Genomic DNA, 42121 nt, shown 5'->3' on the forward strand with positions numbered 1-42121 from the left:
GCCGGCGCACCGATGGTCGATCGGGCCGAAGGCCCTTTACCGAACCGACGCGCTATTGACAATAGGCAGAGGTGAGGTAAATCGATCAAGCGGGGATGCCGGCGACAAAAAAAACAATTCTTGAATGACGAGCGGTATAAATGCAAAGGGATTATAAATTAATTTTTTAACAGGAAACCATCGTAATGGCAAATGCATTCATACGTCCCGTAACACACTCAGAGGCTCAAAGCGCCGGTTTCCCCGAAGAATTAGGGAAAAGTGAAAAGCAAGAGCGAACGACAGAAGTAGCAATGACTGCTTTTGCTTGCGCCTGTTCGTCCCCTACCAATTCGGCAACGCATTTTCGCGCTGTTAGATCCCCGGTAGAGGATGCAACGCCGGCCATAGAAGACTTAGAAGAATCTTTGTCACCAAAATCATGCCTTAAAAGGGAAGGAACGCCTCCCAACAGTTCCCCTGTGACATTCAATGATATGACTTATTGGGATGATGGAATAGAGTCCCCACTGACAGTAGGACGTAGAGCGATACCACTTTATTCTAAAGATGAGGAGCTTCCCCCGGACATCTCCGCAAGAATTTTAGATCAAACGTTAGCTAAAAGAGATGATGAGAGGCTATTCCCCATCTATGACAGTGAAGGGAATAGCATTCCTTTAAGTGCGCGTAAGTTTTTAGATTATGCACTCAATTTTGAAGAAACCATTCAGTGCATTGAAAGAGAGACGGATCCTTCAATTGCATGGGGACTCTGGATGAGAGTCTATAGCATTATGGATCGGATGGAAGCCATCGATCCAAGCGCCTTCACAGAGCATATGAAATCGACGGAAGTTATTGCTTCTTGGTCTCGGTTGATCGATGTATTTGATTCAAAATTCCCCCATTCAACACTCACTCAAGATATGCGACACCACTTGTTAAAAAGAACCCAATCAGAGGACGAAGCAACAGGAGCTGCACTGAAGTTAACCGGGTGGATTGATCCGAATATGCGAGCTTTTGTTAGGAAAATTAAAAGGCCAAGAATGAGATATTGGGGTAATCTTGAAGAGACGGCCCGATCGGCATTAGATTCCATTCATTCTCTTGTGATAGCAAGCCAAACTCAGCAAGAAAACCTCCAAATAAAATGGGATAAAATTTATAAAGCTAACGGTGAAGTGTCCATTCCAATCAATTCCCGCATTTTTATAGTTATGGGATTTTGGGATGAATATAGTCGGGCCGCTCCTGAGAGAAAAGATGAGTGTTATAAGTTGTTTTCCTTTCACGTTAAGGTAATTAGGCCGGCAGTTAGGGCCTGTTTTCTTGTGACACAAGGGCTGTTATTGCCTAGAGATGAGAGTCTTTCAATAGAAGAACACCGAGAAATTTCAAGAACATTATTTGATTTGTTACCGGTGACGTTTAGAAATATCATTCAGCGATATATTGGGATGCTCAATGATGAGAGGGCGGGTCTGGATGTTGACTTATCAGTCAGGCTTGGAGATACATTGATGAAAGAGGACATTCAATCACCAACGGTCCTTCAAGGAATACGCGAAATCCGCAAGATTTTTTTAACTCTTTTTTATCCTTTTGTTTAACTGCTCGCGTATATGGGGAAGATCATCCTCTCTTTTAAGGGGGGCAAATGAGCTCTCTTTTGGGGAAATCATAAGGCTGACTCGATCGGCATAGGGGCAAATATCGGTAATGAATCGCTCTCCTTTATAGATACTAAAATGGCCTGAAGTATCGGGATTTAACCCTATTGGTATCACTTCAGGGTGTTTCTCTCGGCATATCGTTTTTTTTACCCAATGAAAGGGTAACAAGTTTTCTTCCACCATCTCGATCAATCGATCAATTGAAAGACACATATGATTCATATTGGCATATTTGAGATTGCTATAATCGGGATTTTCCGGATTAAGATCCGTATAATCGACGATATGTACTCTTCCCCGATCATCCATTCCGATGATCCCAACACCTCTTTCATTGGTTGATTTTTCATAACAACGTAAGGTTAAATCATTTTTCCGGTTGATATGGATTCCGATAAGATTAGGATCATAGGGATCAATCAGGGGATTATCGATTGGCATGATCACGATAGTGGAGATCCCTTGTTGTTTTAAAGCGTTTAAATAGCCTGTCTTTTTGAGGGTGGTGAGAAGCCCGCCATTGCCGTCAGGGCCATCTATAATTGTTCCTTTTGAAGAGAGGATCCAATGTCGATTGAGATCTAGAAAAGGGAGCGTTGATTGAATGAGGGGAGGTGGAAATGATGAAGGGAGCGTTTTTTTAATAGGTAAAGACCCGGCGGGAGAGGTTAAAAGGGTGAAGGTCTGTGAGTGAGAGAGCTTTTCAATGAATAAGCTCAGCAGTGTTTTTCCGGGGAAAAGGGGATAAAGGGCTTTAGGTGTATTGGAATTTAGCCGGCTAGCTTCACCTCCGGCTAATACGATGCAATGAACGGATTGATCGTTTAAAGCCTGCTTTCCTCTCTTAATATCATTTGCATCTCCTTCTAAAGTCTTGTAGAGAGAAGAGGTGAGGTGAGAGGGAAGAGAAGGGGGAGATTGATATATAAAATCAGAAAGGGGCCGTTTTTTCCATTCGTTGATTTGATCAAAAAGGGGTGAGATCTCAGCATCGGTCATCTCACTGATCAAGGGAATGAGGTGGTTTTGGTCCACGCTCTTTAAAAACTGTTTAATAATCTCTTTATTAGTCATACGACCTAAAATATTATATTTCATTATAATAAAGTTGAAACTAACTTAACAATCAATTTAAAAACAAAATAAAGGGTTGGGAAGGTTGCCGTGTCTATAAAAAAGACATTTATAGTTCTTTTTTTGATTTTTGCGCCAATGTTGTTTTCTGAGCAGCAGTTCCAAATCGGCGAAATGGAGCGGTATGAACTTGTCAAAAAAGCCACATATGCTCAAACACATGGCGATATTCAACAAGCTATTGATATCTATTTGAAACTGCATCGAGATGATCCCTTAAATCGTGAATTTCTTCTTCGTCTTGGGAAATTATATGAGGAAAAAGGAGATATCAAACAAGCTCAAGCCTATTACGAGGAAATCCTAAGATGGTATGGACAAGATCTTTATGCTGAGCTGGCGCTCGCCTCCATTGCTTATGATCAAAAAAAGTATGCCCTTGCCGAGCGCTATCTTGTTCCCATCGTTCGCCTCCATCCCGACTATCTCGATGCAACTATCTTGCTCGGAGAAACTTATATTGCACAAAAGCGCTATAAAGAGGCTCAAGTTGTCATTCAATCGGGACTCGTATCAGATCCTCAAAATGTTAGCTTAAACTATTTGATGGGGCGTATTGAGTATGTGCAAGGAGAATTTAACGGATCTTATCGGCATTTTAAAACGGCATGGAAAAACTCGGGCTACAAGGGGGGATATCTCGATCAAGTGATTGGAGTGCGTGAATATGTCCGGCCGGGAGTTGAATTGAAGGGAGAATTTATTCAACAAAAAGAGATCGATCTCGTCACCAACCAATATACGACAAAAATGAATACGTGGTATTCCTCATTAAAACTCTCACTCCCGCTTTGTAATGCACTTGAGTTCTATGGAATTGGGGCTTATCAGCCTGAGCAACAATACAATAAGATAAGCGAGAGAAGTAACTACTATATCAACAATTACTACGGGGTAGCGGGACTTGATTGGCATTATCGCGACTATGTCAAACTGATTGCTCAATCGACAATGCGGTGGGGAACGAATAAGGGAGTAGATCCTATTTTCCCCTTTCCCTCTCAGATTAAATGGGAGCCGCAGGTACTGCTTCTCATCAAGATTCCCCATCTCTCATTCATGTCAAAAGTTTATAAGGAAGAGGTCATCGGCCGCAACTTTGAAACAGTTCAAACAGAATATATAGACCAAAAGGGGATTGCGGGACGGATCGACTTTTCACTCTTTAAAGAACATACGGTGATCGGCGCCAATGGGTCGGTGAATCATTTTTATGGATCGGTGCAGAATCGTTTAAAAGAATTTGATGCCTATTTCATTCAAAAATTCAAAGTGAAAGGGACAACGGCTCAGTTTGAATATCACTATTTATATGGAAATTTTAATGCGCTTGATGAGGAGTATTTCTCATATCGAGGTCGTTATCGCCATTTTGGAACGTTTAAATTCATTAAAGGCTGGGGGCTTCGCGATGCCATAGAGGTGCGCTATACATATAAGTGGCAGAAGCTTAGAGATTTCATGAACGTTGCAGAAGTCATTACTCCAACTAATATTGCTCCCCCACAACAACTTTCATTAAACTATACTCATGCCAATGAGTTTGAGGTGAAAGCAAAATTTTCCGTAAGTAGCTTTTTTACGATGGACGCAGGTGCAGAATATTATTTTGATACCAATCATTATAAAGTTTTAACGGCAAAGATGGGCTTGAATCTCTTTTTCTAATTTCTAAGGATCGATTCATAGAGTTTAAGACGCTGATCCACAGCTTTTTCCCAAGAAAAAGAGGCTGCTTTTTGCATGGCTTTCTTGGAAATGGCTTCCCTTTTTTCTTGAGGCCATTGAGAGCAGTCGATGAGGGCTTGGGCAAGCTCTTCTTCACGACCTGAATGAATGAGCGTGCCAATGGCTAGTTCTTGTAAGCCGCCAACTCGGGTGGCAATCATGGGTAGCCCACAAGCCATAAGCTCAAGGGCTGCGATCCCAAATCCCTCATCTCGAGAGGGAAGTAGACCAAAATCACAACAATTATAAATAGCGGATAATTGCTGCATCGGTTGATATCCCAAGAAATGAACGCGCTCAAAAGAATAGATTGCAGCATCGCTAGGATCGATGACATCATCGATATGTCCCGCTCCCAAAATAAGAAAATGGATATTTGCATCGGATGAGAGAAGTCGATTGGCTTTTAAGATCAAATCAACGCCTTTTGTTTTTGAAATCATTCCGGAAAAACAGAAGAGGGTGGCATTATCGGGAATATCTAGGTGAAGTTGATGAAGAAGTTGTTTTCGATCGACCTCTTTTTTGAAGAAAATGTCTTTGTTATACCCATTGGCTATCATGTGGATCTTCTTTGGCGGAGCGTGATATTGAGCAATGAGTTCATTCTTGACATAGTCAGAAACAGCGATTAGCGCTTCAGCGCGCTGAGCTGCCTCTTTGGCAATCAAATGCATCCGGGAATCATAGTCAAATCCAAGTTGATCCGTATGATGGGCCGTGCAGATAAAGGGGACATTTGTTTCTTGAACAATTTTGTTCATTGTCCAAATATGTTGGCATTCAATGATGTGAGGATTAAATTGATCGATTAAATGATGAAGTTCATGGCGAAGAGAATGGAAATAACACTGTAATTCCCGATCACTCAGCTCTTTAAACGTTTTATGATCTGTCGACCTAGGATGTAGGTCGGGGATAATCAGCGGAAACGATTGGATTTCAGTCTGATGATCTGAGATAGGAAATTTCCAAATTTTATAGATCTCTTTGTGATTGTAGTAATAATCGATATCATGCGTCATCAAACCGGTATCCGGAAAGAATAGGATCGCCTGATGCCCGCGCTTTAACAACTCATGCAAAATTGCATTGGCAACACTAAAGCTACCCATACCCCAAGATTCTGTGTTGGTGATCAAAATACGCATTGGCAATTCTTCAATTTATTTCGGTGTATACCAAGCGATCAGATGAAGATCTATAACTTCTCATTAAAAAGATGTAATTTTTTAGCAAAGCGTACGATGGAATCATGAGATCGCTGAGTAGGGATATTTGAGAGGTGAAACCAGGCTGCATCGATAAATTCTCTTTGGTCTATTTGAAACATCATATCTATTTCCGCTTCAAAGACATACCAAAGGGTCACATCCGTATGCATTGAATAGAGTCCTTGAGAGGGGGTGACATTAATAAAAAGAGGATCTGAAGAGAGAAGTGGAAGGGAAATACCCAGTTCTTCTTTGAGTTCTCGTTTTGCCGCTTCTTGAGGATGTTCATCGAGATCGACATGCCCTCCCGGCGGAATCCATAGCTCTGCCTTAATATGATCGACCAGTAAGATTTTCCGGTGCTGTCGGTCATATAAGATGCAATATGAAACGAGGTGTTTAGGAGGGATATCAGGAGATTCGGTTCGAAAAAGAGAGTCCCCCGATTCGATCCATTTGAGCGATTCCTCACGATGTTCATGTTCAATAGCATCAAAAGGAGCGATTTTTTCGATCAAAGAATAAATTGTCTCCCTCATCTAGCCCACATTTTTTACAAATTTGAGTTGAACAAAAGGCCAAACGGGCTAACCATTCATAGCCAAAATGCCTTTTTATTGATCGTTTCTCCTTTCCTATAACAAGCCGGTTAATTTTGATATACCCTAATATGAACTCATTGTTTCGACTTATTTCGACATAAGCACCTTGGTATAATATTTCCCGTTTTTGACATCGATGCCGTGTGTTTCCGTTTCAAAGCCGGGGAATTGGGTGTCAAATGTTTCGAGGAGGGTAAAATAATCGATGATTGATTTTGAGGATTCATCAATCATTTCACCGGGCATAACAACGGGAATTCCGGGAGGATAGGGAACAAGCATAACAGCCATGGTGCGATTTAAAATAGAGCGGATCGGAACTTCTTCATAGCGGTGATTTACGAGTTCTTGAAAGGCCTCATGGGGAGTACATATAGGAGACGGGAGTGTAGAGAAGACTTTATGCGTCAGAGTGGCAATATCCGCTTCTTTAAGTAAAGCGTGCATTTGCTGCGCCAAGTCCCGGATCGTCATATTGCCATAAGCATTTTCATATTTTTCAACGAGATCAGGAAAGATTTCCGATAGGGATACATTGGCATCAAAGGCATCTTTAAAATCAAAAAGGGCTGAGATTAAGATGCTTGATTTCCCTTTTGTAATTCCCATAGAAAAAAGGGCTAAGAAAGAATAGAAACCGGTCTTTTCATCGACAATGCCATGGTTCATGAGATAACGAGCGATAATAGGTGCGGGAATGCCCCAATCGCCCATTTTGCCATCGAGACGCATGCCGGGCGTAAGGAGCGTGACTTTGATGGGATCGAGCATCATAAAGTCATTATCAATGGGTTCATAACCATGCCAGTGATCTTGAGCGAGATGCCAAGATTTAGCCTCTTTTGATAGATGTTTGGGTTGCCAGATAGGTAACCACCAATGCGTTTTCGGATCGCTTGTTTTGACACTGAGTTCATTGCTGATCTGGGCCATCTTTTCTCGGAAAGCAATGGCTTCATCGATGGCCTCTTCAATGAGGGTTTCTCCAAAAGCCCCTTCCATCATTTTGGCTGCAACATCGAGCGAGGCAATGATATTATATTGAGGGGAGGTTGAGGTGTGCATCATAAAGGCTTCATTGAATTGAGAGGGGTCAATCGGTTGACTGCCATCTTTGATATGGATCATTGAAGCTTGAGAAAAGGCTGCAAGCAGTTTATGCGTTGATTGTGTCGCATAAACGGTAGGGTGTTTTTCCGTATGCGTTTCACACATTGCGTATCGATCGCAATAGAGGGGATGAAAACGGGCATAGCCATACCATGCTTCATCAAAATGTAGGTGAGTCACCATCTCTTGCAAAAGGGTTTTGATCGCTACGACATCATAGATGAGTCCATCGTAGGTTGAGTTGGTTACAATGGCGCATTTAATGGGGCGATTTTTATCTTTAATTAAGGGGTTTTCCGCAATTTTTTTCCGAATGGTTTCCGAGCGGAATTCTGACTTAGGAATCCCACCGATAATTCCGTAGGCATTGCGCGAAGGAATGAAATAAATGGGGATTGCACCGGTCAGTGTCAGAGCGTGTTGAAGCGACTTATGGCAATTGCGATCGACCAAGACGATATCGCCATCGGTAATACATGCATTCGCTACAATCTTATTGGCCGTTGATGTCCCGTTGGTGACAAAGTAGGTGTAGTTGGAACCAAAAATTTTAGCAGCATGTTCTTCGGCTTTACCATTGACACCGGTATGTTCCATTAAAGAGCCTAACTCGGGAACGGAAACGGAGAGATCTGCACGAAAGACATTTTCACCAAAGAAGTTATAAAAAATATGCCCAACAGGCGATTTTAAGAAAGCAAGTCCACCCGAATGTCCGGGCGTATGCCAACTATACTTATATGTTTCGACATATTTAATGAGTTCCTTAAAGAAAGGGGGGAGAAGGGCGACCAAATAGTCTTCAGCCGCTTTATCAATACGTCCCGCAATAAAATGGGGCGTATCTTCCATTTTCCAAAGATAGCCATTTGTCAATGAGAGGAGATCAGAGGGAATATCTTTGAGTTTTTGTCTTTCAGTCATAATAAAAATAGGGATGTGATGATTGCGATGGCGAATCGTTTCAATCATTTTTTGTGGCGTAGTTCCTTTAGCTTCCCACTCAAAAATAATGCAGCTCAGCTCGCTATGCTGCATGAAAAGTTGTAATCCCTCTTCCCCATCACTTGCCGTCATCATGGAAAATCCCATTTGAGATAACTCATCTAAAATGTGATCAAGAGCGTTTTCCCCTTGCGACTGATGCTCGATTGCCGGATCAATGATGAGAATGGGATATTTTTTATAGTTCATATTTGTGTCCAAGAGGGTTTCTTAAATTTTAAAATAATGAGAGGAACGATACTTAGAATAACAATTCCGATCACAAGAAATAAAATGTAGGCGATGGTATGGGTAATTTCAAATCCCTTGGGTGGGAAAAACCCCATAATGATTGCAAAGATAGATCCTAAAATCCCTAAAGTACATTGAGTCTTTAACAATGGGGCTTTGTAGGGGCGTTTTAAAGAGGGATTTTTTTTGCGCAAGATCAGAGCCGAGATAAACATCAAAATATACATGATCAAATAGAGCTGAGCTGTGAGAGCGCTGAGTAGCCAATAAGAGCTACTGATATTGGGCATATATAAAAAGATCAAAGAGAGAATTGTGACGATGATTCCCTGCAGCCAAAGAAGCGCTGTGGGTGCATTATGTTCATTTCTTTTTTGTAAGAGAGGGGGGAGATCCCCACTAAGCGCCGTTGTCATCAATCCCTTACTCGGGCCGATAATCCATGTGCTGACCATAGCAAAAGCACCTGATGCAGCGAGGAGCGCAATTAATTTCGTCATCCATGGAATGTGATAGATAGCAAAAAAAATGTCAAAAGCTTGCATCATTCCGGCAACCAAACTTAAATCCTTTTTAGGAACAACCATTGCAATGGCAAGTGAGCCCAGGACAGATAAGACCAAAATGATGCCAATCGATAAAAAAATCGCCTTAGGATAATCCCTTGCGGGGTTTTTAACTTCTTTAGCATGAACTGCTGACATTTCCATCCCGGCTAGACAAAGAAGAAGTCCCGATATAAAGACAAAGTCATCGCGTGTAAAATCGGGAATGATATTCCAAGTGATTTGGATGGGATTAGATCCAAAAGCATAGGCGATTCCAAAACATAAGATAATCAATCCCGGAATGAGCGTTCCTGTGACAACGCCGATGGAACTGATCCATCCGGAGGCTTTCATTCCCAAAAAGTTAAGAAAAGTAAATCCCCAAAATGAGACGAGGATGACAAGTGTCAGAAATAATTTATTTGAAGCGAGCTCAGGATTGAAAGCATAAGCGAGTGTCGCTGCGGCAAAAGAGAGAATTGTTGGGTACCAAATCACATTTTCAACCCATTGTAGCCAAATTGCAATAAAGCCCCAACGGTCTCCCAGCGCCTTTTTAACCCAAATATAAACACCTCCCGTTTCAGGATATGTCGTTGCGAGTTCTGCAGAAATCAAAGAAGTGGGAATAAAGAAAATAATCGAAACAAGGACGAAATAAAAGATAAGACTCGACCCATACTCAGCAGTCATAGGAAAATTTTTTAAACTGATAATAGCTGCAACGTTAATCATTGCAAGAGGGATAATTCCAATTTTTGCCGGTCGCATGGCATGAATCTCCTTGGATGAAAAACACCCATTTTTATATAAAATATTTTATATACATTTTTGTGCAAATTAGGAACACCATGAAAGTCAATTTCGGTCTCAAGCAGAGCGCTGTACTAGATTTAGCTAACCATTTAAATAGAGCACTGGCAAATACCTATGCCCTTTATATCAACACGCTCAATTGCCATTGGAATATTGAAGATGCTCGTTTTATTGCTCTCCATGAAATGCTGCAAGATCAATATGAACAACTCGCTGAAAATGGCGATATCATTGCGGAGCGGATCCGACAAATGGGAGAAAAAGTCGAAGCCTCACTCGTTCATTTTTCTCATCATACAAAAATAGAGGCGATCAATCCCGAAGCAAGTGCAGATGAGATGTTAGAAAAGCTTGCTGCAGCGCATGAAAAAATCATCAAAGAGTTGAGAGAGTTGTCAGAGTTAGGCGAGAAGTACAAAGATTACGGCCTAGTTGATCTCCTAGGAGGACTTTTGCGCGATCATGAAAAGACAGCGTGGTTTTTGCGAAGCCATTTATGAACGGAGGCCAAGCTCCCTGCTTTAAGCGGGGAGCTTGACTGTCAAAATTAGAAATTATATCCAACCATGAAAAGAGCAGTGCCAAGTCTTGGCTTAATGCTTTGTGTCTCTCCATTGCTATATGTCAGCGTTTTGGAAGGATACCAGCGGTAATCGAATGTTGTTTTAATAAACCACTGATCGCAGAAAAACTGTTGTAGTCCTGCCCCTAACATTCCACCGAGATGAAACTCTGAGTATGTATTATCTACGCCCGTTGTTTTATAGTGGAAATTGTAGTGACCCCAGTCGGGTCCTCCATAGATAAAGATGAGGTTGGAAGGTCTTGGTGCAATGCCGAGTTTTAAATCGAGACCCAAGTTCCAAGACATCTTGAAGGTGCGGTTTGTTGCCGTTGTGCTTGTGGTGGTTTCATAGAAATTGTTTTCGGTTTCGCCGCTGTTGTATTGACCATAAGCCTCAATTCCAACAAGACCCATATCCATAAAAGCATAATCTCCTGCGACTTTGAGTTGAACGGCTACACCATCCGAACCGTAGGTCGTATTTGCTTTGGGTTTAATTCCGCTGCGCTGTGTGATGAGTTTTAACCCATTATATCCAACACCGGCACTGAGATTGATTCCTTGAAACTCTTCAGCATTTCCTACGGAAGCCCCATCAGTAGAGCTATTTGCTGAAGGAGTTGTTGCGCTCAAAAGAGCCATTTGCGTGAAAAGAGCTACGGCTCCAATCCACCGGAAAGATTTTTTCATAACGATCTCCAAAAAGTTGTATAACAAAATTTAATTTGCACAGAAGGTTATACGATATCTTTAAAAAGATATTCAATCTTTTTTTAATATTTTTATAAGATCTGATTTAGATTGTTTAATGAGTTTCTTTCCGAGTCCTTTAAAAATGAGGGCATGAAAAGGAGCAAGAAAGATCCAATAGAGGCGTCCTAAAACGCCTTTGGGACGAAAAGTGGCTGTTTGAATCAGCGTATGATCCTCAATTTTAAAATCGAGCCAGCCTTCACCCGGCATTTTCATTTCAGCAAACAACAAAAAGCGCAGATGTTTTTCATCCACTAAGAGAACTCTCCAAAAATCGATGGCATCACCCGCTCTTGGATGTTTTCGTTCTGTTTTGCCTCGATTGAGTCCGGCGCCTCCGAGATAGCGATCAATCAAGCCCCGAATGCGCCAGATAAAATCCATGTAATAGCCATTTTTTCCTCCTAATGTGAGAACTGAGTCAAAGACAGAATGAGGATCGCCCTCAAACTGAAAATGAACTCTATAGTACTGACATCCAAAGGAGGGGACTTCGATGAGGTCAAAGAGATGAGGGTTGTTTTTGCCCGAGGATATGGCATCTCTCCAACTGGATACTACAGATTTGCTCTCAACTTTATCGAAGGCGAGTTTGAGCGCTTCATCATACGTGAGACATTTTTTTTCAATGATTGAATCAATCGCGCGATTTTGGCAGATCGCATCGCATTTTAAGCTATCCACTAAAGTTTGAGCCAAAGAAAATGTCGTTGATGTGATAAAAAACAACCAATAGGAAGAGAGTTTAGGGCTAAAAAAAGGGACCGGAATAATGAGGCGGTGCATTTTGCGTTTTTTCGCAAAGCCAAGAAGCAGTTGCCGGTAGGTGAGTTGCTGATGATTTCCGATATCAAACACTTGATTTAGGCATTTTTTATTGTCTAAAACGCGGGCGAGATAATCAATCACATCTCGAATTGCGATCGGTTCACATAAGTTGCTTACCCAACGAGGTGCAACCATAATAGGTAATTTTTCAACGAGATCGCGAATGATTTCAAAAGAGGCGCTTCCGGAACCGATAATGATGCCTGCGCGCAACACGGTGTAGGGAATGCGAGATTTTTTTAAAATATTTTCTACCTGAAGGCGTGAGGCCAAATGCTTAGATAAATGCTCACTGCTAATTAGTCCGGTAAGATAAATGATTTGTTGGCATTTTGTTTGTTCAATGGCTTTAATAAAATTTTCTGCAGACTGTTTCTCCATCTGAACAAAATCTTTGGAAGTATCGCCCATTGAATGGACAAGATAATAGGCAGCATCGATATCATGAGGGATCTGATGGAGCGAAGAGGGATCGAGGAGATCACCTTTAATCATCTGAATACGAGATCGCATCGATTCCGGAAGATCCATTCGAGCCGGTGTGCGCATTAAAGCGATTACGGTATGATTATCTTCGATCAAACGGATTAAAAGGCGTGAACCAATGTAACCATTGGCTCCGGTTAACAAAATACGCATAAAGACTATAATAAAATTGTTTTTAATTTGATGTTGGCACTAAATCAGATGAAATGCCATAAAAAAAACAGATAAATTTTTTCTTTTCCGGCGGTGTATATGAAAACAAAAAGACCCACTCCTTTTATTTTATGGTTAGATGAAGTTGGCAAAGATGATATTTTGCTCGTTGGGGGAAAAAATGCCTCATTGGGAGAAATGGTGCGCCATTTAAAGAAAAAAAAGGTTTCAGTTCCCTCAGGATTTACTCTGACAACGCATGCCTACCGCTATGTTCTTGAAAAGGCAAACCTCAATGAAGAAATACGGCAGCAATTAAAAGATCTTGATCCTCAAGATGGGGCTGCTTTAGCAAAAGCAGGTCATGCTATTCGCTCACTTATCTTGAAGGTCTCCTTCCCCGATGAATTGAAAAGTGAGATCTTACATGCTTATGAAGAGTTATCTCGGCAACATCATCTGGAAAAAGCCGACGTTGCCGTCCGCTCTTCTGCGACGGCTGAGGATTTGCCTACGGCAAGTTTTGCAGGTCAACAAGAATCATTCCTCAATATCGTAGGTGAAGAGGCGCTGCTCGATGCGTGTCGGAAGTGTTTTGCCTCGTTATTCACAGACCGAGCCATCGCTTATCGCTTCAATCACAACATTGACTCTCTCAAAACCTATCTCTCTGTCGGTGTGCAAAAAATGGTCCGCTCAGATAAGGCGAGTTCCGGCGTGATTTTTACATTAGATATGGAGAGTGGTTTTAAAGATGTGATCTATATTACGGGAAGCTATGGACTTGGGGAAAATATTGTTCAAGGAGCCGTTAACCCCGATGAATTTTACGTGTTTAAACCGACATTTAAGCAAGGTTATCCCGCGATTATCAATAAGCGCCTTGGTGAAAAAGCAACCAAAATTATTTATTCCGAAAAAGAAGCCCCAACGAAAAAAATTGAAACGTCAGAGAGCGAGCGAAGCAAGTTTTGCCTTACCGATGAGGAAATCTTAAAACTTGCAAAGTGGGCGATCGAATGTGAAGAACATTATCGGCGCACAAGCAAACATTGGAGCCCTATGGATATTGAATGGGCCAAAGATGGGGATACGGGAGAGCTATTCATTGTCCAAGCCAGAGCGGAAACGGTTCACTCACAGAAAAAGGCAAATGTGATTGAAGAATTTAAACTTCTAGAAAAAGGGAAGATTTTATCAAAGGGGAAAGCTGTTGGCCATAAAATTGCACAGGGCGTTGCCCATGTTATTCAAGATGTAAGCCATATTGCCTCATTTCAAGAAGGGGAGATTTTAATCACCGAAATGACCGATCCCGATTGGGTTCCGATCATGCGCAAGGCGAAAGCTATTGTCACAAATCGCGGGGGGAGAACATCACATGCGGCGATTGTGAGTCGCGAACTGGGTCTTCCCTGTATTGTAGGCACCAATGATGCGACTCAAACCATTCAAACCGGGCAAGAGATTACAATTGATTGTTCGGAAGGGGAACGGGGGATTGTGTATGATAAGTTATTGAAGTTTCAAATCAATACAATCGATGTGAAAAAAATCCCAAAAACGAAAACACACGTCATGATCAATATCGGTTATCCCGATGAGGCTTTTAAACTGAGTTTTTTACCTTCTGCCGGAGTAGGACTTGCTAGGCAAGAGTTTATCGTGAATGAACACATTCGCATCCATCCTATGGCACTTGTGCAGTTTGATCGCGTTGAAGATCCCGACATTCGCCGGCAAATTGAAATGATGACGCGAGGTTATGATGATAAACGGCAATTTTTCGTCGATAAACTCGCTCAAGGCGTTGCTATGATTGCGGCAGCGTTTTATCCACGCGATGTCATTTTGCGCTTCAGCGATTTTAAAACTAATGAATATGTCAATCTCATCGGCGGAAAATATTTTGAACCCAAAGAACAAAATCCGATGATTGGATGGCGAGGTGCCTCTCGCTATTATAAGGAGGGATATGAAGAAGGGTTTGCGCTCGAATGCCGCGGTATTAAAAAGGCTCGCGAAGTGTTTGGCTTGACAAATCTTAAAGTCATGATTCCGATGTGTCGGACACCGGAAGAGGGAAAAAAAGTATTACAAGTCATGAAAAAACAGGGCCTTGAAAGGGGGAAAAAGAAACTCGAGGTCTATGTCATGTGTGAAATTCCAAGCAATGTTATTTTAGCTGATCAATATAGTCGCATTTTTGACGGATTTAGTATCGGTAGCAATGATTTAACGCAAATGGTACTGGGGGTTGATCGCGATAGTGAACTTGTTGCCGATATTTATGATGAGAACAATGAGGCCGTGAAGAGAATGATTAGAGAGGTGATCAAAGTTGCAAGAGCAAATAAACGAAAAATTGGCATTTGTGGAGATGCCCCTTCGACTTATCCTGAGTTTACAAAATTTTTGATTGATTGTAAGATCGACAGCATCAGTTTAACTCCCGATGCTTTGATCAAAACTCTTTTTGTCATTGCAAAACATGAACAGCGACAAATTAAAAATAAAAAAAGGAAATCATAATATGCGTGCATACAAATCGATACTATTAACCGTACAACTCTTTTTGATGACTCTAGCTTTTAGCCAAACGGATCTTGTTATTTTTTCATATGATCGGCCCTTGCAGCTCTATGCCCTTTTGGAATCAATTGAGCACAATGTAAAGGGACTCAATCAACAAATTGTTATTTATCGTACGAGCCAACCCGAATATGAAAAGGGGTATCAAGAGGTGAAAAAAGCCTTTCGCCATGTCATCTTTAAGGCCCAAAATCCCAAACACGCCGCATCGGATTTTAAACCCCTCGTTATGAATTCCATGTTTAATCCCACTTCTTCAGCTCAATATGCCCTTTTTGCCGTGGATGATATTATTGTAACGCACCCGATTGATCTCGATCAATCGATTCGCGCTCTTGAAAAAACAGGCGCTTATTGTTGTTTATTTCGCTTAGGGATGAATATTCATTATAGTTATTCAGTCAATCAATCGTGTGAACCACCAAAGGGACAGCGCATTAAAGAAGATTTCTTGATGTGGACATTTGCAGATGGCAAACATGATTGGGCCTATCCCAATAATGTCGATTTCACCCTCTATCGCAAAAATGACATTTTGCCTTTCTTTAGATCACAAGCATTTACTTATCCCAATAATTTAGAAACCCCGTGGGCAAAAATAGCTGATGTGCAACTCAAAGGAATTTGTTACAATCAATCGTGCATTATTAATATCCCGATGAACGTCATCTCAACGCAGGGTAATCATCAGTCATTTCAAAATCGTCAAATGCACTATAAAACGACCAAAGAACTGCTCCAACTCTTTCAAGATGGGTATAAAATCAATATTAGACCTTTGCAGGGTTTTCTCAATCCCTCACCCCATTTTGATATCAAACCTGAATTTATTAAGAGATAGCTTTTTGGATGCGATTCATGAGAGCTTCATTTTGCAAGAGGCTCTCACTCATTAAAATGGCGATTGAAGAGGCGCCGTTTCGATCCGCCTCACGAAAGAGGGCATATAAATTGGCCGCATTAAAAGATGTGCTCCCTTTGAATGCTGCTTCATAAGAAAGAATAAGCGGTTTTTTTTCGCAGGCAACATGAGCTAGGAGCTCTTCTTTAGATGAGAATAGAGAAATAGGCGTTTTTGGAGCATAATGGCGGTACTTCATCCCGGGAGATAAAATCTTTCCATTAAGCGGTTGTAATAATCTAATCCCGAGCACATGTTCAATAGCTTCTTTAGAAATTCCTCCCGGCCTTAATAGCGTTGGTTGATCCCCAACAAGACTCACGACAGTCGATTCAATTCCAACGGCACAGAGGCCCCCATCAATAATAAGGGGGATTTTCCCTCCTAAATCTTCTTCGACATCTTGGGCCTGTGTGGGACTGGGTTTTCCGGATAAGTTGGCCGAGGGAGCAATAAGAGGTTTTCCTACTTCACGAATCAATTGAAGCGCCATAGGGTGAGAGGGCATTCGAATGGCAATCGTTGAAAGATGTGCGCAAAAGGAGGGGGCAATTGACGGGTTTCTTTTAAAAATTAACGTGAGCGGTCCCGGGAAAAAAGCCTGAGTTAAGAGATCCCAATAGGGGGGGAGCGACTCGACTAGATCTTGGATCCAAGTGACTTCGCCAATATGAACAATGAGGGGATTATCCTGAGGGCGTCCTTTCACATCATAGACGGCGCGATGAGCCTTTTCATTCTGAAAAAGACCACCTAGTCCATATACTGTCTCAGTCGGAAAAGCAACCAGCTCCCCGGCTAACAGCAAATCAATAGCCTTTTTCAAGTAACTCTGTGAAAGAGTCTCCGTTTTCATAAAAAATCCCCTATAATCTCGACTTTGTAACTTTTTGGGCCCGCCTGCCCCGTCTATTTGTTCTCGGACGCTCGACCTATGGTCGAACTAGGAGATTATTAAAACCGGGAAGGGGTAAAAAACCCTCTTCCCGGTTTTAATAACTCCCCCGAGAACAAATATCTCGAGGCTTTCGGGCCCAAAAAGTTACAAAGTCGAGATAATGAGAAACAATGATACCAAAAAGAGGAATTTTTAATTATTAGAAAGATCCAGAAATTGATGGGAGGGGTTTTGTTTCATTGCATATTGCTTTTCCCAAGGCGAGGCAAACAAGACCATCGGTTTTTGATGCATATCTTTGACAATTGTTGAGTTAAAAACTTTTTGAAAAGAGTTGAGATCTCCAACAATCCATGCGCTGCATTGGTAGGGAAGGGGCGAAATTTGCACTTCGACGCCATATTCATCTTGCAAACGGAATTGCATCACCTCAAACTGCAGTTGCCCTACCACCGCATAAATAAAGTCATTTTCTTGATTATAGGATTCCAAGATCTGAACGGTTCCCTCTTCTCCAAGCTTTTTCATGCCTTTGTCAAAAGCTTTGCGCTTGCTCACATCTTTGGGGAAGACTTTAGCAAAAATTTCCGGTTGGAATTGAGGAAGGGGTTTAAAGTTGAATCCACCCGTGATGGAAATGGTATCGCCAATCGCAAAAGTTCCGGGGTTAATCACCCCAACAATATCTCCGGCATAGGCTACATCAACCGTTGTTCGTTCTTTAGAGAGTAAACTGTGAGGGCGTGAAAGGCGAATATCTCTTTGTAGTCGATGGTGTTTGACACTGAGATCGCGCTCAAATTTGCCCGAACAGATGCGCATAAACGCCGTGCTATCGCGGTGTTGCTTATTCATATTCGACTGGATTTTAAAAATATAGGCGCTAAACGGGGTCTTCACAGGATCAATGATGAGATCATTTCCATCATTTCCTGTTGCCATTCTCACTTGAGGGGGAGGCGCTAAATGAATAAAGATATCAAAGAAGGGTTCGACTCCAAAATTAGTCAAAGCCGATGCAAAAAAGACAGGGGTTGTTTTGCCTTTTAAAAAGGCATCATGATCAAAAGCATTACCGGCAAGATCGAGGAGTTCGAGTTCTTGTTTGAGCTGCTCGAGTTTCTCTAGCTCCATCTTTTTAAGAAGATCGGGATCATCGAGAGCAAATTCATCGACGAGGGCCCGCTCAGATCCGCCCACTCCCTGTTTCGTAAATAAAAGGCATTTTTGCTTAATGCGATCATAGACTCCACAAAATTCTTTAGATGAGCCAATGGGCCAGTTATAGGCAAAAGTTTCAATGTTGAGGAGTTGTTCGAGCTCATCCATTAAGTCGAGAGGATCACGGCCGGGCATATCCATCTTATTGACAAAAGTAAGGATGGGGATATTGCGTAGACGACAGACTTCAAATAGCTTGCGCGTCTGTTTTTCTACCCCTTTTCCCGCATCGACTACCATGATGGCGCAATCTGCAGCTGTCAAAGTGCGATACGTGTCTTCTGAAAAGTCTTCGTGACCGGGAGTATCTAATATATTAATGACGACATCTTTGTAGTTAAATTGCATTGCAGATGCGGTAATTGAGATCCCTCTTTCCTGCTCGAGTGACATCCAATCGGAAGATGCCATGCGTCGACCTTTGCGTCCGCGAACAACTCCTGCCGTATGAATCATTCCGGAGTATAGGAGGAGTTTTTCAGTTAAAGTGGTTTTCCCTGCATCGGGGTGGCTAATAATGGCAAAAGTTCTTCTTCTGGCGATTTGCTCTGCAAGTTCTGTAGCTGGCGTATTCATTTAACTCTTCTAATAAATGGTATAACTATACTGAAGAAAGAGTAATTTTTCTATGAAAACTTGGTATGAGATTCCGCTCTTTTTTGCAAGATCACTGAAAAAAAGTAGCAAAGGGGAATCACGACTAAGAGAAGACCCAGCGTGAGAAAATGAGATTTCAATAAAAGAGCGCTGATTAAATGGGGGACTGAATAATTGAATTCAATCAATCCACAGGATGTCCCTCGAATAGTGGGAGAAACTGAGTTGACAAGAACGTCATAGACAAAGGGGATAAAAAACCCTCCCAGACATCCGACAACGACATAGATATAGGTTGCATTGATTGTTGAAGGTCCCAAGACATAAGAATAAATCAAAGGGATAATCGATGTGAAAAAAGCAATGCCATAGGTGATTGTCAAGATGGAGACATGAGGCAATTTTTTATAAAAGAAAGCAAAGCCACATCCAACAATGGAGCCCATAGCTAAGACGATATAAAATTGTTCACTTAGTATAGAAGTTTCAACGAATGTATTAATAAAGAAATAGGCAAGCTGAGTGAAAAAAAAGGCAAGGAAAGTAAAGAGGAATTTTTTGCGGTCTTTCGGGTGAATTTCTCGATGGAATTGGAAGAGTTTATGTTTGACTCGTTCATCGCGTCGATCGAAAAAGAAAACGGCTGAAAAAATGATGTTGACGATCAATACGATGAGAGCGGCAAAGTTAATGAGGACCTCATATTGGAACAAGTAATTGTAAAAGACCCAAGGGAATAAAAAGGCGAGGAAGCAAATCGCCGCAATCTTTACTTTAGAGCTCTGAGGAAAGTTGTCAATCATTCCGGCCAGCCCCACGGAATAGGGATGAAATAGCAATCCCAAAATCGGTAGAAATAACACAGCTTCTTTTGTCAATATAATGAGCAAAAGCGTTGCGATTCCAAATACCTGTGTTAAGATAAAAATCTTCTTTCTACAAAACAGATCTGAAGCAAATCCAATAAATACGGCGCCTAAAGCCTGAAAGCTCACCCATGAAAAATAGGCAATGACAGACTCCTTTAAGTGCAAATGGACCTTAATTGACATCACTGTTGCCATAGCTATCGCAATACACACGGGAATTGCCGTCGCATAGACACTGATTTTATGATGCTTATTTGCCATATCCGAACTCCGGTATATCCACAAATTAAGCAAGCGCCATCATTTTAGCAATGTGTTTTTCAATATACACAAATGAAGTTGCTTATGTATACATATCCCGAACTGAATTGAAAAGTTAGCGGGGATACCTTTGTGAAAATTTTATTGTCTATTTTAATTGTTATTTGTGGAGTGCTTGAGGCCTACGATACGAGTTTCAGTGAAATCTTTGAGAGTCTATATGAAAAAAATCATACATATAAAAATGACTGGTGCGATCAGCTGAAGGATCAGATTGCAAAGATTACAACAAATGCGGGAAGGAGTGTTTCTTATCTCGAGTTAAAAAATGCAGGGGTTGATGAGGACTGTTTGGATGCCATGGCAACCGCATTTTGTCAAAAATATCAAGATGCCTATATTGCTACAGTTTGGCCAACGATGAGCTATGAGTCTGAAAAGATGGTCTATCAGGTCCTTTCAGAATATGCAACCGTTGTATATCACAAAAAATTTACATTAAAAAATAATGGTCCAAGATCCCTTCTAAATATGATACCTGAAAAAGTGCAATGGATTTCTAAAGATTTTCATCGCTACTTTCCGGCCGGAAAAAATGAATATGCGTTAATGTGTTTTGTCGTTAGGTCTCCTTCTCAACAATGTATGATTTTAGCTAAAAGAAAATTAAGAGGGATTGTCAAACTAGATCCATATTGCATGCATATCAATGATACGCACCCTCAGTGTTTAGATCTCGCATACGCACTACTTAATAATAATTCTATCCACTTCTTAAACCACCAAAGGACTAGAAATTTTAGGGTGTTTAACTCGCTAATGCCTCGGTATATAAAGTTTATTAAACGTAAAAAAATTCCATTACAAGATGTTTGTATTGATGGGAGTGCAGTATTATCGGCATATGGTTTGAGGGATTGTGCATTGGATTTTGATTTTTTATGTACTAAAAGAGGGGAGTTTGGAAGAATTCATCCGTTAGATCATCACAATGAAGCATGGGAAAAGCTCGGTTATTTAATAAATGAAGTGATATATAATCCAAAAAAACACTTCTATTTTAAAGGATTAAAATTTGTAAGTCTTACTGAAATCCGCAATTTTAAATTCAAACAAGGCCGTGCCAATGATATGCAAGATGTAAAAAATATTGATGAATTTTTAAAAAATCATTTGTAAATTTTTTTATAGGATAAAGAACGCCGGGTATACTTGTTGGATTATAATAAATGATTTTATCTAAAATTATTAAAATATATTTTTTAATATTTACTTTAAGTTTTTGTGTAATTCAGTGTGAAGAAATTTCAGAAAATGAGATTCACAAGCTCTTAAGTCAATACAAAAGACCTTTTACTTTCTTATGCATTGGAAAGCCGATGCCCTCTTTTTTTTATATGACGTCCACTTATCCAAAAAGTTCATTTGTAATATGTCATTTATCGCTTTCAAATGAGATACAAGATCGATTTCGATCCTTTGATAATATTATTTGGTTAGCTCATCAGCTGAATGCAGGTGATATTGAAAATTTGTCCAAATGTGAAAATTTTGATGTCATTTTAGTTTCAGATAGAGATGATTCATTGATGCAAAGAAGACCGGATATGGTATTAAATTTGCAGAAAATGACACAATTTTTACTCATAAAATCCGGATCTGATTCTACGAACAGGTATCATTTTTTCGAAAAAAAAACAGATTCAACACTAGTTAAAACGTCGTTGATTCATCCGAGAAAGAGAAAAAGATCGTATACGATTGTTCACACGTTGAATGAAAAATATATTTGCAAGCACAGTCCTCAATCAATCAGAAAATGCGAATGGTATCCCGGTATTAATTTGTTAACCTATTTGCTATATAGAGGAAAATGGCCTCAAAGAAGCACACTCGTTTCACATATTCCGATTGATTACTCCCACACGGATTGGACTCCAAACAATATGATTGTTCAAGGAGATCGCATTAAATTAATAGATGGGGATGATCCTCTGTATCAAAATATAAAACCCGACCAAAGAATAAAAATTAATTTGGCTCAAAGGAAATTAAAACAACTTATTTTAAAGTCAGCCGGAGAGTCATTTGAAAAGACAAGAAAGAGATTCATACAAATTTATGGGTTTGGTCACTACTTTGATCAAGATGAAGTTGATGAATAAAGATCCTAAATAGGAGGTATATATGACAAAGTTAAAAGTTTTTTATTATTTTTTTTTGAGTCTTTCTTTAAATGCTTTTGCGAATGCAAAAAGTGACACCTTTGCAAGGTTTCGGAATGAGTATTTTATAGAAACGGGGTCATATCAAGGTGGGGGTGTTGAGAAGGCTTTAGAAGCCGGTTATAAGCATGTCTATTCAATAGAAATCCTTCCACAATATCATAATTTTTGTTTAAAGAAATTTAAAGGCAACTCCCGAGTTCATTTAATTCTCGGTGATTCCGTTAAAATTTTCCCTCAGATTCTAAAACAAATCGATCGTCCGGCGACTTTTTGGCTCGATGCTCATTTTTGTTCATACGATGGAAAGAGAAGACAAAAAGGGTATATGGCAAAGACGACATCACTTAAGGAAGAATTAATTGCCATTCGAAATCATCCGATCAAAACACATACGATTTTAATTGATGATGTGCGGTTATTTGAGTCAGACCATATGGAGAGAATAACTTTAAGTGAAGTTAAAAGCTTATTGAGATCGATTAACCCAAACTATCAAATTTATCGAATTGACGGTTCTTTTCCTAATGATATTTTAGTTGCAACGCCATAAGCCATGTTTAGGATATTACCCCGACTTGTTATTTTCTTTTGTTTTGTTAGTAGCTTTTTTTCTAGGGGGCTATTTTCAGATTCAAGAGACCAATTGAAGGTCCTTTGGGTTTCATATCCCCAAAAGCACTATTTCCAAGCGGATTGGATTGAATATTTGCTTTCTGATTTTAATACTCAGGTTTCTTTTGATCCCGATTTAAAACATTTAGAAAATGGATGCCTGCTCATTTTTTCTGAAAATTTAAAAAATGAGCACATTGCACTCATTAAGAAATTTGCTCACGATGGAAAAAAATTCGGCTTAGTTCATATTGGGGATGAAGCCTATAGAGCAAATATAGAGATATATCAATATGCATCGTTTGTCTTTCGAGAATACTACTCTCAAAAAATTGCACAGATATATCGACATGTCTTTTTTTTACCTCTTGGTTCCAAAAGGGGCTTTATTTTGAATAAGGCTTGTCATGAACTCCCCAAAATTTCAGATAGGCCCTACCTCTGGTCATTTATGGGACAAGTGACTAAAAGCTCAAGAAAGAGTATGATTGCCCACCTTAAACAATTAAAAGCTCAATCATTTTGCCATTTTAATCATTCGTTTAACAGTCAAGATTGCTTATCGACGGAGACATATCAACATGTTTTAAAAAATACAATTTTTTCTCCCTGTCCCAGAGGATGGATCAATCTTGATTCTTTTCGTCTTTATGAATCTCTAGAATCGGGATGTATCCCAATCGTTGAGAGGGGTAGGGATGCCTATTTCTTAAATGCTTTTAAAAATCCTCCTTTTCTTATTGTCAGATCTTGGAAGGAAGCGAGAAATGCCATTAAAAATTTGCAAAATGATCCGGAAGAAATTGAAAAGTTAAGGTTGCGCTGTTTTAATTGGTGGATAGAGGAAAAAAGACAATTAAAAAAATCGATACATGATCAGATAAGGAAAATCCAATAAAAATGAAATACCCTCTTTTTATTTTCACTTTCATTTTGCTTCAGAGTTTTCATCTCATGGGGAATGAGTCCTATAACTTACCCCCCCGGTATTTTAATGCTTCTATTCCACAAGCCCCAATTCGAATGAGTAGTGATCCTTTTATTTCGGGAGATTCTTTTCGCTTTATCTGCGATCATCATATCGACGAAACAAAACAACCTTTTTTTCCAACAAAGGTGAAAAAGGGGGATATTATTTATGTGACACCGGGCGCACTGAATTTTTTCTTCAAAAGAATCCATCCAAAAATATCTCAAAAATATATTTTGTTAACGCATAACTCAGATGAAGCATTTCCCGGACGTTTTGCAAAGAGATTGAATGATGATACCATTGCCTATTGGATGACGACAAATAATTTAATGCCGGATCATCCAAAAATGATCAGCTTACCTATTGGGATTGCAAATCGATACTGGCCTCATGGAGACGTTTCCTTATTTGAAAAAATTGTGAAGGAGTGTTATCCAAAGAAACATTTATTGGTTTTAAATTTTCTACCTCACACCAATCCAAAAATAAGAAAGCCCTTAAGAGCTTTTTATTTGAATAAACCTTTTTGTTACTGTTCTTCAGTTAAAGATTTGAGCGCATATTTAATAGATATGAAACAGTCCCATTTTATTTTAAGTCCATTTGGCAATGGGCTTGACTGTCATAGAACATGGGAAGCACTACTTATGGGGGCTATTCCTATTGTTGAGTCATCCCCCCTTGATTGTTTATTTGACGGATTACCTGTTTTGATTGTCAAAAACCTATACCTTTTAAATGAAACTTTTTTATTGGATCAAAAGAGTCGGTTTTCAAAGTTGAGATTCAACGCAGATAAAATATTTTTCAGTTATTGGAAGAAATTAATTGCATCTAAAAAAATCGAGATTATAGGTGAGAAAGACTAATTTTTTTCTGTTTTTATGTATCCTATGCCTTTTCTCCAAGTGTTTTTGTACATATAAAGTCTTGTTCGTAGGCTTTATTCCCAAGGGGGGCGAGGAACAAATTCAAAATAAATTAAACTCTACAGCCGTTTCATTAGGTTTTTATGAAGGGTGGTGGACGGTTATTACTGAAATGAAAAAGAGAGATATCGAACTTTCATTTCAAGAAAACACCTCCTTTTGCACTAATTATAAAAGAAATGATAAACGATGGAATGCACTCAAAGATTATTATGATTTATTTGTTTTTTACGATTTTCCAAACAGCTTAAACCCTTTTATCCCTTATCAATTGGGGGATAAATCAATACTGGTGCTTTCTGAGCCCCCAAGCGTCATCCCGAATCAATATGATTTGACGATCCTAAAAAACTTTGCTCGGGTATTGACATGGAGGGATGACTGGGCGGGAAACGAGAATATGAGAAAATTTTATTACCCTGTTCTCAAAAAATATCAGGGGGGAGATCCGTTTATAGAGCGGAAGTTAAGTTGTATGATTTGCAATAATAAGAGCTCATTAACCCCCGGAGAACTCTATTCCGAAAGAAAAAGAATCATTAAGTTTTTCAAAAAAGATTCACAAAATTTTGACCTTTTCGGAACAGGGTGGAATAAGAAAAAAATAGCCAATTATCAAGGCCAAATTCCATATAAGTACGATACTTTGAAACATTACCGGTTTAATTTTTGCCTAGAAAATATCAAGGGGGAAAAGGGATATATTACGGAAAAAATATTTGATGCTTTTGAAGCCGGATGTATTCCTATTTACCTAGGCCCTTCAAATATCGATGAATATATCCCTCATGATTGTTACATCAATTATGCTCAATTTCCTTCATTGAAGCATCTTAAACAGTTTATGTTAGATTTTACTGAGGATGAGTATCATCGATATATCGAGAATATTAAAAACTATTTAGAATCACGCGAAGTACAAAAATTTTCAGTCGATCATTATTCACAAATCATCTTGAAAGAGATTTTTGAACGGAGGCCAAGCTGCAATCTCCCTGATCAAGCCGGGAGCTCACGCGGCCAACGGATAGTGGTAGCCAATATGCCTTAACCGTCAAAAAATCTCCTCTATTCATCGAGGGATTTTTTTAATTACTTCAAATCAAATTCGTTTACAAATTCTGAAATCTTTTATAACCTTCCATCTTTTCATTCAATGGAGCGTGTATATGAGCAATTTTTTGATGCATTCTTTTGCGGTTTTACTTCTTTTTTTTACTTTCCCTTCTTTTGCAAGCATCAAAAAGAACCCCTTCAACATTGCAAAAACGTCAAGCGAGATAGCGGTTTCACGCAAATTTGTCGTTTTTGTCCCCTCCTTTAACAACGAAAAGTTTTGTGAGAAAAATTTGCAGTCGATATTCGATCAGACTTATGAAAATTATCGGGTTGTTTATATTGATGATTGCTCAACGGATGAGACTTTTAAAAGGGTTTCAAAAATCGTTTCCGAATCAGGTAAAATGGATAAAGTGATCATCGTCCGTAATCCGGTAAATCAAAAAAATCTGAATAACCTGTATGATTGTGCGCATAAATATTGCTCAGATGATGAAATCATCGTGAATTTAGATGGAGATGATTTTTTTGCCCATTCTGATGTGTTGAAGCATTTAAATGCATATTATCAATCGGATGACGTTTGGGTGACATGGGGGAGCTATATTCATTGGTCTACAGGGGCAAAAGGCAAGCACAGTAGGCCTGTGAGAACTAGAGCTCTACAACATTCAGTCATTCGAAATTTACCCTATTGTTATTCCCATTTGAAAACATTTTATGCAAAACTCTTTAAAAATATAAAAAGAGAACACTTAATGTTTAATAACAAGTTTATTCAACTGGCGCCTGATTTGCCAACAATGCTTCCACTCATTGAAATGGCGAGGACACATGCGTTTTTTATTCCCGAAGTGTTATATATCTATAATGATCAAAATTCACTCTCGGAACATCATGTCGTTAGAAGACAAGACTATCAAGATGTTTTCAAATATGTCTTTAGCTTACCGGCCTATGAGGCCATTCAAAAGAGAGACTGGTAAAATATAAGAATATGTATTGCTTTTATAAAAAGGTGTATCGTAAGTCCAACATCATAATGCTGTGTCTTTTAAGTTCTCATTTAAATTCTATGATTGCCTCTGAAACAGAGAGTCATGCTCAAACAGAACGGGTATATCATACTCAGATCAAAAAAGGTTTTTTTAAAAGAACGTTTAAAAAGCCCCCCGTTTTGAAAAAGGCACCTAAAAATAAGCCCTTAATCATTCCTAAGATTATCCATCAAATTTGGATAGGGGGAGCTCTTCCGGAAAAATATCAATGGATGACGGCGACTTGGAAGGAAAAACATCCCGACTGGACTTACATCCTATGGACAGATGATAAGGTTAAATATTTAGACTTAGTCAATCGTGATCAATTTGATCAGGCCCCAAATTATGGTGCAAAAGCTGATATTTTACGTTATGAATTGCTGGAGCGATATGGTGGGGTATATATTGATATTGATTACGAGTGCTTAAAACCTTTTGATCAGCTGCACTATGAGAATGAATTTTATGCCTGCGCCTTATCTCAATCTGAGGTGGCTAATGCAATCATTGGTTGTATTCCGCATCATCCTATTTTGAAACAGTGCATTGATCGGGTGAAAGGCGTTAAATTTGATGAAATAGATAACCAATCCATAATCAAATATGTTGGCCCTAAGATGCTTACTCATTGCATCTTTCGCTATTGGTGCCAATATAGAAAAAGCCCAATCACAGTCTTTTCAAAAGAATTTTCGTTCCCCATGCCGGCTCATAGAAGACATGATTACTGGAATGGCTTAGTCACCAATGCTGAAATAGAGGAATATCGCAATTCATCAGCCTTTGCTATTCATTACTGGGCGACAAGCTGGCAAAAGTAAACCATAATCTGAAAGTCTCTTGCAGGCAATTAGAGGACAAAGCCGGAAGAATTTGTTATCACTTGGATCATTATTGATTTTTTTTGTAGCTTAAAATTCATTGGAGTGATTATTTTTGAACTCCTCAGTTTAAAGGGGATTTTAATGAAGTACAGAGCTCTAGCAGCAATATTTTCTATTCATCTGGGAAATGCTTTATCCTAATATCGGAACCAGTGGATTCCATGAGTTTGCTTATAATCGATATTTTGTTGAAACAGGAACATTTTGGGGACATGGGATTGATAAAGCCTTACAAGCAAAGTTTAAATTTGTCCGATCCATTGACAATGATTCTCGCCTCATTAAATCCTGCAAGAGTCGTTTTCAAAAAAGTTCAAGAATCAAATTATATCAAGGAGATTCAAGTAAACTATTGTCAGCTATGATCAAAGATATTCATGAGCCAATTACTTTTTGGTTGGATGCACATAGATATCCTCCTATTGATGATGGACAACTTAATTCCCCTATTCTTGCAGAACTTGAGCAAATCTCAAGACATCCAATTAAATATTATACCATTCTTATTGACGATTTACATTGCTGTGGAACTGCAGCCTTTGATTATCTTACAGAAAAAGATCTAATTGAAAAAATAATGCAAATTAATCCTAACTACCATATCAAGCATGTTGCAGGGGGAGACAATGATGAATACCCCAACAATGTATTAGTTGCGTATATCCCTAAAGATTTAATAGATTAGATGCATTACCTTCTTTTTTATTTATCCTTAAAAAAATGATATTCATGCAGGGCTCCTTTGCTTTTTGTAAATGAGGTTCTTCCCCAGAAGACGATTTAAAGTGATAGGATGAGTTTATAGCAGCTGAGGTAGTGTATGCTTTTAGAGAAAAAGTCATAAAATTTGGAGATTATAGACCCGTCCTCTATTCAGGCCAGATATAATTGGCAGGAAGGAAATTTTTTAGGTTCGGGAATTTGTCTGCCTTAAAAAGAGCTTTGGAGCCATAATAACGATTAATATAGTTTTCTGGGTTTTTAGGGACATTAATTAAAATTGGCCCAAAAGCCATTTTTGATATATGAGAAACTTCATTTTGATACCAAAAACTTTGAGGATATGCACCTGTTGTTTCTGTATACCTTAAATAAATTTTTCCATCTTTTTGAAAGGTTGGGTATAACTCAATAAAAAACGACTTAAGTCTGCCGTCAAAATCAATGAATGTTTTCCATATCCGATATAAACCATGGTCATCATCGGTTGGCATAAGAAAGAGGTTTTCTTTCAAAAAAATTTCTTGCAAGGCTATGAGTTTATGTTCATCTTCTTCTTTAAATTCCAAATCGATGTCCCCATCCCAAGGAATAAATCCTTTATGACGCAATAGACCTAAAAGGGCTCCGCCATCTACCCAGTATATAATTTCATGATCAGATAGGATTCGATCAACAATTTGCATAGTATGATATAAATATCCTACTTGAATGGGGGACATGTTTTCAGAATAAATAGGATTAAAGATCAATATAAGCAATAGCTTTATTAGTTTTATGAATTTTCTGGCCATATCCACTCAGCTAAAATATCAGAATTTTTTTTTAGAGATAAATTTTCAAGAACATCCAACTCGTTCAAATTAGCAATATTGGTAGAAATTGGTCCAAATTTCGCTCTTTGAAGAGAACTAATTTCCGATCGTACTGTTGTTATCAGTATTCTGACTTTTTTAAGTTTTTGCATGTCATTTATATAGGTGTACCAAATTTGATAGCGATTGTTTGCTGAATTAGTTGGGTTTAAAAAAAAGTGATTTTGAGCTAATACATCGCGTAATTCGATGAGGGCATCTACATCAACACCAGGAACTATAAGTTGGATGCAATTATCTTCTTTTGTAAGCCCCCCGCAGATAAAAAAACTCTTAGTCATTGAATCAGACAAGTAGTAAGATATATCGTGCTTATTAAATATTTCATCTAATAACCCCATAGATTTATAAAGATGACCAATGGCTTCAGGAGTTTCCTTTTGGTTACTTGCAAAGACGGAAGTTATGAGAAAAACCCCAACATACAGCGCTTTGTACACAAAGTTATCCATACAAGTTTTTATTGCAGTAGTTTTCAGCATAGTTGTCGCATAAGTTAGAATTTCATGTAGCTATTGCCAAGCTTGGACTTAGATTTACATTTTTCTGGATTAAAAGCAGCTTATTAAATTTTTTTCTAGAAATTCCACCTCTTGAATCACTCCTGGTATATCTAAGCCGACGCTATTGATAATAGGCGGAGGTGAGGTAAATCAACCAAGCGGGGATACTGGGTGGATTAATGAGATGCTTTTAAATTTAGAAAAGTATAAAACTGAATCCAAACTGGTGATAGCTATACCAAGAGCAAATAGACAAGGCAGGCGGACCCAAAAAGTTGCAAAGTTGAGGTGAGGTAAATCGGCCAATCGAGGATGCTGCAGCGACAAAAAAACAACACTTGAATCACGAGCGGTATAAGCTGAAAACTATCGGATTTCACTTCATAGGAAATAAGTTAATGACATTAAATTTATTTATTTTAACTTTTTGTTTAATTGTTGGTTTGAGTGCAGAAAACTATTCACTAGATAATAATTTCCTACATCAGCTTATCTCAAGATATAATAGGCCGATAACATTTTTGGGTATCGGTCCTGATCCCACGGGCTGTATTAATCAAATGTCTGGGAAATATCAAGGCGTTTTTGTCTTATTAGATTCTATTACCCCATCAACTTCTTTTGAGCCCTGTTTTTCAAATTTCATGCACTTAAGAAGACCGTATACTTTAAAGTTAATAAGTCATTTGGTTGAATCAGAGCATTTTGATTTTGTGTATATTTGGGATGAGCAATTTGTGAAAGTTTATCGTTATATTTCGAGTCTTGGCAATTGTTCTGAAAATGTCTTAATCAAAATGGTTCCTTTTAGTAATCATATCATGAAAAAATTGAGTTCACAGGGTTTTTCATTAATTAAATTGAATGATCAGTCCGAAGAATTGTTTTTATATAAATCCAATAAAGTTAATTTTCAAAAGAGAACAACATGGTTTGAGGGGAAAACTAATACACCTACAGCAAGAGAAATTATAAGTTCTAGGGATTCAAAAGTTTTAAAAAAAAAGTACGGGGTAAAACCTATCATTTCTAAATGGGAGCCTGGAATTAATTTAATAACATTTAAAATGATGAGAGGGGGAATTCCCTTTACTGAAACTCTTTCTTCTGAAATGACGAAAATTTTGGAAATTTTCCATCGAGATTTAATGCCTAATAACATTATTGTTCAAGGAAATAAATTAACTTTGATTGATTTTGAAGACCCAAATATTAGTGAAAATCAATTTCGAACAATTATTACACCTGAATTTAAACAATTAATGAGTCAATTTGCTCTTGAGGAGAATGAGAAAAATATTCCTAAGATGTTCGAGGGAATTCTGAAATATAGTCAAATAGTATGTAATGGTGCAAAATAGTGAAATTAACGATAAAGATCATAATTGTTTTCTGCTTTTTGAATTCTCTTATCGCATCTGCTGAAGAGAAAAAATGCCATCGAGTTGTAACTTATGAATTAAGCAAAGGGCGATTTGGTGATCAACTTTTATGTTATCTTCATGCGAAGTGGGTTGCATTTAAGTATAATCTCCCAATTTTATACAAACCGTTTGCTTATTCTCAATATCTGCGGTTAGATGATTTAGAACCGCGGGTTTTAAAGCATGTCAATAGAAATTGTTTAGAAAAAAAAGTGTTGCAGCCATGTGTATATCTTGAAAAATTTCTAAATACAGGGGATAAACCAACACTGTATGTTATTCCATATTTTCCGGAATCTAATTGGGAAATGATGTTTTATGGGACAAGAAATAAGTGGCCATATTTTTTTGTAGACTGGACAAATGAAGGGTTTTTAAGAGAGATTAGGGGCCTAATTCATCCTAAGAAACCATTGAAATTAGTTGCTGTTTCTAAGGATAAAATCAATGTGGCTATTCATATCAGACAGGGAAAAGAATATGATGGAGAAGGAATAAGTGTTTTTTACCCTCTTAAATTCCCTCCCTTTGAGTTTTATGTTGAACAACTTAAAAACTTGCACAAGTTTTTTAATTATGTCCCCTTATATGTAAATGTATTCACTGATGATTCTAATCATTCAAGTTTAGTTGCAGCCTTTCAACGTGAATTTAATGGTCATCAAATCCAATTTGAATCAAGTAAATCAGATATACAAAATCAATTAGGTGTTCTAGAAGATTTTTTTTCTATGCTTCAATTTGATTGTCTAATTTATAGTGAGTCAAATTTCTCGCGTTGTGCATCAATAATTGGGGATTACATGCTTTCTATACGGCCAAAGGCCTTCCATTGGAAGGGGGGAGACTTGGTTATTGATGATGTAGATGTAAAAATTGGTAAAAAATTTTTTAAAAGTAGCTGTTATGAAGAGATTTATACTAAAGATTTTTTGGGTCATTATATTACTTGTTTTTTTTCATCACGGTGAGGGAACAGACAATACTCCTTGTCTCGCATTTGTACATATCGGAAAAAAATTGCCGGAATATTTGCCTATAGCAATAAAGCAAGCCCGCTTATTTAATTCTTGCCAAATTTTTATGGTTGCCGCAAAAACAGTGCTCCAAGAAAATGCTCAATTCTTGAATGAGTTTGCTGTGAAAGGTATTGCATATGAAGATTTAAATCCAACAGCGCACCATTCTTTTTTTATTAAACATTCTAAGCTAAATCGTTCTTTTAGAGAGGGGTTTTGGTTCTTTGCATCTGAGCGATTTTTTTTTCTTGAGGAGTTGATGAAGCAACAAAATCTATCTAAGGTTGTACATTTAGAGTCTGATGTCATGATTTATGTTGATATAGAAAAACTAATGCCCGTTTTATGCAACTATTACAAAGGAATTGGGGCAACTTTTGACACTGACACTCGATGTATTCCCGGATTCGTATTTTTTAACAGCGTCAATTCTATTGAGAAGTTGACTCGACACATGGCTACTTGTGTTCAAGAAAATTTAGATGATATGTATATAATGGGGGATTTTAGAAAAAAATATGGCTTGAATTGGATTGACACTTTGCCAATAGTTGATGAAGAATATATTCTAAAGGAAAAAGTTAAAAGTGTTACTCCTCAGATCTTTTGCAATCATGTGAATCAATTCAAAGGGGTTTTTGATGCAGCCTATTTAGGACAGTTTTTGGGTGGAATTGATCCGAGAAATGGAGATGTTAAATTTGGTTATGTCAATCCGCATTGCTTGATTAACTCATCAAAAATGTCCATTGATTGGGAGCGAGACCACGAAGAAAGACTTGTTCCGATTTTAATATATAAAAATAAAAAAAGAAGGATTTATAATTTACATGTACATTCAAAACGTTTGGAAAAATTTTATTCAATTAGGTAGAAAAGGAATACAAAGAGCTGGTTTTTTTTCTATATTTCTTTTTTTAACCTTTTTTTGCTTCCAAAACGTTAATTCTCAAATTCGTAATTCCAGTGCTCCATATTTAAGTGGAGATACATTCAGAGGAATTGCTGATTTTCTTTATGATGAAACTACAGTTTCTTTTGATCCGATGAAGGTGAAATCGGGTGATATTATTTTTGTGAAAACGGATATGCTAGAGGGTTTCTTTAATGAAAAACATCATCGAATTTTAAATCCCTATATTTTGATTTCGCATAATAGTGATGACCCCATTTCAGAAAATTTTGCGCGGTATTTAGATGATTCTAAATTAATTGTGTGGTTTGCTCAAAATGTAGATAATTATCGTCATAATAAATTAATACCAATCCCAATAGGAATTGCGAATCAATATTGGAATCATGGCTCTATCAAAACATTTAATTTAGCAAAAAAACGGGCAGCTCAATCTAGTAAGTCGTACCTTTTAACAATGAATTTTTCTAATGGATCATTTCCAAAAGAGCGAGTTCGGTTGTGGCAATTATTAAGCAATAAGGCCTATTGCTATACTCCTGAGATCAAGAGCCATCTAATGTATCTTTTAGATTTAGCTAAATCAAAATTTGTCTTAAGTCCTCGAGGGAACGGAATCGATTGTCATCGCACATGGGAGACGTTATATATGGGAGGGATTCCTGTTGTAATGAGTTCGACATTGGATGATCTTTTTGAGGGTTTGCCTGTTCTTGTAGTCGGAGATTGGGGGGAAATCAATCAAAAATTTTTAGAAAAAAAATGGATTGAATTCAGGAACAAGGAATTTAATAATGAGAAATTATTTTTTCCATACTGGAAAAAATTGATTTTAAAATACAAGAATGATTCGACTATAAAGGAATGGGGGGATTTAATTAATGAAATGCCGGAAATATATCAGGATATCCTTGTTAATAATAAAGTGATAAAGAAAGGGATTAGATCTTCTGAAGATCGTTATAATGCGATTAGAAAAGTTTTAGGTTCGCTTCCAAAAAATTTCAAAGCATTAGATTTGGGAGCATCTCAAGGGTACTTTTCATTTAGAATGGCAAATGAATTCGGCGCTCGTTGCATTATGATTGAAGATGGGTATCTAAATTCTGCTAAACACTGGAAAACAGGGGATTTACTTCATGGTCTATGCATGGCAAATAGTGAATTGAAGAAACTCACTTTGCTTAAGAAAAAAGTTTGTTTAAAAGACCTCGAAGAAATATCAAAGAAGGAAAAGTTTGATGTTGTTCTTGCATTCTCTGTCATCCATCACTTAAGGCACAGAAATTCAGATTCATTTGATACTTTTGATAAGGCTATTGAACACCTATTGAATTTAGCTCCTGTCGTATTAATTGAGAATCCGCAAAATACGGGAATTCATACAAGGTATATTCGAGAGAAGCTAATAAAAAATAATGGTAAGGTGATTTTTTCATCTAATAGAGGTCAATTATTATATGAGATCTTTTTATTTGATCGACGAAAGAGCCATCAAGTTGAATCTAGATGCACGGATTTATCTGCAGAGATATATAATAGTTTCAATGGTTCTTTTAAAAATTAGATTTAATTAGTTGATGTGAAGTTTTAGAGTGAATTATATGCATAAACTCATTTTATTAATGCTTGTTTTGTTGCTAAATGTATTTGTAGAGGGTGCAGGTTTTAGCGAAAATATTGAATATCCTTTAGAAAAGGGATTCATAGATGTGATTATTCCATCTGTTGAAAAAGATGTTCGGATTTTAAATCATGCGATTCGAGGAATAAGGAAAAATGGTAAGGATATTCGTAGGGTTATCGTTGTTTCAAAAAACAGGTTAAGTTGGGAAGCAGAATGGTTTTCTGAAGAGAATTATCCATTTACTAAACTTGATGTGGCATTTGCGCTTTTCCAAGGTGATAAGCAAGCTGCTTCAAATTATATTTCCCACCCCGATAATCGTATTGGCTGGATCTATCAACAACTAATAAAATTATATGCATACCAAGTTGTTCCGGATCTATCCAATAATCTACTTATACTTGACTCTGATACGGTATTTATAAGGCCAACAGAATTTCAGAATGAAGATGGATGGCCGTTATTTAATGTTAGTGATGAGTACCATATTCCCTATTTTGTTCATGCAGCAAAGCTTGTCCCGGGTTTATCAAAGGTGTTTAAAGAATTTTCAGGAATTACACATCACATGCTTTATCAAAGACCTGTATTAGAGGATTTATTTTCTATTGTCGAGGCCACTCATAGTAGGCCGTTTTGGGAGGTTTTTTGTCAGAAAATTGACAAAACGCAGCATTTTTTTTCTGGTGCTTCAGAATATGAAATCTATTTTAATTTTTTTGTGGCTCGAAGCCCTCAATACAAAATTCGCAAGCTACGTTCGATTGATGGACAATATAAGGATCTCAATAAACACTTTAAGCTAAGGTTTTTTGATTATGTTTCTTATCATGCATTTAAACAAACCACATGAAATACGAATTATGGTGCTATTCAAGATTAATTGAGGGATTAGAACAATAAATTAAATAAAATATCAAATTATGTTTGAGTAATATCTTAAAAGATATCAGTTAAACTATCACTAGGTTAAAATATGAGTGTATTATTTAAAAAGATTCAGTTTTTATTATTGAGCAATATATTAATGACATTTGCTTGGTCTTCTGAAAGAGAGGAACTTACTTATTCTGACCCATACGCAACTCATCAGCATGTCCTTAAAGAACTTATACTTAAGACAGAGGGTCCAATTATTGAATTCGGCTGTGGTAATTCAAGTACGGATCTTTTGCATGCTCTATGTAAAAAAACATCGCGTATATTAATCACCCTTGATGATGATAAGCAGTGGTTAGATAGATTCAAATTGAAATATTTAGGGGAGGGATATGAGAAGGATAATTCCGGATGGCACAAATTTTTCTTCGTTCCTGGTAAGAAAGATAACGGATCCCCAGATCATTGGATTCAATTTTTTGAGAATTGTGAGTACATTAATTCACAAGAATATTCTATTTGTTTTGTAGATCAATCTCCCTGGCTTGCTAGATATGAAACTATTAAAATATTTAAACACACCTCAGAGTATGTTCTCTTGCATGACTGTAATTATTTCCCAGAAAAAAATGTCTTTGGAAAAGTTATTCATCCTTTAGATCGCAAAAACCATATAAAGGGGGTGTTCGATTTTGGTGATGAATTCCCTTTTTTCAAAGTTTATTATCCAGATCATCCTTGGCCTGGAGATACAGGTCCACCAACTTTAGTGGGAAGTATGTCAAAATCTGAATTTCCTGAATTTTGATAATAAGTAGTTGCTCTGTTGCATAATTCGATAAACTATCAGGTTATTGACCATAAGGGTTTTAACAACTACAGGGAGCACAGACTCGACTTTAGGCTTTCTGAAAAAAAACATTCTTTTCATCACAAAAAAAAAGGCAAATCTTTATAAGTTAACTTTTTTTTCACCAAGAATAAAAGGTTTCTTATGTTCGATTTGCCTGCTGCAAAGTTATCTGTTCTCTCTATTTTTTTGCCCCTTTTTTTTTCGAAGCCCTCCTATATGAACTTTCTTGAGTTACTTCAAGGACATGTTCTATGCAAAGGAAAACGAACTATTTCTGAAATTTTAAAGTCTCTTGGTTTAAGAAACGTTAAAAATTACTCTAGATATCACGATTTCTTCAGGAAAGCTAAATGGTCAACTCTAAAGGGTGCTGAAATTCTTCTTCTCTATATTGTTTCATTAATTCCGGGAGAGATTGAAATTTCAGTAGATTCTACAGTTGAACGTAGAAAAGGACCTAAAATTAAAGGCTTGGGTATCCAAAGAGATGCTGTCAGATCAAGCAAGGGTAGAAAAGTCCTAGTTCCCGGGTTAAATTGGTTAGTTGTTGCAATCCATTTTAAATTTCCTTGGTTCAAACAAGGGGTGGCTTTACCTTTTTTATCAATTTTAATGCCACCGGAAACCCCTTTATCAACGTCTAAGAATACAAAAGATCTTAAAAAATCGAAAAAGCATAAAACATTGACTAAATGGACTTGCCAGGTTGCCATGCTACTACGTCGTTGGATTAAGCACCCAAAAAAAATCACAATTATTGCTGACAGTGCTTTTGCCACTTATGCTTTAGCAAACACTTGTATTGATTTAGGAATTACATTGGTTTCTAGAATGCGCCTAGATGCTAGAACCTTTGAATTTCCGGAAGAAAAGCCCAAAAAGGTCGTAAAAAACTCGTAGGTAAAAGATTACCAATGTTTAAAGTGATCCTAAAAGATCCTTCCATGGTTTGGGATACATTCGAAATATTATGGTATGGGGGAAAGAAAAAGAAGATGGATGTTTTAACCGGAACATGTCTTTGGTACGGTTATGGAATTCGACCTGTTCCGATTAGGTGGGTTTTAACTCGGGATTCTAATAATAATGGGGAAGCTGCGGTGTTGTTTAGTACAGATGTTAACATACTTGCAATTAGGGTAATAGAAGCATTTGTCCTTCGTTGGCAACTTGAGGTTACTTTTGAAGAAGCTCGACGCCATCTTGGAATGGAAACACAAAGACAATGGTCAGACAATGCAATCGATAGAATAACCCCATGTATTCTTGCATCATACTCCATTATCAACCTATTGGCATTGGCAACTGCAAAATCAAAAGGTGAAGATATTCCTGTTCAAACTAGCTCCTGGTACAAAAAAAACCATGTGACGTTTTCTGACGTTTTAGCTTATGTAAGAATGAAGATACTGAGGACAAAATATATGCACAGGTTCAACAAAAATAGCGAAATAGAGGATATAGAGCTCAAAGAAATCATCGAGCAGCTGGCGGCTGCTTAAGATTAGGTTTTGGCATTGCAAAATGTGTACTTATTTTTTACAGAAAGCCTAAAGTCGAGACAGAGTACACAGAGAAAAATCAAGAAAATGCACATTCCGGTGCCTCTGTGATCTCTGTGGTAAAAACTAATAATGAGCATGTTAGGTAAAAATGAATTATGTAACAGCGTCCAACTTAACTGAATTTAAGAGACCAATGTGCTGGATGACATTTATCTTCCTCTAATGAACTTAATAAAAGTAAAGAAGTGTATCATGCATCCGCAAAATAATGTCACCCGCTTGGCGCAAGCACGGGGCTTTTGTGCTTTCTTTTACCTTTGGATATAAGGGTATTGTGGTTGACTTTGAGCAGAATGCAATGATCTTGTGTAACCAAATCAATTGTTGAGAAACGAACTATTGTGATATGCTGCCAAACCAGCAGCAGCCCTTCCCTCAAAAGAAGAAACAAGAAACTGATGAAGCAAACAACTTTGACTTAAAAAGTTGTCCAACCAAATGGGCTCACTTCATAAAATTGAGTGTAAAAAATGAAGAAAACATATCTTTTTCTAGCATTGCTTAGTCTTTTTTTTATAAAGATCTCTGCAGGAACAATTTATTTTGTTTCTCCTTGTGCATTTAATGCAGGGGATTATTATAGCTGTCCTGATCTTTATTATGATTTTAAAAACTATCAGACTATTAAAATAGAACTTCAAGAATTTAAAAATAACGAAAAAAACAATCAGACCAAATTAAAAGATGCAATTATTATTTTTGGTGGTGGAGGAATACTGGATACAACAAAACCTCTATCTTCTTTATATAATAATATGGATTTAAGTAATAAATGTTTTCATTGGGGGTCTGGATCTAACCGTTTAAATGTTAATGAAATTGACTGGGAATTAAGTGCTAATTTCATTGATATAAAAAAGGATGTTTTAAAGCATTTTATATTGGTTGGTAGAAGAGATTATTTGGATAACTATTATAAAAACCATGTCTATGTTCCTTGTGTAAGTTGTAAGCTTCCATATCTAAAACAAAAATATGAAATAAAAAGAAGAATTGGCATTGTCAATCACGCGTGGCTTAAATTAATAAATAAACCTCAATTTCCTCAAATTAACATGAATTTAAAAAAGTATACAATTGAAGAAATTATAAGGTTTATAGGTGAATCAGAAGTTATAATTACTTCGTCTTTTCATGGCGCTTATTGGGGCTTGTTGTTGAATAAAAAAGTCATTATAAATGGAAATTGGTCAAGCAAGTTTGATACATTAAAATATCCTCTTGTGTTACTTTCAGATAACTTAGAAAAGGATATTCAAAATTGTGTTGTTCCACCAGCAGATTATCTAAATGAATGTATTGATTTAAATAATGCATTTTATGAAAAAATCATGAAATTAATTGAACAATATTAGAGGGCCTTTGTATGAGCCTATCCTAATAAATTCTGCAACCACATAAATATCAACCCTAACTGAGCAAAGGCATCCGACACATTTGGCAATCTTTCCCAGCGCATCAGTAGCCTTCTGCACTTTCTTTTTAGCCATGAAAAACTCCTTTCCACTACCCACCGCTTCCCTGCTGCCCTAAAGTAAGTGTATATCTCTTCTGTTTCCACTCTTGCCTTCCGGTTTTTTCAATATCCAATGATTGGCGGCGTTGTTGCAAAAGTCCCTAGAGAAAGTCCAATCAAACAGATCGTTTTGAATATGGAGGGACTTGTCCTCGCCTTTGGCGAGGATGGGGCCTTGCCCCTGCCGGCGAAAAGCCGGCTATAAGTCCCGACTCTTTGATTCTTACCTGAAAAATGGATAGCGAAAAATTCTTAAAATAAAGAAACTCCTTGTCGCCGACTAAAGCAAAGCAAGGAGTTCAAGTAGATGCGTGCACGCAACTGGTCACAATATAACACGAGTTTAGTAAAAAGAGGAAGCCTAACTTTTTATCTTGATGCTTCCCTACTCAATAACAAGAAGATAAAAACACGGGGCAGGCCCCGTGTTTTTGGCACTCCACTCATACAAATCTTATTGATACTAAAAGTTCAATTCTCCCTTCCATACAGAGCGTTGGAGGGCTTCAGCAAAAGCACCCTGCAATCTTTAGCAAGTGATCTTCTTCTCCCATCCTATTCGATAATCTGTCATAGGGCAAAAGAATTAGCCCGGTCTCTGCCTAAATTGAGTAACCACAGAGCATCCGTTGTCTTACTAGATGCCTCAGGTTTTAAGGTTTATGGAGAGGTTGAATGGAAAGTCAAAATGCATGGCAAAAGCAAACGACGTAAGTGGATCAAATTGCATGTCTCAGTCGATGAAGCTACTCAGGAAATTGTTGGTGTTAAAATCACAGATGGCAGTGTTGCTGATAGTAAACAAGCTGAGGATCTTATTCGGCAGAGTGGTGGTAGTGTAAAACGTGTGCTAGCCGATGGCGCTTACGATAGTCGCACCATCAGGGAGTATGCTGTTTAATCCCTCCTAAGAAAAAATGCAAGATGGTCCGATAGTAGCAAAGGGAGGGGGAAATCTGCAGCAGAAATGAGAGGTCTTGGTTACGATGAAATAGGACGTAGTCTATGGGGTAAGCTAACCGGTTATTCACGACGATCCCTTGCGGAAACAGCTTTTTCCCGTCTGAAAAAACTATTCGGCCCTGGCTTCTTCTCTCGAGAAGAAGCCAGACAAATCGTTGAAGGTCATATCAAATGCATGATGATGAACAAAATGTTGCAAGATATTGGATAAATTAACAATCAGTTAAGACAGCCTTATCCTCAAAATCTACTTTTGCAACAATGCCAGTTGACACCACTTTGCTATGGTGAGGCTACTCTCTTTGGCAAAGCTCTCTGGCTTGTCAAAAGTCCAGTAGGAATATACAAAAAAATATTAAAAACATCTTTTTTTATTTTTTTTTAATACTTCTATTTAGTATTGAGGTGCCCGTGAAAAGGTAAATGCGTCAAATTCAATACATTGAAGAGTTGTTCCCTGAAAAAAGCTAAAATAGCTTATAACTTGTTTAGTTTTTGTGTCTAATACACTGAAAACAGCACCAGGTCCCACTGGATATGGAACCAATTTACCATCTAGTCTGAACTGGTTTTTATTTGGGAATACCGGATCCAAACCATTAGAGCATTTCTTTAATAGCCAATTATTTTTATTTTCTGCAACTGCTTGACATGAAGATAAATAGTGTACTCCTCCAGAACTTACAAAATGATTCCAAATATGGTCATGTCCATTAAAAACCAAATCAATTTTGTATTTTTCAAAAAGAGAACCTAAGGTTTCGGCTAAAGAATTAATATTTTTTATGAGGAAAAATTTTTCTTTCGTAGTACAGATAAAATTAAATGGATCTGGATTCAAAGTATAAATGGGATGATGCATCATGACTACTCGAAACTCAGCCTCTTGAAATTCTTCACTGTGAAGCTCATTTAATAGCCATTGATATTGCTCGCTTCCTTCTTCTATTGGCACATAACTGAAATCCGATTGATATACCCGAGCCACAGGCAGCACAATTAAATATTGCTTTCCCATTTTTATTGAGTAATATGGGGCACGAGATGTCTCATCTAAAGGAAGAGAGAAAATATTATTGAAGAATTGCCACTCCGGAACTCTTGGATTTATTTTAATCTGCCCAAAATCTGGGACATCATGATTACCAAATGCAGGAATAATAGGAATGGTTTGAATCAATTCTGCTCCTTTGTAAATATCACCATTTATTTCAACCTTAGCCTTTCCCTGTAATGAAGCAAATAGAGCAGCAGAGTGTGTAAACCAATAGTCATATCGATTAATAGCATTTCCAAAATCTCCAGCATAAAATATAGCATCAAAGTTCCCTATAATATTTTTAGCTGCTTCAAGTTGAAGAGGGATTAA

At 37.8% G+C, this 42121-nt stretch carries 37 protein-coding genes and 1 pseudogene; 24 read left to right on the top strand and 14 right to left on the bottom strand.

The window, feature by feature from the left end:
* The first annotated feature begins 185 nt into the window (after positions 1–185).
* Positions 186–1595, top strand: a complete 1410-nt coding sequence (locus tag K9M07_05020; protein MCF7852583.1) for a hypothetical protein — start codon at positions 186–188, stop codon at positions 1593–1595.
* On the opposite strand, the gene K9M07_05025 is transcribed toward K9M07_05020, so the two are convergent.
* A complete protein-coding gene (locus tag K9M07_05025; protein MCF7852584.1) occupies positions 1569–2732 on the bottom strand; it encodes a UTP--glucose-1-phosphate uridylyltransferase in 1164 nt (387 codons plus the stop codon). The genes K9M07_05020 and K9M07_05025 overlap by 27 nt on opposite strands.
* A 90-nt stretch (positions 2733–2822) precedes the next feature.
* Here K9M07_05025 and K9M07_05030 point away from each other — a divergent pair, with 90 nt between their 5' ends.
* Complete coding sequence (locus tag K9M07_05030) at positions 2823–4460, top strand: tetratricopeptide repeat protein (protein MCF7852585.1); 1638 nt, start codon at positions 2823–2825, stop codon at positions 4458–4460.
* Here the strand turns inward: K9M07_05030 and K9M07_05035 are convergent.
* The 4 genes from K9M07_05035 to K9M07_05050 all read right to left on the bottom strand — a co-directional run bounded on the left by K9M07_05035 (position 4457) and on the right by K9M07_05050 (position 9965).
* Positions 4457–5671 carry a glycosyltransferase gene (locus K9M07_05035; protein MCF7852586.1) on the bottom strand — a complete coding sequence of 405 codons (1215 nt, stop codon included), beginning with the start codon at positions 5669–5671 and terminating at the stop codon, positions 4457–4459. The two genes, K9M07_05030 and K9M07_05035, sit on opposite strands and share 4 nt — an antisense overlap.
* Before the next feature lie 50 nt (positions 5672–5721).
* Complete coding sequence (locus K9M07_05040; protein ID MCF7852587.1) at positions 5722–6273, bottom strand: NUDIX hydrolase; 552 nt, start codon at positions 6271–6273, stop codon at positions 5722–5724.
* A 150-nt stretch (positions 6274–6423) separates the two neighbouring features.
* Positions 6424–8640, bottom strand: coding sequence for a hypothetical protein (locus K9M07_05045; protein MCF7852588.1), 2217 nt, complete (start codon positions 8638–8640; stop codon positions 6424–6426).
* The gene (locus K9M07_05050) at positions 8637–9965 is read right to left on the bottom strand and encodes an amino acid permease (protein ID MCF7852589.1); all 1329 of its coding nucleotides are present in this window, start codon (positions 9963–9965) and stop codon (positions 8637–8639) included. Before K9M07_05050 ends, K9M07_05045 begins: the two co-directional genes overlap by 4 nt.
* A gap of 116 nt (positions 9966–10081) precedes the next feature.
* On the opposite strand from K9M07_05050, the gene K9M07_05055 reads away from it, so the two are divergent.
* On the top strand, positions 10082–10546 hold the full coding sequence (locus K9M07_05055) for a DNA starvation/stationary phase protection protein (GenBank protein MCF7852590.1): 465 nt from the start codon (positions 10082–10084) through the stop codon (positions 10544–10546).
* Between the two features lie 47 nt (positions 10547–10593).
* Here K9M07_05055 and K9M07_05060 read toward each other — a convergent pair whose 3' ends face one another.
* Positions 10594–11301, bottom strand: a complete 708-nt coding sequence (locus K9M07_05060; protein MCF7852591.1) for a porin family protein — start codon at positions 11299–11301, stop codon at positions 10594–10596.
* A gap of 72 nt (positions 11302–11373) precedes the next feature.
* Positions 11374–12831 carry an SDR family oxidoreductase gene (locus K9M07_05065; protein ID MCF7852592.1) on the bottom strand — a complete coding sequence of 486 codons (1458 nt, stop codon included), beginning with the start codon at positions 12829–12831 and terminating at the stop codon, positions 11374–11376.
* 99 nt (positions 12832–12930) lie between these two features.
* On the opposite strand from K9M07_05065, the gene ppsA reads away from it, so the two are divergent.
* Both ppsA and K9M07_05075 read left to right on the top strand, forming a co-directional pair.
* Positions 12931–15363: a phosphoenolpyruvate synthase gene (gene ppsA / locus K9M07_05070; protein MCF7852593.1), complete on the top strand. Its 2433-nt coding sequence runs from the start codon at positions 12931–12933 to the stop codon at positions 15361–15363.
* Between the two features lies 1 nt (position 15364).
* Entirely contained in the window at positions 15365–16264 is a 900-nt protein-coding gene (locus tag K9M07_05075; GenBank protein MCF7852594.1) for a hypothetical protein, read from the top strand.
* Here K9M07_05075 and K9M07_05080 read toward each other — a convergent pair.
* The 3 genes from K9M07_05080 to K9M07_05090 all read right to left on the bottom strand — a co-directional run bounded on the left by K9M07_05080 (position 16254) and on the right by K9M07_05090 (position 20170).
* On the bottom strand, positions 16254–17180 hold the full coding sequence (locus K9M07_05080) for a threonylcarbamoyl-AMP synthase (protein ID MCF7852595.1): 927 nt from the start codon (positions 17178–17180) through the stop codon (positions 16254–16256). The genes K9M07_05075 and K9M07_05080 overlap by 11 nt on opposite strands.
* A 234-nt stretch (positions 17181–17414) precedes the next feature.
* Positions 17415–19019, bottom strand: coding sequence for a peptide chain release factor 3 (locus K9M07_05085; protein ID MCF7852596.1), 1605 nt, complete (start codon positions 19017–19019; stop codon positions 17415–17417).
* A gap of 50 nt (positions 19020–19069) precedes the next feature.
* Positions 19070–20170, bottom strand: a complete 1101-nt coding sequence (locus tag K9M07_05090) for an MFS transporter (GenBank protein ID MCF7852597.1) — start codon at positions 20168–20170, stop codon at positions 19070–19072.
* Positions 20171–20302: 132 nt separating this feature from the next.
* On the opposite strand from K9M07_05090, the gene K9M07_05095 reads away from it, so the two are divergent.
* The 9 genes from K9M07_05095 (at position 20303) to K9M07_05135 (ending at position 28580) form a co-directional block, all read left to right on the top strand.
* Positions 20303–21349 carry a hypothetical protein gene (locus tag K9M07_05095; GenBank protein ID MCF7852598.1) on the top strand — a complete coding sequence of 349 codons (1047 nt, stop codon included), beginning with the start codon at positions 20303–20305 and terminating at the stop codon, positions 21347–21349.
* Positions 21350–21549: 200 nt separating this feature from the next.
* Positions 21550–22335, top strand: a complete 786-nt coding sequence (locus tag K9M07_05100) for a hypothetical protein (protein MCF7852599.1) — start codon at positions 21550–21552, stop codon at positions 22333–22335.
* A 22-nt stretch (positions 22336–22357) separates the two neighbouring features.
* Complete coding sequence (locus K9M07_05105; GenBank protein MCF7852600.1) at positions 22358–22948, top strand: hypothetical protein; 591 nt, start codon at positions 22358–22360, stop codon at positions 22946–22948.
* Positions 22949–23041: 93 nt separating this feature from the next.
* On the top strand, positions 23042–23908 hold the full coding sequence (locus K9M07_05110; GenBank protein MCF7852601.1) for a glycosyltransferase family 47 protein: 867 nt from the start codon (positions 23042–23044) through the stop codon (positions 23906–23908).
* A 2-nt stretch (positions 23909–23910) separates the two neighbouring features.
* The gene (locus K9M07_05115) at positions 23911–24852 is read left to right on the top strand and encodes a hypothetical protein (protein ID MCF7852602.1); all 942 of its coding nucleotides are present in this window, start codon (positions 23911–23913) and stop codon (positions 24850–24852) included.
* A gap of 172 nt (positions 24853–25024) precedes the next feature.
* Positions 25025–25963, top strand: a complete 939-nt coding sequence (locus tag K9M07_05120; protein MCF7852603.1) for a hypothetical protein — start codon at positions 25025–25027, stop codon at positions 25961–25963.
* A gap of 118 nt (positions 25964–26081) precedes the next feature.
* Positions 26082–26957: a glycosyltransferase family 2 protein gene (locus K9M07_05125; GenBank protein ID MCF7852604.1), complete on the top strand. Its 876-nt coding sequence runs from the start codon at positions 26082–26084 to the stop codon at positions 26955–26957.
* 89 nt (positions 26958–27046) lie between these two features.
* Positions 27047–27832: a hypothetical protein gene (locus K9M07_05130; GenBank protein MCF7852605.1), complete on the top strand. Its 786-nt coding sequence runs from the start codon at positions 27047–27049 to the stop codon at positions 27830–27832.
* A 190-nt stretch (positions 27833–28022) separates the two neighbouring features.
* Positions 28023–28580, top strand: a complete 558-nt coding sequence (locus tag K9M07_05135) for a hypothetical protein (GenBank protein MCF7852606.1) — start codon at positions 28023–28025, stop codon at positions 28578–28580.
* 184 nt (positions 28581–28764) lie between these two features.
* Here the strand turns inward: K9M07_05135 and K9M07_05140 are convergent, their stop codons facing one another.
* Positions 28765–29409: a LicD family protein gene (locus K9M07_05140; protein MCF7852607.1), complete on the bottom strand. Its 645-nt coding sequence runs from the start codon at positions 29407–29409 to the stop codon at positions 28765–28767.
* Positions 29391–29972 (bottom strand): hypothetical protein, encoded by a 582-nt coding sequence (locus tag K9M07_05145; protein MCF7852608.1) that lies wholly within the window; start codon positions 29970–29972, stop codon positions 29391–29393. Before K9M07_05145 ends, K9M07_05140 begins: the two co-directional genes overlap by 19 nt.
* Before the next feature lie 419 nt (positions 29973–30391).
* On the opposite strand from K9M07_05145, the gene K9M07_05150 reads away from it, so the two are divergent.
* The 9 genes from K9M07_05150 to K9M07_05190 all read left to right on the top strand — a co-directional run bounded on the left by K9M07_05150 (position 30392) and on the right by K9M07_05190 (position 39628).
* A complete protein-coding gene (locus tag K9M07_05150) occupies positions 30392–31354 on the top strand; it encodes a hypothetical protein (protein ID MCF7852609.1) in 963 nt (320 codons plus the stop codon).
* Positions 31354–32388: a hypothetical protein gene (locus tag K9M07_05155; protein MCF7852610.1), complete on the top strand. Its 1035-nt coding sequence runs from the start codon at positions 31354–31356 to the stop codon at positions 32386–32388. Before K9M07_05150 ends, K9M07_05155 begins: the two co-directional genes overlap by 1 nt.
* Positions 32324–33310: a hypothetical protein gene (locus tag K9M07_05160; GenBank protein MCF7852611.1), complete on the top strand. Its 987-nt coding sequence runs from the start codon at positions 32324–32326 to the stop codon at positions 33308–33310. Before K9M07_05155 ends, K9M07_05160 begins: the two co-directional genes overlap by 65 nt.
* A complete protein-coding gene (locus K9M07_05165) occupies positions 33267–34916 on the top strand; it encodes a hypothetical protein (protein MCF7852612.1) in 1650 nt (549 codons plus the stop codon). The genes K9M07_05160 and K9M07_05165 overlap by 44 nt, the downstream gene beginning before the upstream one ends.
* A 37-nt stretch (positions 34917–34953) precedes the next feature.
* Positions 34954–35829 (top strand): DUF6492 family protein, encoded by an 876-nt coding sequence (locus K9M07_05170; protein MCF7852613.1) that lies wholly within the window; start codon positions 34954–34956, stop codon positions 35827–35829.
* A gap of 123 nt (positions 35830–35952) precedes the next feature.
* The gene (locus tag K9M07_05175) at positions 35953–36663 is read left to right on the top strand and encodes a hypothetical protein (GenBank protein MCF7852614.1); all 711 of its coding nucleotides are present in this window, start codon (positions 35953–35955) and stop codon (positions 36661–36663) included.
* A gap of 186 nt (positions 36664–36849) precedes the next feature.
* On the top strand, positions 36850–37608 hold the full coding sequence (locus K9M07_05180) for a transposase (protein MCF7852615.1): 759 nt from the start codon (positions 36850–36852) through the stop codon (positions 37606–37608).
* A 14-nt stretch (positions 37609–37622) separates the two neighbouring features.
* Positions 37623–38210, top strand: coding sequence for a hypothetical protein (locus K9M07_05185; protein ID MCF7852616.1), 588 nt, complete (start codon positions 37623–37625; stop codon positions 38208–38210).
* A gap of 533 nt (positions 38211–38743) precedes the next feature.
* Positions 38744–39628: a polysaccharide pyruvyl transferase family protein gene (locus K9M07_05190; protein MCF7852617.1), complete on the top strand. Its 885-nt coding sequence runs from the start codon at positions 38744–38746 to the stop codon at positions 39626–39628.
* A 17-nt stretch (positions 39629–39645) separates the two neighbouring features.
* Here the strand turns inward: K9M07_05190 and K9M07_05195 are convergent, their stop codons facing one another.
* Positions 39646–39834 carry a transposase gene (locus K9M07_05195; GenBank protein MCF7852618.1) on the bottom strand — a complete coding sequence of 63 codons (189 nt, stop codon included), beginning with the start codon at positions 39832–39834 and terminating at the stop codon, positions 39646–39648.
* Positions 39835–40096: 262 nt separating this feature from the next.
* Here K9M07_05195 and K9M07_05200 point away from each other — a divergent pair.
* Positions 40097–40963 (top strand): annotated as a pseudogene (locus K9M07_05200) (IS5 family transposase).
* A 183-nt stretch (positions 40964–41146) separates the two neighbouring features.
* Here K9M07_05200 and K9M07_05205 read toward each other — a convergent pair.
* Positions 41147–42121, bottom strand: a 975-nt coding sequence (locus tag K9M07_05205) for a metallophosphoesterase (GenBank protein ID MCF7852619.1), incomplete at its 5' end; no start/stop codon positions are given.

This window comes from Simkaniaceae bacterium, from assembly GCA_021734805.1.
GTDB lineage: Bacteria > Chlamydiota > Chlamydiia > Chlamydiales > JACRBE01 > Amphritriteisimkania.

Excerpts from the sequence above, each read along its gene's own strand:
- K9M07_05020 (MCF7852583.1), top strand. The coding sequence starts at position 186 with ATGGCAAATGCATTCATACGTCCCGTAACACACTCAGAGGCTCAAAGC.
- K9M07_05025 (MCF7852584.1), bottom strand. The coding sequence starts at position 2,732 with ATGACTAATAAAGAGATTATTAAACAGTTTTTAAAGAGCGTGGACCAA.
- K9M07_05035 (MCF7852586.1), bottom strand. The coding sequence starts at position 5,671 with ATGCGTATTTTGATCACCAACACAGAATCTTGGGGTATGGGTAGCTTT.
- K9M07_05040 (MCF7852587.1), bottom strand. The coding sequence starts at position 6,273 with ATGAGGGAGACAATTTATTCTTTGATCGAAAAAATCGCTCCTTTTGAT.
- K9M07_05045 (MCF7852588.1), bottom strand. The coding sequence starts at position 8,640 with ATGAACTATAAAAAATATCCCATTCTCATCATTGATCCGGCAATCGAG.
- K9M07_05050 (MCF7852589.1), bottom strand. The coding sequence starts at position 9,965 with ATGATTAACGTTGCAGCTATTATCAGTTTAAAAAATTTTCCTATGACT.
- K9M07_05055 (MCF7852590.1), top strand. The coding sequence starts at position 10,082 with ATGAAAGTCAATTTCGGTCTCAAGCAGAGCGCTGTACTAGATTTAGCT.
- K9M07_05060 (MCF7852591.1), bottom strand. The coding sequence starts at position 11,301 with ATGAAAAAATCTTTCCGGTGGATTGGAGCCGTAGCTCTTTTCACGCAA.
- K9M07_05065 (MCF7852592.1), bottom strand. The coding sequence starts at position 12,831 with ATGCGTATTTTGTTAACCGGAGCCAATGGTTACATTGGTTCACGCCTT.
- ppsA (MCF7852593.1), top strand. The coding sequence starts at position 12,931 with ATGAAAACAAAAAGACCCACTCCTTTTATTTTATGGTTAGATGAAGTT.
- K9M07_05075 (MCF7852594.1), top strand. The coding sequence starts at position 15,365 with ATGCGTGCATACAAATCGATACTATTAACCGTACAACTCTTTTTGATG.
- K9M07_05080 (MCF7852595.1), bottom strand. The coding sequence starts at position 17,180 with ATGAAAACGGAGACTCTTTCACAGAGTTACTTGAAAAAGGCTATTGAT.
- K9M07_05085 (MCF7852596.1), bottom strand. The coding sequence starts at position 19,019 with ATGAATACGCCAGCTACAGAACTTGCAGAGCAAATCGCCAGAAGAAGA.
- K9M07_05090 (MCF7852597.1), bottom strand. The coding sequence starts at position 20,170 with ATGGCAAATAAGCATCATAAAATCAGTGTCTATGCGACGGCAATTCCC.
- K9M07_05100 (MCF7852599.1), top strand. The coding sequence starts at position 21,550 with ATGCCCTCTTTTTTTTATATGACGTCCACTTATCCAAAAAGTTCATTT.
- K9M07_05105 (MCF7852600.1), top strand. The coding sequence starts at position 22,358 with ATGACAAAGTTAAAAGTTTTTTATTATTTTTTTTTGAGTCTTTCTTTA.
- K9M07_05115 (MCF7852602.1), top strand. The coding sequence starts at position 23,911 with ATGAAATACCCTCTTTTTATTTTCACTTTCATTTTGCTTCAGAGTTTT.
- K9M07_05120 (MCF7852603.1), top strand. The coding sequence starts at position 25,025 with ATGAAAAAGAGAGATATCGAACTTTCATTTCAAGAAAACACCTCCTTT.
- K9M07_05125 (MCF7852604.1), top strand. The coding sequence starts at position 26,082 with ATGAGCAATTTTTTGATGCATTCTTTTGCGGTTTTACTTCTTTTTTTT.
- K9M07_05130 (MCF7852605.1), top strand. The coding sequence starts at position 27,047 with ATGATTGCCTCTGAAACAGAGAGTCATGCTCAAACAGAACGGGTATAT.
- K9M07_05135 (MCF7852606.1), top strand. The coding sequence starts at position 28,023 with ATGCTTTATCCTAATATCGGAACCAGTGGATTCCATGAGTTTGCTTAT.
- K9M07_05140 (MCF7852607.1), bottom strand. The coding sequence starts at position 29,409 with ATGGCCAGAAAATTCATAAAACTAATAAAGCTATTGCTTATATTGATC.
- K9M07_05145 (MCF7852608.1), bottom strand. The coding sequence starts at position 29,972 with ATGCTGAAAACTACTGCAATAAAAACTTGTATGGATAACTTTGTGTAC.
- K9M07_05150 (MCF7852609.1), top strand. The coding sequence starts at position 30,392 with ATGACATTAAATTTATTTATTTTAACTTTTTGTTTAATTGTTGGTTTG.
- K9M07_05160 (MCF7852611.1), top strand. The coding sequence starts at position 32,324 with ATGAAGAGATTTATACTAAAGATTTTTTGGGTCATTATATTACTTGTT.
- K9M07_05165 (MCF7852612.1), top strand. The coding sequence starts at position 33,267 with ATGTACATTCAAAACGTTTGGAAAAATTTTATTCAATTAGGTAGAAAA.
- K9M07_05170 (MCF7852613.1), top strand. The coding sequence starts at position 34,954 with ATGCATAAACTCATTTTATTAATGCTTGTTTTGTTGCTAAATGTATTT.
- K9M07_05175 (MCF7852614.1), top strand. The coding sequence starts at position 35,953 with ATGAGTGTATTATTTAAAAAGATTCAGTTTTTATTATTGAGCAATATA.
- K9M07_05180 (MCF7852615.1), top strand. The coding sequence starts at position 36,850 with ATGTTCGATTTGCCTGCTGCAAAGTTATCTGTTCTCTCTATTTTTTTG.
- K9M07_05185 (MCF7852616.1), top strand. The coding sequence starts at position 37,623 with ATGTTTAAAGTGATCCTAAAAGATCCTTCCATGGTTTGGGATACATTC.
- K9M07_05190 (MCF7852617.1), top strand. The coding sequence starts at position 38,744 with ATGAAGAAAACATATCTTTTTCTAGCATTGCTTAGTCTTTTTTTTATA.